At 68.1% G+C, this 54242-nt stretch carries 54 protein-coding genes (2 of these 54 cut by a window edge); 25 read left to right on the forward strand and 29 right to left on the reverse strand.

Annotated features, from left to right (window positions below):
* Together ACYVBS_RS00845 and surE are read right to left on the reverse strand one after the other, a co-directional pair.
* Positions 1-286 carry the 5' portion of a protein-L-isoaspartate(D-aspartate) O-methyltransferase gene (locus tag ACYVBS_RS00845; RefSeq protein WP_460821186.1) on the reverse strand. 392 nt of this gene lie to the left of the window's left edge, so the window shows 286 of its 678 coding nt (coding positions 1-286); its start codon is at positions 284-286; the stop codon falls past the left edge of the window.
* Entirely contained in the window at positions 283-1077 is a 795-nt protein-coding gene (surE, locus tag ACYVBS_RS00850) for a 5'/3'-nucleotidase SurE (protein WP_460821187.1), read from the reverse strand. Before surE ends, ACYVBS_RS00845 begins: the two co-directional genes overlap by 4 nt.
* A gap of 166 nt (positions 1078-1243) precedes the next feature.
* Between surE and ACYVBS_RS00855 the strand changes: the two genes are divergently transcribed.
* Entirely contained in the window at positions 1244-1789 is a 546-nt protein-coding gene (locus ACYVBS_RS00855) for a Smr/MutS family protein (protein WP_460821189.1), read from the forward strand.
* Positions 1790-1792: 3 nt separating this feature from the next.
* Here ACYVBS_RS00855 and ACYVBS_RS00860 read toward each other — a convergent pair whose 3' ends face one another.
* From ACYVBS_RS00860 to ACYVBS_RS00910, 11 genes are all read right to left on the reverse strand, one after another.
* Positions 1793-2038, reverse strand: coding sequence for a hypothetical protein (locus tag ACYVBS_RS00860; protein ID WP_460821190.1), 246 nt, complete (start codon positions 2036-2038; stop codon positions 1793-1795).
* Positions 2039-2154: 116 nt separating this feature from the next.
* On the reverse strand, positions 2155-3330 hold the full coding sequence (truD, locus tag ACYVBS_RS00865) for a tRNA pseudouridine(13) synthase TruD (RefSeq protein WP_460821191.1): 1176 nt from the start codon (positions 3328-3330) through the stop codon (positions 2155-2157).
* A 7-nt stretch (positions 3331-3337) separates the two neighbouring features.
* Positions 3338-3820 carry a 2-C-methyl-D-erythritol 2,4-cyclodiphosphate synthase gene (gene ispF / locus ACYVBS_RS00870; RefSeq protein WP_460821192.1) on the reverse strand — a complete coding sequence of 161 codons (483 nt, stop codon included), beginning with the start codon at positions 3818-3820 and terminating at the stop codon, positions 3338-3340.
* Positions 3817-4521, reverse strand: a complete 705-nt coding sequence (gene ispD, locus ACYVBS_RS00875; RefSeq protein ID WP_460821194.1) for a 2-C-methyl-D-erythritol 4-phosphate cytidylyltransferase — start codon at positions 4519-4521, stop codon at positions 3817-3819. Before ispD ends, ispF begins: the two co-directional genes overlap by 4 nt.
* Complete coding sequence (gene ftsB, locus ACYVBS_RS00880) at positions 4518-4892, reverse strand: cell division protein FtsB (protein ID WP_460821195.1); 375 nt, start codon at positions 4890-4892, stop codon at positions 4518-4520. Before ftsB ends, ispD begins: the two co-directional genes overlap by 4 nt.
* 15 nt (positions 4893-4907) lie before the next feature.
* Entirely contained in the window at positions 4908-6194 is a 1287-nt protein-coding gene (gene eno / locus ACYVBS_RS00885) for a phosphopyruvate hydratase (RefSeq protein WP_460821197.1), read from the reverse strand.
* A 52-nt stretch (positions 6195-6246) separates the two neighbouring features.
* Positions 6247-7080, reverse strand: coding sequence for a 3-deoxy-8-phosphooctulonate synthase (gene kdsA, locus ACYVBS_RS00890; RefSeq protein ID WP_460821198.1), 834 nt, complete (start codon positions 7078-7080; stop codon positions 6247-6249).
* Positions 7077-8735: a CTP synthase gene (locus tag ACYVBS_RS00895; RefSeq protein WP_460821199.1), complete on the reverse strand. Its 1659-nt coding sequence runs from the start codon at positions 8733-8735 to the stop codon at positions 7077-7079. Before ACYVBS_RS00895 ends, kdsA begins: the two co-directional genes overlap by 4 nt.
* A 137-nt stretch (positions 8736-8872) precedes the next feature.
* Entirely contained in the window at positions 8873-9286 is a 414-nt protein-coding gene (locus tag ACYVBS_RS00900) for a globin family protein (protein WP_460821200.1), read from the reverse strand.
* A gap of 239 nt (positions 9287-9525) precedes the next feature.
* The gene (locus ACYVBS_RS00905) at positions 9526-10182 is read right to left on the reverse strand and encodes a hypothetical protein (protein WP_460821201.1); all 657 of its coding nucleotides are present in this window, start codon (positions 10180-10182) and stop codon (positions 9526-9528) included.
* Positions 10183-10464: 282 nt separating this feature from the next.
* A complete protein-coding gene (locus tag ACYVBS_RS00910) occupies positions 10465-10740 on the reverse strand; it encodes a hypothetical protein (protein ID WP_460821203.1) in 276 nt (91 codons plus the stop codon).
* Positions 10741-10959: 219 nt separating this feature from the next.
* On the opposite strand from ACYVBS_RS00910, the gene parE reads away from it, so the two are divergent.
* Positions 10960-12849, forward strand: a complete 1890-nt coding sequence (parE, locus tag ACYVBS_RS00915) for a DNA topoisomerase IV subunit B (RefSeq protein WP_460821205.1) — start codon at positions 10960-10962, stop codon at positions 12847-12849.
* A 129-nt stretch (positions 12850-12978) separates the two neighbouring features.
* Here parE and hutG read toward each other — a convergent pair whose 3' ends face one another.
* Positions 12979-13785, reverse strand: a complete 807-nt coding sequence (gene hutG, locus ACYVBS_RS00920; RefSeq protein WP_460821206.1) for an N-formylglutamate deformylase — start codon at positions 13783-13785, stop codon at positions 12979-12981.
* Positions 13786-13959: 174 nt separating this feature from the next.
* Positions 13960-15216 carry an NAD(P)/FAD-dependent oxidoreductase gene (locus ACYVBS_RS00925; RefSeq protein ID WP_460821207.1) on the reverse strand — a complete coding sequence of 419 codons (1257 nt, stop codon included), beginning with the start codon at positions 15214-15216 and terminating at the stop codon, positions 13960-13962.
* A gap of 215 nt (positions 15217-15431) precedes the next feature.
* On the opposite strand from ACYVBS_RS00925, the gene ACYVBS_RS00930 reads away from it, so the two are divergent.
* Complete coding sequence (locus ACYVBS_RS00930; protein ID WP_460821598.1) at positions 15432-16997, forward strand: M4 family metallopeptidase; 1566 nt, start codon at positions 15432-15434, stop codon at positions 16995-16997.
* Between the two features lie 225 nt (positions 16998-17222).
* Here ACYVBS_RS00930 and ACYVBS_RS00935 read toward each other — a convergent pair whose 3' ends face one another.
* Entirely contained in the window at positions 17223-17702 is a 480-nt protein-coding gene (locus tag ACYVBS_RS00935; protein WP_460821209.1) for an FKBP-type peptidyl-prolyl cis-trans isomerase, read from the reverse strand.
* Positions 17703-17940: 238 nt separating this feature from the next.
* Between ACYVBS_RS00935 and ACYVBS_RS00940 the strand changes: the two genes are divergently transcribed.
* Entirely contained in the window at positions 17941-18468 is a 528-nt protein-coding gene (locus ACYVBS_RS00940; protein ID WP_460821210.1) for a C40 family peptidase, read from the forward strand.
* Between the two features lie 162 nt (positions 18469-18630).
* Positions 18631-19275, forward strand: coding sequence for a C40 family peptidase (locus ACYVBS_RS00945; RefSeq protein ID WP_460821600.1), 645 nt, complete (start codon positions 18631-18633; stop codon positions 19273-19275).
* A gap of 190 nt (positions 19276-19465) precedes the next feature.
* On the opposite strand, the gene ACYVBS_RS00950 is transcribed toward ACYVBS_RS00945, so the two are convergent.
* A complete protein-coding gene (locus tag ACYVBS_RS00950; protein ID WP_460821211.1) occupies positions 19466-19945 on the reverse strand; it encodes an acyl-CoA thioesterase in 480 nt (159 codons plus the stop codon).
* Positions 19946-20145: 200 nt separating this feature from the next.
* Between ACYVBS_RS00950 and ACYVBS_RS00955 the strand changes: the two genes are divergently transcribed.
* A complete protein-coding gene (locus tag ACYVBS_RS00955) occupies positions 20146-20568 on the forward strand; it encodes a hypothetical protein (protein ID WP_460821212.1) in 423 nt (140 codons plus the stop codon).
* 96 nt (positions 20569-20664) lie between these two features.
* On the opposite strand, the gene ACYVBS_RS00960 is transcribed toward ACYVBS_RS00955, so the two are convergent.
* Positions 20665-22110, reverse strand: coding sequence for a M16 family metallopeptidase (locus ACYVBS_RS00960; RefSeq protein ID WP_460821213.1), 1446 nt, complete (start codon positions 22108-22110; stop codon positions 20665-20667).
* A 14-nt stretch (positions 22111-22124) separates the two neighbouring features.
* The gene (locus tag ACYVBS_RS00965) at positions 22125-23522 is read right to left on the reverse strand and encodes a M16 family metallopeptidase (RefSeq protein WP_460821214.1); all 1398 of its coding nucleotides are present in this window, start codon (positions 23520-23522) and stop codon (positions 22125-22127) included.
* Positions 23523-23660: 138 nt separating this feature from the next.
* Here ACYVBS_RS00965 and bla point away from each other — a divergent pair, with 138 nt between their 5' ends.
* Both bla and ACYVBS_RS00975 read left to right on the forward strand, forming a co-directional pair.
* The gene (gene bla, locus ACYVBS_RS00970; RefSeq protein WP_460821216.1) at positions 23661-24533 is read left to right on the forward strand and encodes a subclass B3 metallo-beta-lactamase; all 873 of its coding nucleotides are present in this window, start codon (positions 23661-23663) and stop codon (positions 24531-24533) included.
* Positions 24533-25021 (forward strand): NUDIX hydrolase, encoded by a 489-nt coding sequence (locus tag ACYVBS_RS00975; protein ID WP_460821217.1) that lies wholly within the window; start codon positions 24533-24535, stop codon positions 25019-25021. The genes bla and ACYVBS_RS00975 overlap by 1 nt, the downstream gene beginning before the upstream one ends.
* A 4-nt stretch (positions 25022-25025) precedes the next feature.
* Here ACYVBS_RS00975 and ACYVBS_RS00980 read toward each other — a convergent pair whose 3' ends face one another.
* Complete coding sequence (locus ACYVBS_RS00980; RefSeq protein WP_460821218.1) at positions 25026-26363, reverse strand: dicarboxylate/amino acid:cation symporter; 1338 nt, start codon at positions 26361-26363, stop codon at positions 25026-25028.
* A gap of 237 nt (positions 26364-26600) precedes the next feature.
* Here ACYVBS_RS00980 and ACYVBS_RS00985 point away from each other — a divergent pair, with 237 nt between their 5' ends.
* Entirely contained in the window at positions 26601-28250 is a 1650-nt protein-coding gene (locus ACYVBS_RS00985) for an alkaline phosphatase (protein WP_460821601.1), read from the forward strand.
* A gap of 52 nt (positions 28251-28302) precedes the next feature.
* Here the strand turns inward: ACYVBS_RS00985 and ACYVBS_RS00990 are convergent, their stop codons facing one another.
* A complete protein-coding gene (locus tag ACYVBS_RS00990) occupies positions 28303-28755 on the reverse strand; it encodes a CopD family protein (RefSeq protein WP_460821219.1) in 453 nt (150 codons plus the stop codon).
* A gap of 44 nt (positions 28756-28799) precedes the next feature.
* On the opposite strand from ACYVBS_RS00990, the gene ACYVBS_RS00995 reads away from it, so the two are divergent.
* Together ACYVBS_RS00995 and ACYVBS_RS01000 are read left to right on the forward strand one after the other, a co-directional pair.
* Complete coding sequence (locus tag ACYVBS_RS00995) at positions 28800-29414, forward strand: class I SAM-dependent methyltransferase (RefSeq protein WP_460821220.1); 615 nt, start codon at positions 28800-28802, stop codon at positions 29412-29414.
* Positions 29415-29541: 127 nt separating this feature from the next.
* The gene (locus tag ACYVBS_RS01000) at positions 29542-30816 is read left to right on the forward strand and encodes a polyhydroxyalkanoate depolymerase (protein WP_460821221.1); all 1275 of its coding nucleotides are present in this window, start codon (positions 29542-29544) and stop codon (positions 30814-30816) included.
* Between the two features lie 118 nt (positions 30817-30934).
* Here the strand turns inward: ACYVBS_RS01000 and ACYVBS_RS01005 are convergent, their stop codons facing one another.
* Both ACYVBS_RS01005 and ACYVBS_RS01010 read right to left on the reverse strand, forming a co-directional pair.
* Entirely contained in the window at positions 30935-31888 is a 954-nt protein-coding gene (locus tag ACYVBS_RS01005; protein WP_460821222.1) for a sensor domain-containing protein, read from the reverse strand.
* Positions 31885-32250 (reverse strand): PadR family transcriptional regulator, encoded by a 366-nt coding sequence (locus ACYVBS_RS01010; protein WP_460821223.1) that lies wholly within the window; start codon positions 32248-32250, stop codon positions 31885-31887. Before ACYVBS_RS01010 ends, ACYVBS_RS01005 begins: the two co-directional genes overlap by 4 nt.
* A 173-nt stretch (positions 32251-32423) precedes the next feature.
* Between ACYVBS_RS01010 and ACYVBS_RS01015 the strand changes: the two genes are divergently transcribed.
* The 3 genes from ACYVBS_RS01015 (at position 32424) to ACYVBS_RS01025 (ending at position 35692) form a co-directional block, all read left to right on the forward strand.
* Positions 32424-33440: a peptidylprolyl isomerase gene (locus ACYVBS_RS01015; protein WP_460821602.1), complete on the forward strand. Its 1017-nt coding sequence runs from the start codon at positions 32424-32426 to the stop codon at positions 33438-33440.
* A gap of 90 nt (positions 33441-33530) precedes the next feature.
* Positions 33531-34277 (forward strand): metallophosphoesterase family protein, encoded by a 747-nt coding sequence (locus ACYVBS_RS01020; RefSeq protein ID WP_460821225.1) that lies wholly within the window; start codon positions 33531-33533, stop codon positions 34275-34277.
* A 2-nt stretch (positions 34278-34279) separates the two neighbouring features.
* Positions 34280-35692 (forward strand): serine/threonine protein kinase, encoded by a 1413-nt coding sequence (locus tag ACYVBS_RS01025; RefSeq protein ID WP_460821226.1) that lies wholly within the window; start codon positions 34280-34282, stop codon positions 35690-35692.
* On the opposite strand, the gene ACYVBS_RS01030 is transcribed toward ACYVBS_RS01025, so the two are convergent.
* The gene (locus ACYVBS_RS01030; RefSeq protein WP_460821228.1) at positions 35689-38091 is read right to left on the reverse strand and encodes a TonB-dependent receptor plug domain-containing protein; all 2403 of its coding nucleotides are present in this window, start codon (positions 38089-38091) and stop codon (positions 35689-35691) included. The two genes, ACYVBS_RS01025 and ACYVBS_RS01030, sit on opposite strands and share 4 nt — an antisense overlap.
* A 213-nt stretch (positions 38092-38304) precedes the next feature.
* Complete coding sequence (gene speG / locus ACYVBS_RS01035; RefSeq protein WP_460821230.1) at positions 38305-38826, reverse strand: spermidine N1-acetyltransferase; 522 nt, start codon at positions 38824-38826, stop codon at positions 38305-38307.
* Between the two features lie 208 nt (positions 38827-39034).
* On the opposite strand from speG, the gene ACYVBS_RS01040 reads away from it, so the two are divergent.
* Both ACYVBS_RS01040 and ACYVBS_RS01045 read left to right on the forward strand, forming a co-directional pair.
* The gene (locus ACYVBS_RS01040) at positions 39035-39328 is read left to right on the forward strand and encodes a hypothetical protein (RefSeq protein WP_460821231.1); all 294 of its coding nucleotides are present in this window, start codon (positions 39035-39037) and stop codon (positions 39326-39328) included.
* An 83-nt stretch (positions 39329-39411) separates the two neighbouring features.
* On the forward strand, positions 39412-41226 hold the full coding sequence (locus ACYVBS_RS01045; protein ID WP_460821233.1) for a DUF885 domain-containing protein: 1815 nt from the start codon (positions 39412-39414) through the stop codon (positions 41224-41226).
* A gap of 95 nt (positions 41227-41321) precedes the next feature.
* Here the strand turns inward: ACYVBS_RS01045 and ACYVBS_RS01050 are convergent, their stop codons facing one another.
* Positions 41322-43325 (reverse strand): diguanylate cyclase, encoded by a 2004-nt coding sequence (locus ACYVBS_RS01050; protein ID WP_460821234.1) that lies wholly within the window; start codon positions 43323-43325, stop codon positions 41322-41324.
* A 112-nt stretch (positions 43326-43437) separates the two neighbouring features.
* Entirely contained in the window at positions 43438-44328 is an 891-nt protein-coding gene (locus ACYVBS_RS01055; protein ID WP_460821235.1) for a DMT family transporter, read from the reverse strand.
* Between the two features lie 106 nt (positions 44329-44434).
* Between ACYVBS_RS01055 and ACYVBS_RS01060 the strand changes: the two genes are divergently transcribed.
* From ACYVBS_RS01060 to ACYVBS_RS01090, 7 genes are all read left to right on the forward strand, one after another.
* Complete coding sequence (locus ACYVBS_RS01060) at positions 44435-45319, forward strand: LysR substrate-binding domain-containing protein (protein WP_460821237.1); 885 nt, start codon at positions 44435-44437, stop codon at positions 45317-45319.
* 83 nt (positions 45320-45402) lie between these two features.
* A complete protein-coding gene (locus ACYVBS_RS01065; RefSeq protein WP_460821239.1) occupies positions 45403-46359 on the forward strand; it encodes a DMT family transporter in 957 nt (318 codons plus the stop codon).
* Between the two features lie 47 nt (positions 46360-46406).
* Positions 46407-48101 (forward strand): ExeA family protein, encoded by a 1695-nt coding sequence (locus tag ACYVBS_RS01070; RefSeq protein WP_460821240.1) that lies wholly within the window; start codon positions 46407-46409, stop codon positions 48099-48101.
* Positions 48102-48104: 3 nt separating this feature from the next.
* The gene (locus tag ACYVBS_RS01075; RefSeq protein WP_460821241.1) at positions 48105-48959 is read left to right on the forward strand and encodes a general secretion pathway protein GspB; all 855 of its coding nucleotides are present in this window, start codon (positions 48105-48107) and stop codon (positions 48957-48959) included.
* 66 nt (positions 48960-49025) lie between these two features.
* A complete protein-coding gene (locus tag ACYVBS_RS01080; RefSeq protein WP_460821242.1) occupies positions 49026-49421 on the forward strand; it encodes a DoxX family protein in 396 nt (131 codons plus the stop codon).
* Positions 49422-49488: 67 nt separating this feature from the next.
* Complete coding sequence (locus ACYVBS_RS01085; protein ID WP_460821243.1) at positions 49489-49800, forward strand: Mpo1-like protein; 312 nt, start codon at positions 49489-49491, stop codon at positions 49798-49800.
* 4 nt (positions 49801-49804) lie between these two features.
* On the forward strand, positions 49805-50614 hold the full coding sequence (locus ACYVBS_RS01090) for a TlpA family protein disulfide reductase (RefSeq protein WP_460821245.1): 810 nt from the start codon (positions 49805-49807) through the stop codon (positions 50612-50614).
* On the opposite strand, the gene ACYVBS_RS01095 is transcribed toward ACYVBS_RS01090, so the two are convergent.
* Positions 50611-52161 (reverse strand): hybrid sensor histidine kinase/response regulator, encoded by a 1551-nt coding sequence (locus ACYVBS_RS01095; protein ID WP_460821246.1) that lies wholly within the window; start codon positions 52159-52161, stop codon positions 50611-50613. The two genes, ACYVBS_RS01090 and ACYVBS_RS01095, sit on opposite strands and share 4 nt — an antisense overlap.
* Positions 52162-52401: 240 nt before the next feature.
* Here ACYVBS_RS01095 and ACYVBS_RS01100 point away from each other — a divergent pair, with 240 nt between their 5' ends.
* Positions 52402-52764 carry a hypothetical protein gene (locus ACYVBS_RS01100; protein ID WP_460821247.1) on the forward strand — a complete coding sequence of 121 codons (363 nt, stop codon included), beginning with the start codon at positions 52402-52404 and terminating at the stop codon, positions 52762-52764.
* A gap of 8 nt (positions 52765-52772) precedes the next feature.
* On the opposite strand, the gene ACYVBS_RS01105 is transcribed toward ACYVBS_RS01100, so the two are convergent.
* A complete protein-coding gene (locus tag ACYVBS_RS01105; RefSeq protein ID WP_460821248.1) occupies positions 52773-53867 on the reverse strand; it encodes a DNA topoisomerase IB in 1095 nt (364 codons plus the stop codon).
* A 136-nt stretch (positions 53868-54003) separates the two neighbouring features.
* Here ACYVBS_RS01105 and ACYVBS_RS01110 point away from each other — a divergent pair, with 136 nt between their 5' ends.
* Positions 54004-54242, forward strand: partial view of a cupin domain-containing protein gene (locus ACYVBS_RS01110; protein WP_460821249.1) — the 5' portion only. It continues 232 nt past the right edge of the window; the window shows 239 of its 471 coding nt (coding positions 1-239); the start codon lies at positions 54004-54006; the stop codon falls past the right edge of the window.

Here is a 54242-nt window from a genome sequence, read left to right on the forward strand (position 1 = left end):
GCACCTTCTTCGGCTCGCCGGCCAGCAACGCCTCGGTCATCTTCGCCACGACCCAGGGCTGCGAGATGGTCTGACCCTGCCCGATCGGCAAGGCCGTGTCCTCATACGCGCGGCTGGCGAGCACCTCGTCGATGAAGAGGTGGCGCGGCACGGTGCGGATCGCGTTGAGCACGCGCTCGTCGCGGATGCCGTTCTCGCGCAGGCGCTCGACCAGGCGGTCCCGTACGCGTTGCGAGGTCAGGCCCGACCCAAGGGCCTCGGGCTGCAGCCGCATGCGCACGCTCATGGCGTTGCCTCCGGCGCACCGGTACGCAGGGCACCGGTGAGGCCATCGACCCAACTCGCCACCTGCTCAAGTGCCTGGTAGCGGGTCAGGTCGATCTGGATCGGGGTGATGGAAATGTGGCCCGTGCGCACGGCGTGGAAATCGGTGCCGGGGCCGGCGTCCTGCTCGGGGCCGGCCGCGCCCACCCACCACCACTGCCGTCCGCGCGGGTCCTGCTGCGGCACGCAGGCTTCCGAGCGGTGTCGGTTGCCCAGTCGCGTCACTTCGAAACCGCGGACCTCGTCCCAGGGGATGTCGGGCACGTTGACGTTGAGGATGGTATCGGCCGGCAGCGGATCGCTGGCCAGGCGCGCGATGATCTCGGCCGCGGCGCGCGCGGCGGTCTCGTAGTACCGGCCATCGTGGTCACGGGTGGCCAGCGACATGGCCACCGAGGGCAGGCCGAGGAAGCGGCCTTCCATCGCGGCGGCCACCGTGCCGGAGTAAATGACGTCGTCGCCCATGTTCGAGGCGCTGTTGATGCCGGACACCACGATGTCCGGTTCGGACTCCAGCATGCCGGTGATCGCCACGTGCACGCTGTCGGTAGGCGTGCCATGGACGCGCCAGGTGTTCTCATCCAGGCGCACCACGCGAATCGGGCCATCCAGCGTGAGCGAGTTGCTGGCGCCTGACCGATCTCGGTCGGGCGCGACCACCAGCACTTCATGGCCGGCCGCCCGCAGGCCCTGCGCCAACGCACGGATGCCGGGGGCGTCTACGCCGTCGTCGTTGCTGACCAGTACTCGCATGGACTTGCGGAAGACCTCGACTTGCCGGGGGATGCGCCTTGCGCGGGGCGGAGTGCCACGCCGCGCCAAGGGGCCTGGGGTCATGATAGCCGATGATGGAAAGGCGTCCTGCCGGCCTCGCCACACTTTGCCTTGCGTTGACGGTGCACCGCGCTAGGCTGTGCGCATGGCACGCAAGCATGAGCCTTCCGACGACGACCGCGCCCTGTTTCTCGAGGCGATCGGCGAAGTCCGTCGGCTGGACGAGGCCTCGCCGCCGCCCACGGGACCGAAGCCACGCCCGGGGGCACGGATGGCCGAGCAGGACGATGCGGCCGCGCGGGAAACCTTTCGGCATGCGCTGGACGACACCCTGCTGGAATCAGGCGACGCGCTGGCCTACCGGCGCGACGAACTGCCGGCGCGGACGTGGCAGCGCCTCAAGCGCGGTGAACTGTCGGCCCAGGAGGAACTGGACCTGCACGGCGCGGACGCGCGAACCGCCGAGGCGCTGCTGCGGGCATTCCTCAACGACGCACGCCGCCACGGCATCGGCTGCGTGCGGGTGATCCATGGCAAGGGCCGCCAGAGCGAAGGCACGCCGGTGATCAAGAACCTGGTGGACCGCATGCTGCGGCACCGCGCGGACGTGCTGGCGTTCCACTCCGCGCCGCCCGCGCAGGGCGGGACCGGTGCGGTGGTGGTGCTTCTCCTGCCGCCAAAGCGGCGGTGAGCCTCAGCGCATGGCCTGCCGCGGGTCGCCGCTCTTCGCCGGGCGCTTGGTGGGCGGATTGACCCACACCACTTCGATGCCGCGACGCTGGGCGATTTTTTCCACGGCGCCGATGTACGCAAGATCGCGGTCCTGCAACGAGGGCGTGGCGGGAGGCGCCACGTAGGTGGACTCTTCCTTCATGCTGGCGCATCCCGCGGTCGACGCGGCGGCCAGAACTGCAACCATCAAGACCGTGCCTGCTTTCATGACGACACCTCCCGGTGCGAACGTTCAAGCCGGGAGCGGCGAATACCGCCCCTCATTGCGCTTATACGCCGACGAGAAACGACTGCCAGTGCCGGCGGATGGCCGCCGACGAACGGTCAACCGTCAGTGGGCGCGGTGCCGCGCGGCGCCTCGGTGACGTCACCCAACTCGGCCAGCACCGAGGTGGCATAGGTGCCGGCCGGCAACTCGAAACCCACTTCCAGCACGTCCGCGGCCAGCCAGCGCCAGGCGAGTCCGACCGGTCGAAGCCGCAGGGAGCGACGCTCCTGGTCCAGCCCGGCCTTTTCGAGCCCGCGCCGCAGTGCTTGCGCCAGCTCATCGCCCAGCACGCTGAGTTCGGCCTCGGCGGAGGCGCCCTGGCTGCGTAGGTCGCCGCGCCCCCAGAGAGGACCGGTGGGGTGGATGTCGAAAGTCTCGAGGCGTCGCAACAGGTCGTCGGTCAGCGGCTCGGGGCCGAACACGCTGCGACGGCCGTCGAGCATCCACACCTCGCCGTCCAGAGGACGGTTCCAGGTGCCACTGCGCACGCGCGCGGCCAGCACCCGGTTGAACAGTTCCGAGCGGGCGGCGGACAACAGCAGCCCCCGTTTCTCACGGGCCGTGCGGCGGCCACGGAACATCGCCAGCGCCTGGGCCACGTTGTCGCCCTCGCGGCCAAAGCGCTGCTCGCCGAAGTAATTGGGCACGCCGATGTCGGCCATCGCCTGCAGACGGTTTTCGATCGCGGCATGATCGCCCTCCACGCCGCGAAGCACGAGGACGAAGCGGTTGGCGGCCAGGGCCCCGCGCGGCAGCTTGCGGGAGTGCCAGTGGTGCTCCAGCACGCGCAGGTCGTCCGAATGCAGTGCCGCCACGTCGGGCGCGACCTTCTTCGGCAGGTGCACGCTGAAGCGTTGGCGGGTGACGGCATGCCTGTCCTTCAAGCCGGCGTACCCGATCGCCATTTCGGCCACGCCGGCCCATGCGGCGATGCGCTTGGCGGCGAACGCGGTGTTCATGCCGCGTTTCTCCACAGTGAGCAGCAAGTGCTCGCCGGCGCCGCTGGGCTCGAATGCCGGCAGTTCTTCCACGAAGAAGTCTTCCGGAGTCGTCCGGATCCGCGCGCGAAGCACCGGCTCACCCAACGCCATGGGCAACCCGTGCGTGCTGTCATCGACGGCGCTGGAGGGCGCGGCGCCATGGGTGGTCGTCACGGGCACGTGAGCCACGTTGGCGGGGGCGTCCCCGGTGCTGGCCAGGTCATCTGAAGCATTGTGATCGTTAGGCGTCATGCTGGGGTCACGCCTTGACCAGCAGGCACACGGCCATCGCGGCAATGCCTTCGCCGCGACCGGTAAAACCCAAGCGTTCGCTTGTGGTCGCCTTGACGCTGACCGCATCCACGGCGATGCCGAGTTCGCGCGCGAGCAATGCGCGCATCGCCTCGGCGTGTGGGCCCACCTTGGGGCGCTCGCACAGCACGGTGATGTCGGCATTGCCGACGCGCCAGCCGCCGTGTTCCGCGATCAGGTCATTGCAGCGCCGCAGGAACAGCAGGCTGTCGGCCCCCTTCCATTGCGGGTCGCTGGGCGGGAAATGACGACCGATGTCGCCCAGCGCCACGGCGCCCAGCATCGCGTCGCAGAGCGCATGGATGACCACGTCGCCGTCGGAGTGGGCGACGATCCCGTGGTCGTGGGGGACGCGTACGCCACCCAACATGACGTGGTCGCCGTCGCCAAAGGTATGCACGTCGAAACCTTGGCCGATGCGGATGTTCATGGGGTTCCCCGACGCGAAAGAAGGTACTCGGCCAATGCCAGGTCGGCGGGCGTGGTGACCTTGAGGTTGTCCTCGCGGCCTTCCACCAGCCGCGGGTGCGTACCGGCGCGCTCCATGGCCATGGCCTCGTCGGTGACGAGCACCCCGTCCGCGCGCGCGGCGCGCAAGGCCGCGGCCAGGACATCCCGGCGGAACGCCTGCGGGGTGAAGGCGCGCCAGAGGCCGTCGCGCGGTTCGGTCGCGGCGATCGAACCGGCATGGTTGGCACGCTTGAGCGTGTCGCGGAGGGGCGCGCCGAGAATCGCGCCATCGGCATGCTCCTGCGCGGCGGCGAGCAGGCGATCGAGGTCCGCGGCATCCAGGTTCGGGCGCGCGGCGTCGTGGACCAGCACCACCGCATCGTGGGGAACCTGTGCGGGCAGCGCCTCCAGCGCAGCGAGCACCGAATCGGCACGCTCGCCCCCGCCGATGCACGTCAGCACGGGTTTGCCGTGCAGCGAGGTCCATCCCGGCCAACGTGGATCGTCCGCGGCGAGCGCCACCATCGCGCCCGCCACGCCGGGATGGGCCAGCAGCGTCGACAGCGCATGTTCAATCAAGGGCTTGCCGGCCGCATGCAGGTACTGCTTGGGAACCTCGCCGCCGAAACGGGTACCGCGCCCCGCGGCGGGCACGATGGCCCAGGCCATTTCCCGACTCATGGGGCGAAGTCGTCCTGCTCCGCGGTCGCCGCCGCTGTGCCGTCAACGTCCGCCGGTGCCGGGTCGGCCTCGGCGGCGGCGCCGGCATCCTGCTGCTCCACCACCCGGTAGAACGTCTCACCGGGCTTGATCATGCCCAGTTCGCTGCGCGCGCGGTCTTCAACCGCCGCCTCGCCGGACTTCAAGTCTTCGACTTCGGCGGCCAGCGCGGCGTTGCGCTGTTTCAGTCCACCGTTTTCATGCGTCTGCGCGTCCACCTTCTGCTGGAGGTCGGCCACCGAACGGCGGCCGCCCTCCCCAAGCCACAGGCGCAACTGCAGGAACGCGAGCAGCGCGACCAGCGCCACGAGCAGCACCCGGAACCAGCGCATGCGGCGACTTGGCCCTTAACGCTTCAGCGAGACGAACGCGTCGCGGCCGGCGTACTTCGCGGCGGCGCCGAGGGCTTCCTCGATGCGCAGCAGCTGGTTGTACTTGGCCACGCGGTCGCTGCGGCACAGGGAGCCGGTCTTGATCTGCGTCGCGGTGGTCGCCACGGCAATGTCGGCGATGGTGGTGTCCTCGGTCTCGCCCGAGCGGTGCGAAACGATGGCCGCGTACTGGTTGGCATCCGCCATGGCGATGGCTTCCAGCGTCTCGGTCAGCGTGCCGATCTGGTTGACCTTGATCAGGATGGCGTTGGCCACGGCCTGGTCGATGCCTTCCTTGAAGATGCGCGGATTGGTCACGAACAGGTCGTCGCCCACCAGCTGCACCTTGTTGCCGATGCGCTCGGTCAGCAGCTTCCAGCCGGCCCAGTCGTGCTCGGACATGCCGTCTTCAATGGTGACGATCGGGTACTGCGCGCACCAGTTGGCCATGAAGTCGACGAACTGCTCGCTGGTCAGGCGCTTGCCTTCGCCGGTGAGGTTGTACTTGCCGTTCTCGAAGAACTCGCTGGAGGCGACGTCCAGGCCCAGCAGGATGTCTTCACCGGCCTTGTAACCGGCCTTGCCGATGGCCTCGAGGATGGTCTCGAGTGCTTCCTCGTTGCTGCGAAGGTCCGGGGCGAAGCCGCCCTCGTCACCCACCGCCGTGCCCAGACCGCGGCCCTTGAGCACCGACTTCAGCGCATGGAACACCTCGGTGCCGGCGCGGAGCGATTCGGCGAAGGTCGGCAGGCCCACCGGCAGGATCATGAACTCCTGCATGTCGACGTTGTTATCGGCATGCGCGCCGCCGTTGATGATGTTCATCATCGGCACCGGCAGCGCCACGTCGCGGCCACCGGCCAGGTACTGCCACAGCGGCTGCTTGCGCGAGGCGGCCACGGCGTGCGCGTTGGCCATCGACACGCCGAGCAGCGCGTTGGCGCCCAGGCGGCCCTTGTTCTCGGTGCCGTCGAGGTCGATCAGGCGCTTGTCCAGGCCGGCCTGGTCGGCGGCATCGAAGCCGGCCAGCGCGGCGGCGATCGTGGTGTTGACGTTGGCCACGGCGTTGCGCACGCCCTTGCCCAGGTAGCGGGTCTTGTCGCCGTCACGCAGCTCCACGGCTTCCTTGGTGCCGGTCGAGGCGCCCGACGGCACCATCGCGCGACCGAAGCTGCCGTCGGTCAGGGTGACTTCGGCTTCGAGCGTGGGGTTGCCGCGGCTGTCGAGGATCTCGCGGGCGTGGACTTTGGCAATCGTGGTCATGTCGACGGACGTTCCGGTTTGTCTTGAAGGGGAATTCGGGAGGGCGGGGCCGTTACAGGCTCGCCTCGAGGAAACCGTTGCGCTTGGTGACCTCGTCGATCTGCTTGAGGGTCTCCAGCAGCGCTCGCATCTTCGGCAGCGGCCATGCGTTGGGGCCGTCGCTGAGCGCTTCCTCGGGCTTGGGATGGGTTTCCATGAAGATGCCGGAAATGCCCACCGCCATCGCCGCGCGCGACAGCACCGGCACGAACTCGCGCTGGCCGCCGCTGCTGCCGCCGGCGCCGCCGGGCAGCTGCACGCTGTGGGTGGCGTCGAACACCACCGGACAGCCGGTGTCGCGCATCACCGCCAGCGAGCGCATGTCGCTGACCAGGTTGTTGTAGCCGAAGCTGGCGCCGCGCTCGCAGACCATGATGTCCTTGTTGCCGGTCGCCAGTGCCTTCTCGGCCACGTGCTTCATTTCCCACGGCGACAGGAACTGGCCCTTCTTGATGTTCACCGGCTTGCCGGCGCGCGCCACCCGCTGGATGAAATCGGTCTGGCGGCACAGGAACGCCGGGGTCTGCAGCACGTCGACGACGGCGGCGACCTCGTCCATCGGGGTGTATTCGTGCACGTCGGTCAGCACCGGCACGCCGAGCTGGCGCTTGACCTCGGCCAACACCTTCAGGCCTTCCTCAAGGCCCGGGCCACGGAAGCTGGTGCCCGAGGTGCGGTTGGCCTTGTCGAAGCTGGACTTGAAGATGAAGGGAATGCCGAGCTCGGAGGTGATCTCCTTGAGCTGGCCGGCGGTGTCGAGCTGCAGTTGCATCGACTCGATCACGCACGGGCCGGCGATCAGGAAGAACGGCTTGTCGAGGCCAACTTCAAAGCCACACAGGTTCATGCAGTCGCTTCCTTCAGCAGCTTGCCGCCCGCTTTGTGCTCGCGCGCGGCGCGGATGAAGCCGACGAACAGCGGGTGGCCGTCGCGCGGGGTGGACAGGAACTCGGGGTGTGCCTGGCAGGCCAGGAACCACGGGTGCTTGGCCTGCGGCAGTTCCACCATCTCCACCAGCGTCTCGTCCATCGACTTGGCGCTGAACACCAGGCCGGCGCTTTCCAGCTGGTTGAGGTAGCGGTTGTTGAACTCGTAGCGATGACGGTGACGCTCGCCGACGATGTCCTTGCCGTACATCGCGTGCGCCAGCGTGCCCGACTTGATGCGCTGCTCCTGCAGGCCCAGGCGCATGGTGCCGCCCAGGTCGCTTTCCTCGCTGCGGCGCTCGACCTCACCGGTGGCGGTGCGCCATTCGGTGATCAGGCCGATGACCGGGTGCGGGCTGGCCTTGTCGTTCTCGGTGCTGTTGGCGCCTTCCAGGCCGGCCACGTGGCGCGCGTAATCCACCACCGCCGCCTGCATGCCGTAGCAGATGCCGAAATACGGCACGCCGTGCTCACGCGCGTACTGCGCGGTCAGCACCTTGCCCTCGAAGCCGCGGTCGCCGAAGCCGCCCGGCACCAGGATGCCATCGATGCCTTCCAGCGCCTCGCCGCCCTGCTCCTCGACGTCGGTCGATTCCAGCCACTTGAGGTTGACCTTGGTGCGCTGGCGCAGGCCGCCGTGTTTGAGCGCCTCCGCGACCGACTTATACGCATCCTGGTGGTCGACGTACTTGCCGACCACGCCGATGGTGACCTCGTCGACCGGGTTCTCGGTGGCATCCACCACCGCCGCCCACTCGGACAGGTCGCACGAGCCGGCCTGCAGGCGCAGGCGGTCGATGACGATGTCATCCAGGCCCTGGTCGTGGAAGCGCTCGGGCATGCGGTAGATGTTGGGCAGGTCGACGGCCGAAATGACGGCGCGCTCCGGCACGTTGGTGAACAGCGCGATCTTGCGACGCTCGCTGTCCGGCAGCGGCTGCTCGGAGCGGCACAGCAGGATGTCCGGCTGGATACCGATGGAGCGCAGTTCCTTGACCGAATGCTGGGTCGGCTTGGTCTTCAGCTCGCCGGCGGCGGCAATCCACGGCACCAGCGTGAGGTGCATGAAGATGGCCTTGTCCGGTCCGCGCTCGGTGCGGATCTGGCGGATGGCCTCGAGGAACGGCAGCGACTCGATGTCGCCCACGGTGCCGCCGATCTCGACCAGCGCCACGTCGTAGCCTTCGGTGGCTTCGACAATGCAGCGCTTGATCTCGTCGGTGATGTGCGGGATGACCTGCACGGTGCCGCCCAGGTACTCGCCACGGCGTTCCTTGCGGATCACGTTCTCGTAGATCCGGCCGGTGGTGATCGAGTTCTTGCGGCTCAGGCGCGTGCGCAGGTAGCGCTCGTAGTGGCCCAGGTCCAGGTCGGTCTCGGCGCCGTCGTCAGTGACGTACACCTCGCCGTGCTGGAACGGGCTCATGGTGCCCGGGTCCACGTTGATGTAGGGGTCGAGCTTCATCATCGTCACGCGCAGGCCGCGCGCTTCGAGGATGGCTGCCAGCGAGGCTGCCGCAATGCCCTTGCCAAGCGAGGACACCACGCCGCCGGTGACAAAAATCAGGGGAGTCATGGATTTGGGGGCGCTGGAAAGCCGTAGTTTACCGGACGGCGGGCCGGGCCGCGACCGGTTGACTTCCCCCGCGGCGCTATGACGCCCCCGGAACGAGCGCCGGGACCCGCCCGCACGAGGCGATCCCGGCGCGACCGTCAGCGCGCCGGAAAGCGCCGGGTGAAGGTCTCGACCACCGAGGTCATGCCCTCGCGCCAGCGATCCAGCAGCAACGGCCCCACCTCCGGGTCGAACTCCTGGACCGCGCGGATCAGGCTTTCCACCCAGAAGGGGTAGAGCTCCGGCGGCACGGGGGCGCGGCCCGGGCAGGCATGCACGTCGGCCATCTGGTCGACGGTGCGGGTGACCACGCCGCTCCCGGCCGCATGGAAAATGGCCACGCTGATGCCGCGACGCAGCGCAAGCCTCTGCTTCGGGAAATCGGTCTTGGCGAACATCTCGGCCACGCGCGGGCTGCTCGCCATGAAAATTTCATAGAAGCGTTCAATGAACTGCTTGTGCCGCAGGCAGCGGCCGTAACTCTGCTGCAAGTCGAAATACTGGTCGGACAACGCCGCTTTCCTCGCGATGTGTGGGGGGCGCGAGTGTGAGGGCCGGCGAAAGCGGGGTTATTGATCGCGCTCAAATGGGCACTCCTTGGAGCGGCACCAGTCCCAATGGCCACAAGGCGGCCTGTGCAGGCGCCCGGATACGCAAACCGCGGCCCGAAGATCCGGCCGCGGTTTGCAGTGGCAGACACCCGAAAGCGGCGTCAGGAGACGCGCCGGCGAATCAGCACATCTGGCGCGATTCAGCGCGTCTGGCGATCGTTCTGCCGCTTGGATTCGCGCTCGCGCGAATCACGTCGCTCGGCGCCGCGATCAGCCGCCGACTTATCCGACTCGTGCTGGCTGTTGCCGGCATCCGTCGAATCGGCCGCGCGACCCACGTGGCCGGTGAGCGCACTGCTGGCGGATGCGTTGGCGTTGCCCGAATCCGACTCGATGGCCTGCCCGTCGGCGCGCAGGGCGCCATTCGCCGAGGCGTCCGTGCCAATCGACGCGCTGGACTGCCCAGCAGATGCGACTGCCGCTTGCGCCAGCCCCTGCCCGGAGGCGCCGGCACGCACTGCCGCTTGGCTGGCGGCAGCGCCGGTCGCCTGCACGGTACCCGCCACGGCATTGGCGGCGCGCTCACCGGCCTTGGCGGCCGCCGTCGCGGTGGTCCGGCCCTCGGCCTCGGCGCGGGCAGCCGCACGCTGCGCGGCGCGGGAGGTCCGCTCGATGGCGCGGGTGTCCGCACCCAACTCGCCACGGGCGTTTGCGACACCGCCCACGCGAAGGGGGCCGGTCTGGATGCCGGCTCCGCCGCCGAGGTTCACGCCACCGCCCAGCACCTGGGCGGAGGCGACGGGGGCGACTGCCGACGCTGCAAGGAGGATCGAGAGGACGCGGGTACGCTGCTTCATGTCGGGGATTCCTTTATTCGTCATGGGATTGGGGTGCGTCGTGGCCGGAGCCAGCGACGACAACCCGACCCTAGGCAATCGCACCCAGCCGGGCGATGAACCACCCATCGCGGGTGAGGGTTTTCCCGGATTGCACACCCAAGCCACAGGCACCGCATACGCAGCCAACTCGTTCCAGATCAAACACTTGGGGACAGCATTACGACTGAATCGCGGACAACAGAAACATGAACGCCCCGGGGTTTCCGGGGCGTTTCGCCTAACAGCCGGCAGCAGCGGACCTCAGCGATCCTCTTCCTCCGGCTCATTCTGCCCCGCCACGGCCTTGCGTGCTGCAGCCGCCTTCGCCGATTTGGCCTTGGCCGCTTCGGCCTTCGGCTTGGCATCGGCAGGCTTGCCGTCCGCGGCCTTGGCTGCGGCGGCTTCAGCGTCCTTGGGCTTGGCACTGTCGGCCGCAGTGCCCCCCTTGGGGGCCGGGGCCTGCTGGGCCAGCGCGGTGGCCGACGCCACCAGGGCCGTCGCCGCCAGGCCAAGGATCAGAAGCTTGCGGATTGTCATGGGGTTCTCCGTTGCGGTGGCCGACCCGCGGGGGCGTGGCCGGCACCGATGTGTGACGTGCATACGTTATCCACAAGCGGTTGGCCCGCGCCTGAACGCGCGTCGATCTCAACCGCTGCGATGCCTTGGGCGCACACTGCCTCCGTCGCGCTTGACCCGCCCGGCCCGCCTCGCCATCCTCGCCGCTCCGCTCGCCCCTACGCCATCGGCCGTCCCCGCATGAACAACCGCTATAACGCCGCCGACATCGAAGTCCTGTCCGGGTTGGACCCGGTCAAGCGCCGCCCGGGCATGTACACCGATACCGCCCGACCCAACCACCTGGCGCAGGAGGTCATCGACAACGCCGTGGACGAGGCGCTGGCCGGCCACGCCAGGACCATCGACGTGACCCTGCACAGCGACGGCAGCTGCGCGGTCTCCGACGACGGCCGCGGCATGCCGGTGGACATCCATCCGGAGGAAGGCATCCCCGGCGTGGAGCTGATCCTCACCCGCCTGCACGCGGGCGGCAAGTTCAGCAACAAGAACTATGCGTTCTCGGGCGGCCTGCACGGCGTGGGCGTGAGCGTGGTCAACGCGTTGTCCACGCTGGTGGAAGTGCATATCAAGCGCGACGGCAACGAATACCGCATGACCTTCCGCGATGGCGACCGCGCCACCCCGCTGGAGGTGGTCGGCAGCGTCGGCAAGAAGAACACCGGCACCCGCGTGCGCTTCTGGCCGGATGCCAAGTACTTCGACACACCGAAGTTCAACCTGCGCGCGATCAAGCACCTGCTGCGCGCCAAGGCGGTGCTGTGCCCCGGCCTGACGGTGCGCCTGCATGACGAGGCCTCGGGCGAGAAGCTCGAGTGGTACTACGAGGATGGCCTGCGCGACTACCTGCGCGGCGAACTGGAAGGCCGCGAACTGCTGCCGCCGGACCTGTTCGTCGGCAAGCTGACCAAGGAAACCGAAACCGCCGACTGGGCGGTGGCCTGGGTGCCCGACGGCGAGCTGGTGCAGGAGAGCTACGTCAACCTGATCCCGACCGCGCAGCACGGCACGCACGTCAACGGCCTGCGCACCGGCTTCACCGAGGCGCTGCGCGAGTTCTGCGACTTCCGCAACCTGCTGCCGCGCGGCGTAAAGCTGGCGCCGGAGGACGTGTGGGACCGCGTGGCCTTCGTGCTGAGCATCAAGATGACCGACCCGCAGTTCAGCGGGCAGACCAAGGAGCGGCTGTCGTCGCGCCAGGCCGCCGGGTTCGTCGAAGGCGCGGCGCACGACGCCTTCAGCCTGTGGCTCAACCAGCACGTGGAACTGGGCGAGAAGATCGCGCAACTCGCGATCGAGCGCGCGTCAGCGCGCTTGAAGACCGAGAAGCAGGTGACGCGAAAGAAGGTCACCCAGGGCCCTGCCCTGCCCGGCAAGCTGGCCGACTGCACCGCGCAGGACCTGTCGCGCACCGAGCTGTTCCTGGTGGAAGGCGACTCGGCCGGCGGCAGCGCCAAGCAGGCGCGCGACAAGGATTTCCAGGCGATCCTGCCGTTGCGCGGCAAGATCCTCAACACGTGGGAAGTCGCTTCGGGCAGCGTGCTGGCTTCACAGGAAGTGCATGACCTGGCGGTGGCGATCGGCTGCGACCCGGGCAAGGACGACCTGACCGGGCTGCGCTACGGCAAGGTGGTGATCCTGGCCGACGCGGACTCGGACGGGCTGCACATTGCCACGCTGCTGACCGCGCTGTTCCTCAAGCACTTCCCGTCGCTCGTCGCGGCCGGGCATGTGTTCGTCGCGATGCCGCCGCTGTTCCGCGTGGACGTGGGCAAGCAGGTGTTCTACGCGCTGGACGAGGAAGAGAAGCGCATCCTGCTGGAGAAGATCGAACGCGAGAAGATCCGCGGCGCGGTGAATGTCACGCGCTTCAAGGGCCTTGGCGAGATGAACCCAGGGCAGCTGCGTGAATCGACGATCCATCCGGACACGCGCCGGCTGGTGCAGCTGACGGTGGACGACAGCAGCGAGACGCACTCGCTGATGGACATGCTGCTGGCGAAGAAGCGGGCGTCGGATCGGAAGACGTGGCTGGAGACCAAGGGCGACCTGGCTTCGCTGGAGGTCTAGTCAAAGCCATTCATTGCAGACAGCCGTGGCGCCGACGCGGTCGCGACGGTTGGCCCCTCGCCGCGCGGCCAGTCATTGCCGACAGCCCAAACGTAACCGCTACGGTTGGGTTGTCGCAGCGCGGACCGATTATCGGCGTGCGGCCAGCGCTGCCTCCAGCATGGGGCGCAACACGCGCTGCAGGCGTGCGGCCTTGGCCTCGTCATACGCGAACGAGTCCTCGTCCATGTAATTGCGCTGGCTGATTTCCAGCTGCACCGCGTCAATCCCGCCCTCCGGCTGGCCGTAGTGGCGGGTGATGTGTCCCCCCTTGAAGCGGCCGTTGGCGACCCAGTCGTATTCGGCCTGGGCGCCCAGCACGTCCTCGAGGCGTTGCTGCACGTCCGGCGAGCAACTGGCGCCGGCCGCGGTGCCCAGGTTGAGGTCGGGCAACCGACCTTCGAACAGGAACGGCAACCCGCTGCCGCGGATGGAGTGGCCCTCCCACAACACCACGCGGCCGTGCTCGGCCTTCAGCCGCGCGAGTTCGGCGGCCAGGGCCTGGTGGTAGGGACGCCAGTAGGTTTCCACGCGCGCCGCCACCTCGTCGGATGACGGGGCGCGCCCTTCCAGGTACACCGGCTTACCGGTGAAACGCACCGCCGGGCACAGGCCCGTGGTGTTCTGCCCCGGGTACAGGGAGGTGTCGTCTTCCGGCCGGTTGAGGTCCACCACGTAGCGCGAATACTTCGGCACCAGCATCGACGCGCCCAGTTCGCGGGCGAAGGCATGCAGGCGCGAGACGTGCCAGTCGGTGTCGGGGGCTCGCCGCGCTTCCGGCGTCATGCGTTCGGCCAGCGCTGCCGGAATGGCACTGCCATCGTGCGGCAGGCTTACCAACAGCGGCGCGGTGCCGCGATGCAGGGTGAAGGTGTCGGTGGGCGTGTCGTGGTGCATGGCCGGTCACGGTTGCAGGCGTGGTGGCACAGTTTAAGTCGCTCGATCCACGGACAGTTCGCCTGCGCTGCACGGCCTGCGTTGGTTATCGGAACATCCAAGAAGACGGAATGGTCGTTGCGAGGGTGGATGCCGGGATGGCGCTGGCGCGCCCTCGCGAAACGGAGTCCCCGGTCAGCGCAATCGCTCGACGCGGTAGGGCGTGGGGTCGATCGCGGGGGGCCGTCCCGTGACGAGGTCGGCCACCAGCTGCCCCGTCGCCGCGCTCATGCCGACGCCCATCATCCCGTGGCCGGTGGCCAGCCACACGCCGTCGCGGCCCGGGACGTGCCCGATGATGGGCACATCATCGACGCACATCGGCCGCCAGCCAAACCAGCGCTCGCGTACTTCCGGGCCGACCGGATGGTGGAGGTATTCGGCGGCGCCACGTTCCAGCGCGCCCAGCCGGCGCTCGTTGAGCGTGTCATTGAAACCGGAGAACTCCATCGTGCTGCCGAGGCGGTAGCCGCTGCCCCACGCGGTGACGCACACCGAGCGCTCGCGCAGCACCAGGGGGCGCCGCGGCACCAACGGAGGACGCGAATAGGTGATGGAGTAGCCCTTGCCCGGCTGCATGGCGCGGCGCAATGCCGGCACACCGATCGCGCGTGCCAACGTCGGCGACCACGCCCCGGTGGCGACGACCACGTCGCGGGCACGCAACGCGCCCTGCGGTGTCTCGATGTGGACGCCGTCGGCATCGGTGACCAGCGCCTGCAGCGGGCGCTGCTCCTCGATGACGCCGCCGAGGCCGCGCACGGCACGCGCCAACTCCGCCACGTAGTGATCGGGGCGCAGCGCGGCATCACCGGAGAAGCGGATCACGCCTGCCACCCCGGGTTTGACCGCGGGCTCCTGGGCCTCAAACGCGGGCCCGTCGATCAGCGCCACGTCGATGCCCAGCTCCCGCAGCAGCGGCAGTTCGTGCTGTCCCCGCGCGAATGCGTCCGCGCTGCGGAACACGTAGTCCTCGCCCGACTCCATGAATTCGCAGGCCAGCGCATGGCGCTCGATCAGCTTGGGCAGGCGCACGCGCGCATCGTTGAGCATGGCCGCCTTGGCGCGTGCGCTGCGCTCCCAGTCGTGCCGGTTGCAGCGCAGGGCAAACCGCAACAACCACTGCCACAGCAGCGGATCCAGGCGCGGCGGGACGTACAGCGGCGCGTCCGGCGTGAGCATCCACTTCAAGGCACGCAGCACGGTACCCGGAGCCGCGAGTGGGGGTGCGTGGCTGGGCGTGATGGTGCCGCAGTTGCCATGGGACGCCCCCGACCCTACCCGACCGGCCTCGATCACCCGCACGCCGCGGCCGGCTTCCAGCAGGGCCAAGGCGCTGGCAAGCCCCGATACGCCCGCACCGACCACCACCACGTCTTCGCGCTGATTCATGGGCAGAGTGTACTTGTGTTGCAATGCAACATGACATGAACGTCACATGAATCTTATCGTTGGCCGCCCTCGGGCGGGTCATGTCGACAGGATGTCGCCGCCCCGTATCCAGAGGCCGCCTGCGGACAACCCATGACGGGAAACTTCGACGGCGCTGTCCGCCCAGCAGGAGCTGGGCGTTTTTGTACTTTCTTCGGGGAAAACCAACGATGTATCTGCAGTCTCGCCTGCTGGGCGCGGCCATTGCGTCCGTGCTCGCTGTTTCCGCGCCGGCCTTCGCCGGCAATGCCAACAACTCCTCCGCCGCCATCCGCGCCAAGGGTCTGATCGACGGCCCGGCCGCCGCCGCCGTCCAGCGCGCCGATGCCGACGACTTCTCCGCGCGCTACGTGTCCGTCGACCGTGACGGCACCGAGCACGTCCGCATGGACCGCACCTACCGTGGCCTGCCGGTCATCGGTGGCGACGTGGTCATCCACTCGCGCAACGGCCAGTTCAAGTCGGCCAGCATGAGCCTCAAGAGCAAGGGCCGACCCGGCATCACGCCGCAGCTGAGCGCCGACGAAGCCATCGTCGAAGCAGGCGTGGCCTTCGGCACCGGATTCAATGGCGTGCCGACCGCCAGCCTGGTGGTCTACGCCCGCGGCGCGCAGCCGGTGCTGGCGTATGAAGTCGTCATGTCCGGTACCCGCCGTGACCAGACGCCGACCGACATGCACTATTTCGTCGACGCCAAGACCGGTCGAATTCTGGACAAGTGGGATTCGGTTCACACGGCCAACGCGGCAGGCACTGGCAAGAGCATTTCCTACGGCGATGTCGCCATCACCACCAACTCGGTGACCGGCGGCTTCCAGATGGTGGACAACAGCCGCGGCGGCGGGTCGACCTGGGACGGGAAGAACAACAGCGACCGCATGGCGGCCCGCAAGGGCGTGCTGCTCAGCGACGCCGACAACGTGTGGGGCAACTACACCAACGCCGACCGCGCTTCGGCCGGCGCCGAAGCCCATTACGGCGTGGCCGTGACCTGGGATTACTACAAGACCGCGCATGGCCGTAACGGCATCTTCAACGATGGCAAGGGCGTGAAGAGCTACGTCCACGTCAACACCAACTACGTCAACGCCTTCTGGAACGGCAGCGCGATGTTCTACGGCGACGGCGACGGCGTGACCTACAAGCCGCTGACCGTGCTGGACGTGGCCGGCCATGAGATGTCGCACGGCGTGGCGCAGGCCACTTCGGGCCTGGTCTACTCGGGTGACGCTGGCGGTCTGAACGAAGCCAACTCGGACATCTTTGGCACGATGGTGGAGTTCTACGCCAACAACGCCAATGACCCGGGCGACTACCTGATCGGCGAGGAGATCTACATCTCCAACCCGGCAGGCACCAAGGCCCTGCGCTACATGTACGACCCGGCCAAGGACACGCGTTCGGTGGGCTGCTACTCCAGCAGCGTGGCGTCGATGGATCCGCACTACAGCTCGGGCGTGGGCAACCACTTCTTCTACCTGCTGGCGGAAGGCAGCGGCAGCAAGACCTTTGGTGGCGTGACCCACACGTCGCCGACCTGCAACGGCTCGACGGTGGCCGGCATTGGCCGCACCGCCGCCGCCGCCATCTGGTACCGCGCGCTGGACCTGTACTTCACCTCCAGCACGACCTACCCGCAGGCCCGCGCGGCCACGCTGAATGCTGCCAAGGACCTCTACGGCGCCGCTTCGACCGAGTACAACGCGGTCGCCTCGGCGTGGAGCGCCGTCAGCGTCAACTGAGTCTGGTCACCAGGCATGTCCTGGCCTGCCGGACACGGGAGCGGCCCGCGAATGCGGGCCGTTTCCTTTTGCGGTGACGCGCGCCACAGTCGGCGCAGCCGCTTCGCCCCACACGGTACGGGGGCACGTCTCCGTCGGGCTTGCGGCGCCCGAAACGACAACGGCCCGCTTGCGCGGGCCGTCGAGTGTCCTGCACGCGGCCTGGTGGCCGCTGGCGAGAACCTATCAGTGCTGGTGGCCGCCCGCGCCGTGCACGTGGCCGTGCTCGATTTCCTCGGCGCTGGCCTCGCGCACTTCGACGATCTCGATGGCGAAGTGCAGGTCCTTGCCGGCCATCGGGTGGTTCAGGTCCACGTCCACCACGCTCATGCCCACCTTCTGGATGGTCACGGCGCGCGGGCCGAAGTTGGTCGGCAGCACGGCCTGCATGCCCGGCACCAGCTTGGCGCCCTCGAAGTGCTTCTTCGGCACGCGCTGGATCATGCCCTCGCGGCGCTCGCCGTAGGCGTCGGCGGCGGCCACGTCCACTTCGAACTTGTCGCCGGCGGCCTTGCCTTCCATCGCCTTTTCCAGGCCCGGGATGATGTTGTTGTGACCGATCAGGATGGCCAGCGGGTCGCGGCCCTCGGAGGACTCCAGCGGCGCCTGGCCCTGCTCGGAAACGGAGTAATGGAACAGGACGACGCGGTCTTTCTCGATGTTCATGGCGGTCTTCGTGAAGGAGGCTGGGTGCCGGCAACCGGCAGGTGGACGCCGGGCGGGGCCGCATCTGCGGGCGCCGGGCGCTGGCCCGGGGTTGCCGGGTCCGTCGTGTCCGGCCAAGCTAGCGGCCGTGACGAAGGATGCGCATTATCCCGGCAACCCCGCCCCTGCGCCAGCGCGCGGGTCCAAGCCCCTTGCCGGAGCCAAGCGCGCCGGCAAGGCGGGCGCCGCTCGATGGCCCGTGCCGGAGACGGCCCGTGGGCTGACCCTCGTGTTCACGCTGGGTCTCGCCACGGTGCTGGCCGGCTGCGGCGGCCGCCGCGAAGCCGTCAGGCCCTCCGCCGCCGCCCCCGCATACCGGGAGTGGCCGGTGGTCGCGCCGGCGGACCCAGCCGCCGCCAATGCGGTGCTGATGCGCGCCATCAGCCTGGTGGGCACCCCTTACCGCTGGGGGGGCAACACCCCCGACACCGGCTTCGACTGCAGCGGCCTGGTCAATTACGTGTACCGCGACGTTCTCGCGCTCAGCCTGCCGCGCACCTCCCGGGCCCTGGCGGAATTCCAGGGCGACCGCATCAAGCCCGAGCGGCTGGCCCCCGGCGATCTGGTGTTCTTCGGCAACGGCGAGGGAGTCAACCACGTTGGCATTTATGTCGGCGAGGGACGCTTCGTCCATGCCCCCACGTCAGGCGGCACCGTTCGCCTGGACCACCTGGACGGCCACTACTGGCGGGACCACTACACCGGGGCCAAGCGGGTTTTGAACTGAAGCAATGCCCGGAAGTGGGACGCGGGGGTGATCCTTTAACAGAGATTTAACATTTTCTGAACCAAATGATCCCGGTTCACAGGCATCATCGCGGCGTGACGACCAAGTGATGACCGCGTGACGAATACCAAAGCTCGCCACGGCTGCCTCGCCGCCGCCAACCTGACCCGCGCCAAGCGCGGGTATCTCCGTATCCTGTGCTCGCTGGCACTGGCTGCCGCAGCCGTGCCGGCCCTCGCCCAGCAGGCGCCGGTCGCCGGCCCGATGTCGGCCGACTCGGCCGATGCCCCGGCCGTCCGCCCCGCCGCCACTGATACCCTGAGTTTTTCCGACCGCGCCCTGATGCTGGCCGGCGACCTCAACCGCCTGCTGGTGCCCGGTGCGGGCCTGGCCAGCCGCGCCCAAGCCGAATCCGCGCAACCCTCCACCGGCGTGAAGTCGGTGATGGCGCGTGCCCTGGCGCTGCTGGGCACGCCTTACCGCTGGGGCGGCACCACGCCGGATGCCGGTTTCGACTGCAGCGGCCTGGTGGGCTACGTGTTCCGCAACGCGCTGGGCATCGAGCTGCCGCGCGTCTCCCGCGACATGGCCAAGACCGGCCGCGCCATCTCTGACCGCGCCCAACTGGCCGCCGGCGACCTCGTGTTCTTCGGCCGCAAGGGCCGGGTGGACCACGTGGGCATCTACGTGGGCGAGGGTCGCTTCGTACATGCCCCGAGCAAGGGCAAGGACGTGACCGTTTCCAGCATGGAAACCGGCTACTGGAGCGGCAAGTTCATGGAAGCGCGTCGGGTGGATGGCATCTGAGTGAACCCCGCCGCCCGGGGAACCCCGGACGTGACATGAAAAGGCCGCCCCAGGGCGGCCTTTGTGTTTGCAGCGTACCCGTCGGGTGAGCATCGACCTATTGGCGGGCGGGCGTGACGACCGTCGGCACTGCGACATCCAGCAGCCCACCAGCACCTCGCATGCCGGGGCCGGCTGCGGTTGGGCCGGCCTATTCGGAGAACGCTTCGATCGTGGCCTCGATGCCCTTGCTGAGCTCCATCACCTTGAGCGCGTATTCGGCGAGGCGCTTGTCGTCGTCGCTGGACGGGGTCCACGCGGGGACGGGCGCGGGCTTGGCCTGCTGCTGGTCCATCGCCACGAACACGATGATGCAGTGGGTGCACAGCCGCTCTTCGCCACCCATGGGGTCGCGCGCCTTCACGTCCACAGCGAAGTGCATGCTGCTGGTGCCGGTGTAGACCAACTTGGTGTGCACCGTCACCAGGTCGCTGATATGGATGGGGGCGACGAACCGGATGCCGCCCACGGCAACGGTGACGCTGTAGCGGCCACTCCAGCCCACGGCAGCGGCGTAGCCGGCCTGGTCGATCCACTTCATCACCATGCCGCCGTGCACCTTGCCACCGTAGTTGACGTCGGTGGGTTCGGCGAGGAAACGCATGGTCAGTTCGCGCTGCTTGCCGCTCATGGGTACACGTCCGTCCTGGGGTCGCTCGACATCATAGGGCGCCCTCGCCACAGGAGCACGCCAGTCTGTCGCCAGGCACGAACGCGGCCGGCTCACCACCGCGCTGCGGGGTTCGATGTCCATTCCGTGACAAGCCGCCCTTGAGTTGCGGGCTTGCGCCGGCGGCGCCATGCTGGCGTTTCAATCAGGGAGGCAACGCAATGGGCCGGACGATTCTCGGCATGGTGGTGGGCGTCGTGGTGATGTTCGTGACCATCATGGGCATCGAGGCGTTGGGACACCTAGCCTACCCGCCGCCGCCCGGCCTGGACCCGATGAACCCGGAACACGAAGCCGCGTTCGCGCAATTCGTATCGGAGATGCCTTTCATGGCCAAGGCGATGCTGGCGCTGGCGTGGGTGGCCGGCGCGTTTGTCGGCGGGCTGGCGGCCGCAAGAGTCGCCCTTCACCAGAACGCGGCCGCGATCTTCGTCGCGCTGGTGGTGATGTCGGGCGTGGTGGGGATGATCCTCAAGGTGCCGCATCCCTCCTGGCTGGCGGCCGCCAGCCTGTTGCTGCCCATTCCGGCCGCGCTGCTGGCCGCGCGGCTGGTGCACCGGCGCAAGCTGCTGCCCAAGCTTTGATGCCCGACTGTCCGTAGTCCCCAAGAAAAAGCCGACCCGTCAGGGCCGGCTTTTTCTGTTGCACCGCTGCGCCGGGCGTACCGCCCGTGGACCGCGTTACTTGTCGCGACGCTCGAACTCGCCGTAGGCCTTGAGCTGGTCGGCCACCGCCTTGCCATCGCCGACCACGATGATCGACAAGTCCTGGGGCGTGTAGTACTTCTTCGACATCACCTGGACCTGAGCGGCGTCCACCGCGCGGATCTTCGGCACGTACTGGCCGAGGAACTCCGCCGGCAGCCCAGACAACCAGTTATTGGCCAGCGTGGACGCAACCGCGCGCTGCATCTGGTTGGTGATCAGGTAACCGCCCGCCACGTAGCGCTTGGTGTCCTCCAACTCGGTCGCCGGCACGGGCTCGCTGCCCATTCGTTCGAACTCGTGGAAGAACTCCTTGATGGCCGCACCGGTGACTTCGTTGCGCACGTCGGCACCGGCGTAGATGCGGCCGCCGGCCTTCCAGGCTCCCAGACCGGCCCGGGCGCCGTAGGTGTAGCCCTTGTCCTCACGCAGGTTCTGCATCACGCGGCTGCTGAAGCCGCCGCCGAGCACGATGCCCGCCAACTGTGCCGGGATGTAGTCCGCGTCGGTCGCCGGGATGGCCGGGCGGCCGAGCGCCAGCGAGGACTGCACGCTGCCGTCGCGCTGGATCAGCACGTGGGCAGGCTTGGCCTCGCGGCGTGCGGGTGCGACCTCGGCCGGCGCGGCACCGACGCCCTTCCAATCGCCGAACGCACGCTCGGCCAAGGCAAAGCCTTCGGCCGGCGTGACTTTGCCGGTAATCACCAGCAATGCGCGCTCAGGGCGGAAACGGCGGGCGTGCTCGCCGCGCAGCATGTCCACGTTGACCGCGGAGATGCCCGCCTCGGTGGGCTGTGCCCGCGCGTAAGGGTGATCGCCAAAGGTGGCGGCGAGCAGCGCGCGGGTGGACTTGAACGCCGGCTGCGCCTCGGCGGCCTTCAACGCCTGAAGGGCGTTGGCCTGGGCCAGCTTCACTTCCTTCTCCGGGAAGGAAGGCTGGCGTGCAACCTCGGCGAGGAGGCCGAGCATGCCTTCGCGGTGCGAGGACAGGGCGTTGCCGAACAGGGTGACGCCGTCGTTGCCGGCGCTGGCGCCCACGCTGCCGCCGTAGCCCTGCGCGGCCTCGGCAATGGCCTTGGAGTCACGCTGCGCGGTGCCCTCGGTCAGCAGGCCGGCGAGCATGTTCGCAAACGCCGGCGTGGTGGCGGCATCGGCGGCGAAGCCGGCGCCCTGTAGCGCCAGCACGTAGTCTACGCGGGGCAGGCCGTCGCGCGGCACCACCCACACGGTCATGCCGTTGGCCAGCGTCTTCTGCGCGATGTCCGCCACCGGCAGCACCCCGTCGGGCGCGTACGGCGGCAGGTCCTTCGGCAACTGGGCCTTGGGGCCGGCCACGGCGCCGCCGGCGAGCACGGTGGACACCGTGACGGCGACAAACAGCTTGGAGATCGCGGTGGCGATCGGGGTCTTGGCAATCGTCATGATCATCGCGCTCCTCAGTTCTTCTGCCCGGCGGCCGGCGCGGCCTGCAGCATGGCGGCAGGCTTGCGGTCGATGGTGGTGCGGTTGGCCGCGGTCAGGTAGGTCTTCGCCACGCGCTGGATATCGGCCGAGGTGACCTTCTCGATCCAGCCGGGGATCTGGTTGACCACGTTGGCATCACCCCACAGGGTCTGCAGCTTGGCCAGGGTGTCGGCACGATTGATGAAAGCCTCGTTGCCGTTGTACCAGTCAGCCAGCATGCGGGTCTTGACGCGCTTGAGTTCGGCATCGCTGACGCCGTCCTTGATGACGCGCGCGATTTCCTCGTCGAGCGCGGTGAGCAGCGCATCGGCATTGGAGTTGGGCTTGTACAGCGCGAAGGTGGTGAACAGGGTCGGGCCGTCGTAGGTCCACGGATCGGTGAGGCCGTACATCGCCTCGACGTTAAGCGCCAGCTCGCGGCCCTTGACCAGCCCCTGGTAGAAGCGCGAGGCATCACCGCCGGCCAGCACTTCGCCCAGCACCGCGAACGGCGCCTGGTCCTTGCTGCCACGGTCGGGGATCTTCCACGCAGTGGCAATGGCCGGCACCTGCGCCAGTGCATCGGACTGGGTGAGGCGCTTTTCCTGCGTGTTGAGGCCTTCGCGGAAGTCCGGTGCCTTGGGCGCGGGGCGCGCGGGGATGCCGCCGAAATACTTCTCCGCCAGCGCGAAGCCCTGTGCCGGGGTGACATCGCCAGCGAGCGCGATCACCGCGTTGTTGGGGCCGTAGTAGTCACGGTGGAACGCGGCTACGTCCTGCAGGCTGGCGTTCTCCAGGTCCTGGAAGCTGCCATAACCGTCGTGGTTGTTCTCCCACTTCTGGAAGGCGTGCTGCCCGATATCAATCCACATGAAGCCGCCGTAGGGCTGGTTCTTCACGTTGACGCGGATCTCTTCCTTCACCACGTCCTGCTGGTTCTTGAGCGTGGTCGGGTTGAAGTCGAGCGTCTTCATCCGGTCGGCTTCCAGCCACAGGATCGGCTCCAGCGCGGACACCGGCGCGACCTCGATGTAGTTGGTGAAGTCCGCGCGGGTGGAGCCGTTGTTGCGGCCGCCGCCACCGGTGATGACGCGGTCGAACACGCCCTCGCCCGCGTTGGGAGTGCCTTCGAACATCAGATGCTCGAACAGGTGCGCGAAGCCGGTGCGATTGCGCGGCTCCAGCCGCATGCCGACGTGATAGACCACGCTCACGCCCACGGTGGGCGAGCTGTGATCCTCGGACACGATCACGGTCAGGCCGTTATCGAGCTTCTTGACGGCCACCGGCACGCTCCAGCGATCGGCATCCTGGGCGGCGTTCGCGTTGAACGTGACCGCCGATGCCATCACCAGACCCGCCAGCAGCACCGAAATGGGGCGCTTGCGCATGGACACTCCTTCTTCCAGGGAAAGCACGCACTCTAGCCCATCTGCGCACCGCGGGACTGGCCCGAAAGGCATGCGGGTGGCGCTGGTGGCCGCTGGCGGAATCACCGACACTGTCGCCCCCACCCACCCGCTCTGGCCATGTCCGCACTCCGCCCTGCCCTGCTCGCCAGCCTGCTGCTTGCCACCACCCCTGCCGCCTCAGCGGCCGAAGCGGCGCTGCCGCAGTTGGAGGCGTACCGGGTACGCGAGGCGTGGCGGCAACCGGTCGCGCCGTTCAAGATCGCCGACCGCACCTGGTACATCGGTACGGCCGGGTTGAGTGCGCTGCTGGTGGTGGGGGATGCGGGTGCCGTGCTGATCGATGGCGGCATGCCACAGGCGGCTGACATGCTGCTGCGCAACCTGCGCACGGCGGGCCTGGCGGACGGCGCGCTCAAGTGGATCGTGCACAGCCACGCGCATGCCGATCACTCCGGCCCCCTGGCCGCCGTGCAGCGCGCGACCGGGGCCCGCGTGGCCACCAACGCCGAATCGGCCGTGTTGCTGGCACGTGGTGGTTCGGACGATCTGCACTTTGGGGACGCCATCCAATTTCCGCCCGTGAAGACCGACCGGCTGCTGCTCGACGGCGAGGCCATCGACCTCGGCAGCGTGCGATTGACCGCGCACTTCACCCCCGGCCACACACCCGGCAGCCTGAGCTGGACGTGGACGGACACCCGCGGCGGCAAGCCCGTGCGCATCGCCTACGTCGACAGCCTCAGTGCGCCGGGTTACAACCTCATCGACCACGCTCGCTACCCGCGCATCGTCGACGACTACCGCGCCACCTACGCGAAGGTGCGCTCCTTACCGTGCGACGTGCTGATCACCCCACACGCCGACGCCAGTGGCTGGGCGCCCGGCACTGCCACGCCGCACGCGACGCCGATGACGTGCCACGCCTATGCGGACAACGCCGAGCGCACGCTGGACACCCAGCTCATCGACCAACGCAAGGCCCAGCCCTGATGCCCTACACCCCCATCGTCGCCACCCTCGGCTACGTGCTCTCGCCCGACGGCCGCGAAGTGCTGCTGGTGCATCGCAATGCCCGACCCGGGGACCAGCACCTGGGCAAGTACAACGGCCTGGGCGGCAAGCTGGAGCCGGACGAGGACGTGGTGGCCGGCATGCGCCGCGAGATCCACGAGGAAGCCGGCATCGACTGCACCGCGATGACCCTGCGCGGCACCATCAGCTGGCCGGGCTTCGGCAAGCACGGCGAGGACTGGCTGGGCTTCGTGTTCCTGATCACCGGCTTCACCGGCACGCCGCCGGCCAGCAATGCCGAGGGCACGCTGGAATGGGTGCCACTGGAGCGCATCCATGACCTGCCCATGTGGGAAGGCGACCGCAACTTCCTGCCGCTGGTGTTCGACGCCGACCCGCGCGCCTTCCACGGCGTGATGCCCTACCGCGACGGGCGGATGGTGTCGTGGAGCTACTCGAGGATCTGAGGCCTCAGGCCGAGTCGCGGCCCGGCTCCTCGCCTTCCTGCAGGCCCACGTTGCTGGAGGCGGCGTTGTAGACCTCCTGGTCGAGCAGGCCGGTCTCCTTGGCGACCAGCACCGGCACCAGGATCTGCCCGGTCACGTTGGTCATGGTGCGCATCATGTCGAGCACGCGGTCGATGGCGTACAGGTAACCGATGGTCTCCAGCGGCAACCCGGCCGCGGACAGCACCACGGTGGCCATGATGACCGCGGTGCCCGGCACGCCCGCGGTGCCGAAGCTGCCCAGCACCGAGGCCAGCGCGATGATCAGGTACTGGGACAACGACAGTTCGATGCCGGCGTATTGCGAGATGAACACCGCCGCCAGCGCCGGATAGATCGCACCGCAACCGTCCATCTTGATGGTCGCGCCCAACGGCACGGCGAACGCGGCATAGTCCTTGTCCACGCCCAGGTTGTGGGTGGCGCTGCGCAGCGACACCGGCAGCGCGGCGAAGCTGCTGGACGCCACGAACGCGACCTGCATGCCCGGCGCGGCGCCGCGGAAGAATTTCAACGGATTCAGCCCGTGCGCCAGCAGCAGGCCGCCGTACACCACCACGATGTGGAAGGCGCAGGCCGCGTACAGGGCGAGCACGAAGCTCAGCAGCGGTCGCAGTTGCTCGAAGCCGTAGCTGCCCACCAGCGCCGCGATGAGGCCAAAGGTGCCGAAGGGGGTGAACTCCAGCACGTAGCGGGTCACCTGGATCATCACGTCGCTGGCTTCGCCCACCAGCTTGCGCACGCCGGCCACCTTTTCGCCCAACTTCACCATCGCGAAGCCGACCAGGGCCGCGAAGAAGATCACCTGCAGCACGGTGCCGCTGCGCGGGACCAGCACCTTGGTGCCGTCCTCCAGCTTCGCCGTCGCCGCGCCTGACAAGGCCTGGAACGGATTGGAGGGCACCAGGTTGAGCAGCATGTCCAGCGCGCCGGGGACGTCCTTGGGCTTGTAGTCGGAAGCGACCTGCAGCACGCCGACGCCACTGCCGGGCTGGATCAGCCATCCGAACACCAGGCCCACGGCCACCGCCAGCACCGCGGTCATGGCGAACCACGCAAAGGTGCGTCCGGCCAGCGCGGCAATCGACTTCTGCCCGCTCAGCGACGCCACGGCGTTGATCACCGCGAAGAACACCAGCGGTACCGCGATCATCATGATCAGGGTGACGTAAAGGTCACCGATGGGACCGAACCACGTCTCGGCTGACGGTCCCGCGGCCCAGCCCGCCAGCGCGCCCAGCACGAAGCCCGCCACGACGCGCTGCCAGAACGGGATGCGGAACCACGCGTTGATGAGGGACATGGGCGTTCCTTCAGGGACAGCGTTGAACGATAACCGAGCGGCCGCCGGGGCGCGACGGCGCGGGTGCAACACTCGGTGGTCCGATTCGAAACAAAGCGGGGGCATAATCGTCGGATTCCATTCGCTCCTGTATCGAACGTCCGCATGCCCTCGCCGTCCGCGCTTCACCGCGCCCTGTTGTTGTCGCCCCTTCTGCTGTCCAGCGCCTGCGCCACCCTGGCGCCGCCGTCCTCCGTGATGCCCCCGGTTGCCAATGGGCCTGCAGGCGCCCGTTCGGGCGCCGTCCACACCGTCGAAGTTCCGGACATCCGCCACCCCGAAGGCGAGACGCCGGACTGGTGGTACCGCGACGGTGCCGCGCAGGCCGCGGAACGCGGCGCGATGGGGGGCCGGGCGAAGAACGTGATCCTGTTCGTGGGCGACGGCATGAGCCTGACCACCGTGGCGGCCGCCCGCATCTTCGAAGGCCAGCGGCAGGGCCATCCGGGCGAGGAAAACCGATTGGGCTGGGAGCGCTTTCCGTATACGGCGCTGAGCAAGACCTACAACACCAATTCGCAGACGCCAGACTCGTCGGGCACGATGTCGGCGATGGCGACCGGGGTGAAGACCCGGTTGGGCGTGCTCAACGTGGGCCAGCAAGTGCCGCGTGGCGACTGCGGCGCGGCCCTGGAGGCGCCGATGCTGACGCTGTGGGAAGCCGCCGCTGCTCAGGGGCTGGCGACCGGCGTGGTGACCACCACGCGCGTCACCCATGCCACGCCGGCCGCCACCTTCAGCCATTCGGCCGACCGCAACTGGGAAAACGACACCGAACTGCCCGAGGCCGCGACGGCCGCGGGCTGCATCGATATTGCCCGGCAGTTGGTCGCGCCCTACCTCGGCGCCGGCCCGGACGTGCTGATGGGAGGCGGCCGAGGCCAGTTCATGCCGGCCAGCCAGCGTGACCCGGAGTACGACGACAAAGTGGGCCTGCGCCTGGACGGGCGCGACCTGATCGCCGAGTGGAAGCAGCGCAATCCCCGCGGTCACTATGTCTGGAACGCGCGACAGTTGCAGCAGGCACCCGCCGATGCGCCGTTGCTGGCCCTGTTCGAACCCGACCACATGCAATACGAGCACGAGCGCAAGGCCGACGGCGCCGGCGAGCCCTCGTTGGCTGAGATGACGCGCGCGGCCATCACGCGCCTGCGCCAGAACCGCAATGGGTATGTGCTGCTGGTCGAAGGCGGCCGCATCGACCATGCGCACCACAAGGGCAATGCGCACCGGGCGCTGGTCGACACCATTGCCCTCAGCGATGCGGTCAAGGCCGCGGACGCGATGACCTCCGACGAGGACACGCTGATCCTGGTCACGGCCGACCACGCGCACACGTTGAGCTTCGTCGGCTATCCGACGCGCGGCAATCCGATGCTGGGCAAGGTACGCGGCACCAGCGGCGAGGAAGGCAATCCGGGGGAACTGGCGCGCGACGCCCTAGGATTGCCCTACACCACGCTCACCTATGCCAATGGACCTGGATACGTGGGCGCCACGTCGCAATCGCCGGAGGGGCCGAAGTCATTCGCGCACACCACCAGCGGTTACCAGGCCGCCACGCAGGGCCGTCCCAACCTGAGCGAAGTGGACACCGAGCACCCCGATTACCTGCAGGAATCGATCGTCCCGCTTTCCGCCGAATCGCACGGCGGTGACGACGTGGGTATCTGGGCGCGCGGCCCCGGGAGTGAGGCCGTGCGCGGCAGCGTGGAGCAGAACGCGATCTACCACTTCATGCTGCAGGCCCTGCCCACGTTGCGTGCGGCGCAATGTGCGCAAGGTCACTGCAACAGCGACGGGGTACCGGTGAGCCGGCCGCCCTTCGTCCAGGCGGCGAAGCACTGATGCGACGGCCGCCCCGTCCACCGGCAAGGAGGACGGGGCGCAGCGTGACTGCTCAGAACGGCTTGGCCAGCACCAGGTACACTACGGCCACCAGCAGTACCAGCGGGATCTCATTGAGCCAGCGCAGCGCCTTCGACGAGGGAAGCGCCTTGCCGGCGTCGGCACCCTTCAGCCAGCGCCCCGCCACGACGTAATAGGCGAACATCAGCGCCACCAGCAGCAGCTTGGCATGCAGCCAGCCGCTGCCGGACACCACCATCGTCGGCAAACTGGGGAACACGCGGTAGCCCAGCCACAGCACCAGTCCCAGCACGAAGGCCACGCCGAACATGTGGTGGCCGAAGCGATACAGCCGGCGTCCCATCAACACCAGCCTCGCCCTCACCGCCGCGTCGTCACCGACCTCGGCCAGGTTGACCAGGATGCGCGGCAGATAGAAGACGGTGGCCATCCAGGCCATCACGAACACGAGGTGGGCGGTCTTGAGCCAGAGGTAGGCATGCATGCGGAACGTTCCGGGCGTGGATTCGACGCGATAGGATCGCATGCATGACCAAACAGTACGACGCCGAATATTTCGAACGCTGGTACCGCGATCCTGCGCTGAAGGCGCAGGCCATTGGCGGCACCGCACGCCTGGCACGCAAGGTCGCGCTGGCAGTCGCAACGGCCGAGTACCACCTCGAACGCCCGCTCCGTACCGTGCTAGACATTGGCTGCGGCGAAGGTGCGTGGCTCGCACCGCTGCGCAAACTGCGCCCGCGCGTGCAGTACCTTGGCTTCGACAGCAGCGAATACGCGATCGGCCGCTTCGGCGCGCGGCGCAACCTGCACCGGGCGAGCTTCAGCGATTTCGAGCACCTGCGCCCGTGCGCGCCCGTCGACCTGCTGGTGTGCAGCGACGTGCTGCATTACCTGGATACCCGGGAACTCGACCGCGGCCTGCCGGCACTGGCCGAGTTGTGTGGCGGCGTGGCGTTCCTGGAAACCTTCGCCCGCGAGGACGGCATCGAGGGCGACACCCACGGCTTCAAGCGCCGGCCTGCCCGCTTCTACCGCGAGCGGCTGGCCTCGGTGGGGCTGGTGTCGCTCGGGTCACACCTGTGGCTCTCCCCCGCGTTGCGCGATGGCGCGGCCGCACTGGAACTGCCCCCCACTGGCTGACCGCCATCGCGGTTCCGTGCGGCCGGTCGCAGTTAGGGGCCGCGAGCGCCGGCCACCAGGCCCACGGTGCGTCGGGTGCGGCCCGTTAACGTTTCCGCCACGCCAATCCGCTACGCTGCACTGCAGCATGATCCGTTTAACAGGGGCGGACCGGATGTTCCTTTACCAGCTTCACGAACTTGGCCGCGCCTGGATGGCGCCGATGACCTACTGGGCCGATGCCGGCTCGAAGATGTTCTCGGCACCGGGCAGCTGGCTGTCCACCGTGCCCGGCGCGACGCGCGTCGCCGCCGGCTACGAACTGCTGTACCGCGTCGGCAAGGACTACGAGAAGCCGGAGTTCGGCATCCACAGCATCGAGATCGACGGCGCGTCGTACCCGGTGGTGGAGAAGGAGATCATCCGCAAGCCGTTCTGCCGGCTGCTGCGCTTCAAGCGCTACACCGACGACGCGGGCAACCTGACGGAACTGAAGGACGACCCGTCGGTGCTGGTAGTGGCGCCGCTGTCGGGACACCACTCGACCCTGCTGCGCGACACGGTGAAGACGCTGCTGCGCGACCACAAGGTGTACATCACCGACTGGGTGGACGCGCGCATGGTGCCGACCGCGGAAGGTCCGTTCCACCTGGACGATTACATCGCCTACGTGCAGGAATTCATCCGCCACATCGGCGCCGACAAGGTGCACGTGATCAGCGTGTGCCAGCCCACCGTACCGGTGCTGGCCGCGGTGTCGCTGATGGCCTCGCGCGGTGAAGCGACGCCGCGCTCGCTGGTGATGATGGGCGGCCCGATCGACACGCGCGAAAGCCCCACCCAGGTCAATGACCTGGCGGCGCAGAAGCCGATGTGGTGGTTCGAGTCGCACCTGGTGCACCCGGTGCCGTCCAACTATCCGGGCGCGGGCCGCCGCGTGTATCCGGGCTTCCTGCAGCACAGCGGCTTCGTGGCGATGAACCCGGAGCGGCATTTCGAATCGCACTGGGACTTCTACCAGAACCTGGTCAAGGGTGACCTCGACGACGCCGATGCGCACCGCCGCTTCTACGATGAGTACAACGCCGTGCTCGACATGCCGGGCGAGTACTACCTGGACACGGTGCGCATCGTGTTCCAGGAACACCTGCTGCCGCGCGGCCTGTGGGACGTGCGCGGCGAACGCGTGAAGCCCGGCGACATCAAGGGCACCGCGCTGCTGACCATTGAAGGCGAACTGGACGATATCTCCGGCCAGGGCCAGACCCGCGCGGCGCACAAGCTGTGCACGGGCATCCCCGAGCAGGACCAGCACCACCTGACCGTGCAGGGCGCCGGGCACTACGGCATCTTCAGCGGCCGGCGCTGGCGCACGGAGGTGTATCCGAAGGTGCGTGACTTCATTGCCGAGTACGCGAAGTAGGCGCCAGCGGGCCGCGCCGCGCTTTGGAGAACGCGAAAGGCCCGGCTTCATGCCGGGCCTTTTTGCATTGGGGGGTTGCCCACGGGTGGGACCCGTTGGGCCCCGAGGCATGAGCCACTCAGTTGTACTGCGCCGACCTCACCAGCAGGTGCTTGGCCAGCATGCCGTGCAGGCGACCGATGCCGCGTGCGACGTGCAGGGTGATGAAGAGCAGCAGCACGCCCCCGAGCAGCATCAGCGGCAGCATCCACGCTTCGGCCGACGTGCCCCAGACATTGCCGTCCCAGCCCACCACCTGCCAGCCGGCGTAGTCGACGTGGGCGGTCATCAGTCCGGTCCACGCCCCGATCGGCGCGGCGATGAAGGCCAGCGACATCGCCAGCAGCGTCACTACGATCGTGAAGTAGCCGACACCCAGCGGCAGCATCGCCACGAAGTACAGCAGCGTGCCCCAGGTGCGCGGGTCGGTGAACAGTTCGGTGATGCGCTGCTGCCAGGGCTTGCCGCGGTTGGCGTACAGCGGACGACGCGGCATGCGCTGCCCCAGCATCACTTCGATGAGGCGGCCTTCCACCAGTGACAGCACCCGCACCGAGCCCAGGAACAGCAACAGCATCGGAATGCCGATGATCAGCACCAGCATGCCCAGCGACAGCGACGCACCGGTCACGACCCAGGTGAAGTAGAAGATGCCGGTGGCCAGCGACAACAGCATGTAGAACAGTGCGGCGTACGCGCGCGGGTCGACCACGACGCCGAAGAAGCGGCCCAGCAGCGAGCGCCTAGGCGCGGCCACCGGCGTGCGCAGTGCGGCCTGCACCTTGACCTCGGTGTCACGGTAGATGTCCGCCACTTCGTCCGGCGCGCCGTAGCTGCCGGCCACCGCGGCGATCACATCAGCCTCGCTCTTGCCGGGGTTCTCGGCCAGTTCCGAGCGCAGGTATTCCTCCGCGTCGTACAGCGCGTCCTGCACCAGCGCCGGGTCGGCGCCGGCCAGCGCCACGCGGAGCCGATCCAGGTACTCGGGAATGGTGGTGGGCAGGCCACCGGGAAAGGTGCTGGAGGCGTTCATTGCGGCATCCCCTTGAGAACGGAATCGACGGAATCGCGGGTCGCGCGCCACGCGGCGGCCCAGTCACGCAGCGCCTGGCGGCCTGCGTCGGTGAGACGGTAGTAACGCCGTGGCGGGCCCGCCACGGACGGTTCGACATGGCTGCCCAGCAACCCGGCCCCTTCCAGGTTGCGCAGCACCGGGTACAGCGCGCTCTGCTTGCCGGTCAGCACGCCGCCGCCGTCGCGTTCCAGGCGTTTGGCGATCTGGTAGCCGTACATCGGCTCACCGGCTTCGGCCAGCACCGCCAGCAGTGCGAGCGACACCGTGCCGGTGCTCAGCTCCTTCTGGAACTTCCTGAGTTGGGCGTCGAGGTCGGTCATGGCGGGGTCCACTAGCTTGAAGTGGATACTAGTACCAACTTCGATATAGCGCCCCTGTCATTAGTCATCCGGGTCGAAGGTCATGGCTGCGGCGCCTGGCCTCGTCGGCGGGTGGGGGCGCGTCTACACTCGGGCCATTCCACCCACCGTCCGCCAAGGAACGACTGATGCGCCTGACGCCGTCCGTACAGCCCGCGCCAACCCACCCTATCTCCTCGCAAGGGCGCTCCCGCGCGCCCCGGGCTGGGTCCACGGCCGCCCTGCCCGCGCCGGTCTTTGCCCGGCTCGCCCTGTGCGCGCTGCTGGCCTGCGCCGTCGTGCCGCAGTCGTGGGCTGCCACCCCACCGGCCAGGGCGCGCAGCACGCAGGAGATCCTGGACGCGAGCAAGGCGTCTGACTGGCGCACGCTGGACCCGGCGCGCACGCTGTACCTGGAGCTGGCCAGCGGCCGCGTGATCATCGAGCTCGCCCCGGACTTCGCCCCGGCGCACGTGGCCAACATCACCACGCTGGCGCACGAGGGCTACTGGAACGGGCTGGCGATCATCCGCTCACAGGACAACTTCGTCGTGCAGTGGGGTGACCCCAACGCTGAGGACGAAGCGAAGAAGAAGCCGCTGGGCGGCGCGAAGGCCAAACTGCCCGCCGAGTTCGAGCGCCCGGCCAAGGGACTGGCATTCCGCGCCCTGCCCGACGTGGACGGCTGGGCGCCGCAGGCCGGCTTTGCCGAAGGCTTCCCGGCCGGTCGTGACCCCAAGGCCGACCGCGCTTGGCTGGCGCACTGCTACGGCGCGGTAGGCGCCGGTCGCAACAACGCCGAGGACTCCAGCACCGGCGCCGAGCTGTATGTGGTCACGGGCCAGTCGCCCCGTCAGCTGGACCGCAACATCACCGTCGTCGGCCGCGTGGTACAGGGCATGGAACTGCTGTCGGTGTTGCCGCGCGGCACCGGCCCACTGGGCTTCTACGAGAAGCCGGAACAGTACGCTCGCATCCGCGCCATCCGCCTGGCGCAGGACGTGCCGGCCGCCGAGCGCACGCCGCTGGAGGTGCTGCGCACCGACACTGCGCTGTTTGACGAGCTGGTGGAAGCGCGCCGCAACCGTCGCGATGACTTCTACAAGCGCCCGGCGGGCCACATCAACGTGTGCAACGTGTTGCTGCCCACGCGCACGCCCAAGGCCGACTGACGCGCGTGATGCGCGGCGCGACCAAAGCCGCATCGCGCCGGCGTCGGGGGCTGCCTACCATCGACGCCGACGCGACCGCACACTGAACCGATGCGCCTGGCCTTCTTCGCCGACCTGCATGCCAACCGCGAGGCCTTCGAGGCCTGCCTGAAGCGGCTGCGCAAGATCGGGTTCGACCGCGCCGTCGTGCTGGGTGACCTGGTGGGCTATGGCGCCGACCCGGCATGGACGGTGGACACCGTGCAACGGCTGGTCGATGACGGGGGCGTGGCGGTGCTGGGCAACCACGACGAAGCCGCGGTGCGCGGCGGCACCGAGCACATGCACCCGCAGGCGCGCGCGGCGATCGAGTGGACGCACGGCCAGCTCGACGCCACGCAGCTCGCCTTCCTCGCCAGCCTGCCGCTGACGGTGGAGGACGAGGACCGCCTGTACGTGCACGCCAACGCCTGGGCACCGGGCAACTGGGGCTACATCACCGGCGCGCGCGCGGCCACGCAGAGCCTGGCGGCCACCCGCCAGCGCATCACTTTCTGTGGCCACATGCACGAGCCCGCGCTGTACCACACGCGTCCCGGCGGGCTCGATGCCGGCCAGTTCACCCCACGCAGCGACTTCCCCATTCCGCTGGCGTCCACGTTGCGCTGGCTGGCCATCCCTGGCTCCGTGGGCCAGCCGCGCGACGGCAACCCTGCCGCGTGCTGCGGCTGGATGGACACGGACCGCAACACCCTGACCTGTCTGCGCGTGGCCTACGACCATGAAGCCGCGAGCGCGCACATCCTGCGCGCCGGACTGCCCGCGTCGTTCGCGGCGCGCTTGATGGAAGGCCGCTGACGATGCCCATACGCGTGCACGCAGGCATGCAGATCGGTGGCTTCGAGCTGCTGGGCCCGCTGCACGAAGGCGGCATGGCCACACTGTGGCGCGTGCGCCATCCCGAGCACGCGGACGAACTGCTGATGAAGCTGCCGCGCATCGGTTACGGCGAGGCCGCGACGCACATCGTCGGCTTCGAAGTGGAGCGGATGATCCTGCCGGCGCTCGCGGGCACGCACGCGCCGCGCTTCATCGCCAGCGGCGACTTCGAGGACCAGCCGTGGCTGGTGATGGAACACCTGCACGGCGAGACGCTGCGCCCGCTGCTGGAGCACGCGCCGCTGTCCCCCGCGCAGGTCGCTGAACTGGGCGCGGCGGCGGCGACCGCCATCCACGCCATCCACCGCCAGCAGGTGGTGCACCTGGACATCAAGCCCAGCAACCTGCTGCGCAAGGCCGACGGCACCATCGCCCTGATTGACTTCGGCCTGTCGCACCACGAGCAATTGCCTGATCTGCTGGCCGAACAGTTCAACATCCCCATCGGCACCGCGCCGTACATCGCGCCGGAACAGGTGCTGGGGGTGCGCAACGACCTTCGCAGCGATCTGTTCGCGCTGGGCGTGACCCTTTACCACCTGGCCACCGGCGAGCGCCCGTTCGGCAATCCGACCAGCCCTGCGGGCCTGCGTCGACGCCTGTACCAGGACCCGGTACCGCCACGCGCGATCCGCAAGGACATCCCCCGCTGGTTGCAGGAAGTGATCCTGCGCTGCCTCGAGGTGGACCCCGACCAGCGCTACGCCACCGCGGCACAGGTCGCGCACGCCCTGCAGCATCCGGACCAGGTGCCGCTGACCGAACGCGCCGAACGCGAGCAGCGCGACAGCCGTTGGACCCGCCTCAGGCGCTGGTGGCACAGCAAAGGCCATGAGCACGACCCGCGCACCCGCACCGCCCAACATCTGGACGAGGCGCCGTTGCTGATGGTGGCAGTGGACCTCAAGCAGGAGGATGCTGGGCTTACTGCCTCACTGCAGGCGACGGTGCAGCGGGTGCTTTCCACGTTCCCTCACGCACGCCTGGCCTGCGTCACCGTCATGCGCACGCCGCGCATCGGCCTGGACAGCAACATCGACGCCGAGGGCCGCAATCGCCACGTCAAACGCCTGCTGGCGCTACGCCACTGGGCGCGCCCACTGAAGCTGGGCGATCGCCCGCTCACGGTGCATGTGCTGGAGCATAGCGACCCGGCCGAAGCGCTGATCGAATTCGCGCGCAACAATCGCGTGGACCACCTGGTGATGGGCGCACGCGGCATCACCGGCGTGCGCCGACTGCTGGGCAGCGTGTCGGCGCGCGTGGTGGCCGAGGCGACGTGCACCGTGACAGTGGTGCGCGCGCCCCAGCCGGACGAAACGTCCCCGGCTTAGAACTTCATCCAGAGGCGGGCGAAGTAGCTGGTGCCGTTGAGGCCGAACTGCACGCTCTCGTAGATGTGCCCGTTGTCGGTCTCGTTCGGATCCTGCTTGGTCGGGAAGACGTCGAAGACGTTGGCCGCGCCCACCGTGAACTTCGCCTTGTCGCTGAAGTTGTAGGTCAGGCTGACATCGGCTGAGGTCTTCGGGTCGTAGTCCTGGTACAGGCCGTCACCCGTCCACGTGCCCAGGGTCTGCTTGCCGAAGTGGATCACCTTCAGGCTCGGCGCCCACTTGCCCCAGGTGTAGTCGAAGCCGGCGACGGCCTTCAGGCGCGGCGCGGCACCTTCGATGAACAGACGCTCGCGTTCACTCAGGAGCGTGTCCTCGCGCCCGGCCAGTTCCGGCGGCGTGTGCACCTGGGTGATCTCGGTCTTGCCGTAGTTCAGGCCCAGGAAGCTGGCCAGCTTGCCTTCGCCCAGCGCCATGTCGTGCGACACGGTCAGGTCCACGCCGGTGGTGCGGGTGTCCACCGAGTTGAAGAAGAACCGCGCCAGGCCCACGCCCAGGTCGTCCAGGGCCGCGCCGATGTTGGGATCGGTGTTGTCGAATTCACCGCTGAGGACCACGCGGTCGTCGATCTCGATGCGGTAGGCGTCCAGCGTCACCGACACGTTGTCACGCGGCGTCCAGGTCAGCCCCAGCGTGGCACTGGTGGACTGTTCTTCCACCAGGTTGGGAATGCCCGCGGCCTGGGCCAGTTCGCTGTCATTCGGCGCGATGACGATGTCGACCGGCTGGCCTTCGATGAAGTCGGTGATGGTCGACGAGAAGTACTTCTGCTGCAGCGACGGCGCGCGGAAGCCGGTGCTGACCGAGCCGCGCAGCAACAGGCTGTCGCCGGCCCGGAAGGCCGCCGCCAGCTTGCCGTTGAGGGTCGAGCCGAAGTCGCTGTAATCCTCGTAGCGCGCCGCGATGGCGGTCATCAGCCGGTCGGTGAGGTCCAATTCGACATCCGCATACAGTGCCGTGCTGTCACGCCCGTGATCGGTCACGTCACCCGGCTGGAAGCCCGGGAAGCCCTGGCTGCCAGCGTTGCCGCCCGTGCCGACGCCATCGGCGTCGATGTACGAACCCGCCTCGCCCGCGCGGATGCGATACCGCTCTTCGCGCGCCTCGGCGCCGAACGCCACGTTCATGCCGTTGAGCACGCCATCGAAATAGCGCGCCACATCGAAGTTCGCGGTGTTCTGCTCGAACGAGAAACCACCGGCGTCAAACGCGCTCGGGCTGATGCCACGGCCGCCATTCAACAGGTCCAGGTTGGCGATGGACGCGTTGAGGGTGTTGCGGATGGTGTAGTTGAACTCGTTGTAGCCGTGCGTGTACGACAGGTCCCAGTGCCACAGGCCGGCGTCGCCGCGCAGGCCGATGATGCCGTAGCGATCGTCCAGCACGCCGTCGATGAACGGCACGAAGCCATCGGGATACATCGCGGCCGAGTTGCGCGACGGAATGTCGTCGCTGCCCACGCCGCCACGTGCCCAGGCGGCCGACGAGGCGTCACGGTTCTGCATGCCCGCGGTGAAGTACACCTCGGCGACTTTGCCCAGCGGCAAGTCGCCGTTGAGGAAGACGGTGCGGTTTTCCACCTTCGAATCGCCGATGGTGCGCAGCGGGTTGAAATCGGTGGCGCGGTTGGAACGGTCGCGGTCCTGCCATTCGCCGGTCACCGACAGGCCACCGCCCATCGCGAAGCCGACGCCGCAGTAGGCCGAAGCCAGCCAGTTCTCGCCATCGCCGCGCGAATACTGGCCCCAGCCCAGCACGGACTCACAGCCCTTGCTGCGCTTGAGCGCGATGTTCATGACGCCGGCAATGGCGTCCGAGCCGTACTGCGCCGCCGCGCCGTCGCGCAGGATCTCGATCCGGTCGATGGCCAGCAGCGGGATGGAATTGAGGTCGGTGCCGGTGTTGCCGCGGTCACGCGCGCCGTAGATGTTGACCAGCGACACGGTGTGGTGACGCTTGCCGTTAACCAGCACCAGGGTCTGGTCGGAACCCAGGCCACGCAGCGCGGCGCCGTCGATCAGGTCGGCGCCGTCGGCACCGGTCTGGCGGGTGGAATTGAATGAGGGTGCGGTGTACTGCAGCGTCTGCGCCAGGTCGAAATGCGCGCCCTTCTCCGTGGCGTCGGCCATGGGCAGCACGTCCACCGGCACGGGCGACGTGGTGTCAGAGGTGCGATCGATGCGGCGCGAGCCGATGGTCCGCACAGTCTCCATCTGGGTCACCGGTTCGTCCGGCGTAGCACTGGGTGCGGCCTCCTGGGCCAGGGCGGCGGTGGTCAGCGGCAGTGAAAGCGCGAGCGCGACGGCTCGGCACAGCGTGGTGCGACGTGCAGTGGAAAGCATTGGCAATGTCCCCGAAAGTGGATGGAACCCCCCGTTACACCCCCAATCTAGCCGGCCGGGGCGGGGATCGTCCATGCCCCCATAGAAGGGGGGACAGCGCATTGAACGGCCTCGGTCCGCATGGATGCGGCGGACGCCTTGGTGCCCTCGATCCCGACCACGATCTGGATCGAGATTCGCATTCGCATTCGCGTTCCGATCCGGGGCGCGGGATCACTCACCGATCTTGCGCAGGCGCCCCAGGACTTCGTGCTGGAACAGGCACATGCGCAACACGTCGTGGTAGCGCCCGTCGCTGAAGAACTCGTCGACGAGCACGCCTTCGCGGCGGAATCCGGCTTCTTCGTAGATGCGGATGGCACGCGCGTTGTCGACGTCCACCAGCAGGTAGAGCTTGTAGAGGTTGAGCATGCGGAAGGCGTAACTGATCGCCAGCCGGGTCGCCGCCCGAGCGTAGCCGCGGCCCTGTTGCTCCGGCGAGACCATGATCAAAAATTCCGCGCGACGGTGCAGGTGGTCGATCTCGACCAGCTCGACCAGACCCACCCGCTCGCCGGCGGCGTCCTGGATGATGAAGCGGCGTTCGGACTGGTCGTGGATGTGCTTGCGGTACAACTCTTCCAGCTCGACGAACGACTCGTAGGGCTCCTCGAACCAATAGCCCATCACGCTGCGGTTGTTGTTGAGCACGTGCACGAAGTGCAGGTCGCCCCGCTCAAGCGGGCGCAGGGTCACCGTAGGCGAAATCCTTTCCATCCGGACACCCTACACCTGCCCGGCGATGACAGGGTGACGCGCAGCCCACCCCCAACGATCCAGCGGCCGCCTTCGCCGGCGATGGTCGGATGGCCGGCCACACACCCCCGCCCCGTCCATACCATCACACGGCCTTAGCCAACGGCTGCCTAGTCTGAACTCCACCCCACGCCCCCCAAAGGTTCCCATGCCCCTGCTCCGCATGCGCGTCACCGGCAGCGAGGACGACGTCCGCGCCATCGGCAATCTGCTCACCAGCCTGGACGGCATCGAGCACGTCGAGGAAGTCGGTGACCTGATGGCACATATGGACGACTTCGATTCCAGCTCGGCCGGGCTCAGCGATGTCAGCGGCCCCGACGTGCACGAAATCGAGATCGACGCACCCAACCCCTCCACCGCGCACAAGGTGCGCGAAGCGGTGGAAGCCTTGGCGTTCGAGCTCGACGTGCTGGTGGAATTCGAGGAAGAGGACGAATAGCCCCAACCTCTGGCGCATGCGGCGCGGCGGCGCTGCGGCTATCCTCGGGCGGTCGCGGTCTTGCCGCCCTGTTCGAGTCCCCCATGCGTCCTTCGCTCCTGCCCCTGTCCGTGGCCCTGCTGGCCGCTTCGATCGCCGCCTGCCAACCGTCCACCCCGCCTGCGCCGGCCGCGAAGGCCCCGGCCCCGGCCGCCTCCACCGCACAGGCCGATGCGCAGTTCGCCGCGTTGTCCAAGCGCTGGCTGGACGGCTGGTTGCCGCTGAACCCCGTGGCCGCCACGCAGATCGGCGACCACCGCTTCGACAACCAGCTGGACGACCTCAGTGCCGCCGGCCGCCAGAAGGCCATCGACTTCAGCAAGAAGCTGCTGGCCGAGCTGGACGCACTGGACACCAACCACCTGTCGCGTGAGAACCAGATCGATGCGGCCATCCTGCGCAACCAGCTGCAGGCCGACATCTGGGGCACCGAAACGCTGCAGGCCTGGGCCTGGGACCCGCAGGTCTACAGTGGCGTGGCCGGCGGCGCCATCTACAACCTGATGGCGCGTGAGTTCGCGCCGATGCCGCAGCGACTGAATGCCGCGGCCGCGCGCATGGAGAAGATCCCGGCGCTGTTCCAGCAGATGCGGGAGAACCTGGACCCGACGCGGGTGCCGAAGATCCATGCCGAGACAGTCGCCAAGCAACACGCGGGCGTGCTGAGCCTGATCGACACGTTCATCACCCCCAACGCCGGCCAGCTCAAGGGCGCCGAGCGCAAGCGCCTGGATGACGCGGTGGCTACCCTGCGCAAGGCCGTGGCCGAGCAGCAGGAATGGCTGGACAAGACCCTGGTCCCGGCAGCCAAGGGCGACTTCCGCTTGGGCCAGACGCTGTACGACGAGAAGCTGAAGTTCTCGCTGAACTCGTCGCTGTCGCGCCTGGAAATCAAGCAGCGGGCCGAGACTGAGATGACCCGCGTGCGCGGCGAGATGTATGCCATCGCCCAGCAGGTGCTGAAGGACAAGCCGGGTGCGCCGGAGTTGCCGACCAAGCCCAACCCGGAGCAACAGCAGGCCGCGATCGAGGCCGCGCTGGAACTGGCCTACGCCGAGCGTCCCGCGCGCGACCAGGTCGTCGACTTTGCCAAGCAGACGCTGGCCGATGCCACCGCCTTCACCAAAGCCAAGGACCTGGTCACCGTGCCCGCGGACCCGGTGAAGATCATCCTCATGCCGGAGTTCCAGCGGGGCGTGGCGGTGGCGTATTGCGACTCGCCCGGCCCGTTGGACAAGGGCCTGGACACCTACTACGCCATCTCGCCGATCCCGGATGACTGGTCGCAGGAGCAGGTGGATTCGTTCCTGCGCGAATACAACAACCGCATGATCCACCTGCTGTCGATCCACGAGGCGATGCCGGGGCATTACCTGGAAGGCGCGCACTCGGTGCAGAACAAGTCGACCCTGCGCGCGGTGCTGCGCTCGGGCCTGTTCGCCGAAGGTTGGGCCGTCTACACCGAGGACGTGCTGGCCGACGCCGGTTACCTGGACAACGACCCGCTGTTCCGCCTGGTCCAGCTGAAGTTCTACCTGCGCACCATTTCCAACGCGATCCTGGACCAGGGCGTGCATGTGGACAACTGGACCCGCGAGCAGGCGATGGAGCTGATGACCAAGGGCGCGTTCCAGCAGGAGCGCGAGGCCGCGGGCAAGTGGGTGCGCGCGCAGCTGACCAGCGCGCAGCTGCCGACCTACTTCGTCGGTGCGCAGGAACACTTCGACATGCGCAAGGCCGTGGAGGCGAAGGAAGGTGCCAACTTCAACGCCAAGCGTTACCACGATGCCGTGCTGTCCTACGGTGCGCCGCCGGTCCGCTTCGTGCGGCAGATGCTGCTGGGCGAGGCGATCATGTAACGGGCGCGCCCGGCAAGCCTGCGTGCCGCCCCGTGACGGCCGTAGGCGGTATCTCCCCGCGCAGGCGCAACACTAACCCGCCCCCGGGGAGGGGCCTACGCCGGAACGGCCAGGATGGCCACCTCGGACGTGCTCTTGCTGTCGCTCAGCATGATCAGGCCTTCCCGCTGGGAGGCCTCCAGATCCTGCGCCACGATCCGGTCCAGCGCCTCGATATCGTCTATGGCGTCGACGCAGACCCAGCAGTTGCGCCACTTGCGCTTGCCCATGTACAGGGCCGCATCGGCCAATTGCACCAGCCGATGCCAAGAGATATCCACCTCCTCGCGGCCTTCCACGCGCGGATAGGTCACGGCGCCGATGGTGCAGGTCACGTTCAACGAGACATCGCCCGGCAGGACGAACGGCTGACTAGCGACCACGGCGTTGATGCGGTCGGCGATGCGGTGCGGCTCGCCCGCGTGGACCACGCGCGCGACCAGCAGGAACTCCTCGCCGCCCCACCGCACCAGCATGTCCGAATCGCGCGTGGCCGCCTTGATCCGGCGCGCGAATTCCACCAGTACCTGATCGCCGACCTCGTGGCCGTAGGTGTCGTTGATGCGTTTGAAGTGGTCGATGTCGAAGAGGCAGATGGCGATCGAGTGCCCCGCTCCGTCCAGCCGCGACCGCTTGACCAGATTGATCTCGCGCTCGATGTTGTGCTCGAAGTAACGGCGGTTGTGCAGGCCGGTCAGGCCGTCGTGGATGCTCATGGACAGGAACAGGCGCGCCAGCTTGCGGTTCTGCCGAAGTCGAAGCACGATCAGCAGCAGCACCAGCAGGAGGATGGCCACCGCGGCCGCCGCCAGCAAACGTTGAGTGGCGAGTTTTTCCTGCTCGGCGCGCTTGAGCGCCAGCTCCTTTTCCAGCAACTGGTCCTTGAGCTTGGACTCCAGTTGCAGGCGATTGAGCTCCGCGCGCGACGCGGCACGCACCGAACTCTGCTTCAGCTGGGGCTCCAACGTACCCACGTACAGGCGATGCAACCCCTCAAGTCCTACCAGGCGCCAGTCCGGCTGGGGAAGTTCCGCCAGGCGCTTGTAGATGTCGTGGCTGACTTCCAGCGGCGTCTGGGGCGAGAGGTTGCGGCAGGGGGCGAGGTCGGCCTGCCCATCCAGCTTCAACTTCACCAGTTGCTGGTAGCAAGCCAGGTAGGCGGTGTCCACCTCCGTGCTGGTCCGGGCGCCGTAGGACTGCCGGAGCCATTGCCGCGCCTGCGCGTTTCGATCCAGCTCCACGGCCGACAGCGCAGAAAACACCAGGGCGGATTGGCGCAGTTCCTGGTTGCGCGGATCCATCTGGCCAAACCAGCGCAGCGCTTGCTCGTAATCATGCAGGTGCAACGCATAGGCGACGCCTGCGTTGTACTGGGTCAAGGTAGTGACACTGTCGTAGAAGGCGGCCTCTTCAGGGTGCTGGGCCTTTAACGCGCGGAATCGCGCGATGGCCTCCTCCTGCAATGCGACGCCCTTCTGCACGTACTCACGGTCGCCGTGCATCACGTAGAGGGTCGCGGTATTCAACGTCACGTCGATCAAGGTGGCCGGGCGGGCCTTCTCGGCCAGCTGCAGCGCCTGCCCATAGGTCTGGAAGGCCGCCGAGATATCCCCCATCGACGACTGGGCCCAGGCGGCGGCAGACAGCACCTGCGCGGCAACGTCCACGTTGCCTGCGCTGATGGCGTCCGCGTGGACCTCCATCAAGACGCGGACTTGTCGCGCCAGATCGCTGTCATCGACGTTCGCGCAGGCAACGCGATATCGCAGATCGAATTTTTCCGGCGCGGCGAGCGTGCAGTCGGACACGACTTTCGCGTTCTCGCCGTTGACGTAATGCTCGATTGCGCGTTCGGACACCAGCCGGTACCGGCGCACCGGGTCGTTCGTGGAGGCAAGTTGACGCTGCAGCCACTCGACGCGTTCCGGGTACGACATGCCGTCGTACGCGGCAGGAAACTCGGGTTGGGCTTCCAGCGCTTTGGCGGTGACGCGCACGTCCGCGGCCGTCGCGGGTAACGCGAGCACGAGTAAAGCCCAAGCCAGCATCCCCCTGTTCATGGCTGATCCTAGGCACGGGGTTAAGCACGCGTCAATTTCGCATTAAGTAGAGGGCACGGGGAAGCGTGCCCGCCATCACACCTGTGGCCATCGAGGGGTGCGGCGACCCTTCTCAGCCGCCCTTCTGGCTGATCGCCACGCTGCCCAGGATCAATGCGCCGGCGATGCCCATGGTCAACGTCAGCGGTTCGTCCAGCAGCATCCACGCCCACGCCACCCCGAACACCGGAATCAGGTACGTCACCGTCGACGCGCGGCTGGCACCGATGCGGGCAATCAGCCGGTAGTACATGACGAAGGCCGCACCCGTGCAGACCACGCCCAGCATCGCGGCGGAGAACCACGAGGAGGCCGGGACCGGCGCCTGCGGCCACGTTGCCACCGCCAGGGGCAGCGTCAGCAGCGCCGACACCCCCAAGGTTGCCGAGGCCACGGCCGCCGGCGGCAGCCCCGTCAGGTGGCGACGCACGAGGTTGATGCCGATGCCGTACAGGAAGGCCGCGCCCGCACCGGCCGCCACGGCCCACGAAATGCTCGCGCCCGCGGCCTTGCCGCTGGCCAGCACCACCACGCCCGCGAACCCGACCAGCAATGCCATCGCGCGGCGCGTGCCGATCTTCTCGCCAAAGAACATGAAGCCCACCAGTGCGGTGAACAGCACCGTCATCGCATTCGCAATCGCGCCGACGCCCGCGGGTGCGCGCTGCGCCGCCCAAGCGAACAGCATGAACGGCACGGCCGAATTGATCGCGCCGATGATCGCCAGCTTGGGCCACAGCCGCGCGGGGAACTGCGCACGCGCCCGCCACAGGAACGGCAGCAGGACCATGGAACCCAGCGCGAGGCGCACTTCCACCAGCGGCATGGCGCCAAAGTGGGGGGCGGCCACGCGCATGAAGAGGAACGAGGCGCCCCAGATGGCGCCCAGCACCCCCAGCTCCAGCGGGGTCAGCCACGCGCGGCCCGAGGGGGTGTCGAGGGTGGGGACCGCGACGCTGTTCATGGGGAGGCTCCAATCTGGCTTTTGCCGGACACCCATTTTCCAGTCCCGCGAGCTGCGGACAAGCGCATACTTTCGGGGTCAGGCACAAATCAGATTTGAGGCTTTCATGGCACTGCGATCGGACTGGCTCCCGGCCTTGGCGGCGTTCGAATCCGCCGCCCGCCACCAGAACTTCGCGCACGCGGCGGAGGAGTTGCACCTGACCGCCAGCGCGGTCAGCCACCACGTGCGCAAACTGGAGGGCAGGCTGGGCGCTGTCCTGTTCCAACGCCACGCCCGTGGCGTCTCGCTCACCGCCGAGGGCCGCCAGTTGGCCGATGCCGCCGGCAGCGCATTGGCGGACATGGAAGAGGCCCTGCGCCAGTTGCGGACAGCGCGCCACGAAACCAACCGCGTGCGCATCACCACCCTGCATTCCTGGGCCAATACTTGGCTGCTGCCGCGACTGCCGGAGTTTGCCGCCGCCCACCCCGACGTGCGGATCAACATTGACACCGAGATCGCCCTTACCCGCTTCGACGAGGGCGGCCCCGACCTTGGCGTCCGCCACGGTGCGGGCCATTGGTCCGGACTAACCGCGCATGCGCTGATGGATGAATCGCTTTTCCCGGTGGCCTCCCCCTCCCTGGCAGGGATCGATGAGGTCACCGAACCCGCGCACATCGCGCGCCTGCCGCTGGTCGCCGACCTTGGTCGCCAAGGCTGGCCCGACTGGTTCCGCGCCGCCGGCGTGCATGGGGTGGACACCGACGCCCGCTACGTCTTCAGCGACTCCACCGATGCGCTGGAAGCCACTGCGCGCGGCCTTGGCGCCATGGTCGCGCGTGACCGCATCGCCACCCATTACCTGGCCAGCGGCCGGCTGGTCCGGCTGCCCGGCCCCGTGGTAGCCGCACGCTGGAACTACTACGTCGTCTATCCCTCGCACCGCCGGCTACGCCCCGCCGCCCGGACGTTTCTTGACTGGCTGATGGCGCTGCCCAAGGACTGAGGCGCACGCGCCGTGCGACCAAAGTCATTCCAGCTCACCGAGAACACGCGACGACCGCAACCCGCCTCACTGATAATCCCGCCATGCCCATGTCCCCTGCCGCCAAAGCCCAACTCCAGATCCACTTCTGCGTCCTGCTGTGGGGCTTCACCGCCATCCTCGGCAAGCTGATCACGCTGCCCGCCCTGCCGCTGGTGTGGTGGCGCATGGTGCTGGTGGTGGTCGCGCTGGCGCTGGTGCCGCGCGTATGGCGTGGATTGCGCGCGATGCCGGGGCGGCTGATCCTGGCCTACGCCGGCATCGGCGCGCTGGTGGCGCTGCATTGGCTCACCTTCTACGGCTCGATCAAGCTGTCCAACGCCTCGGTCGGGGCCACCTGCATGGCGCTGGCGACCGTGTTCACCGCACTGGTCGAACCGTGGCTGGCCGGCACCCGCTTCTACAAGCGGGAACTGATCCTGGGTATCGCGGTGCTGCCTGGCGTGGCGCTGGTGGTGGGTGGCGTGCCCGCGGACATGCGGCTGGGCATCGCGGTGGGTGCGCTGTCGGCGCTGTTCGTGGCGTTGTTCGGATCGCTCAACAAACGCCTGGTCGAGCATGGTGATGCGCTCACCGTCACCGCGCTGGAGCTGGGTGCGGGCGCATTGACCCTGACCCTGCTGGCGCCGCTGATGCCGGCGATCTTCCCGGCCTTTGCCGGCGATCTGTTCGTCGTGCCCTCCACCAGCGACGCGCTCTACCTGCTGGCGCTGGCAATGGCCTGCACGTTGCTGCCTTTCACCCTGTCGTTGGTGGCGCTGCGGCACATGAACGCCTTCGCCGCGCAGATGGCCGTGAACATGGAGCCGGTGTACGCCATCGTGCTGGCCATTGTGCTGCTGGGCGAGCAGCACGAGTTGACGACGCAGTTCTACGTGGGCGTGGTCATCATCCTGGCCGCTGTGTTCGCGCAACCGCTGCTCAACCGGCTGGCCAACCGCCATCCGGTGGAGCACCCGGAAGTGCTGGGGACGGCCGAGGCCAAGCACGTCGCCGACTGACGGGTTTCGTGGCAGGCTAGACACCGACATCCGCCACGCGGGCAGCCATGTACCTCGAGTATTACGGCCTCAAGGAACCGCCGTTCTCGATCACCCCCGACCCGCGCTTCGTGTTCCTCAGCGAGCGCCACCGGGACGCCTTGGCGCACCTGCTGTACGGCATCGGCCAGGGCGGCGGTGGCGGCTTCGTGCAGCTGACCGGCGAAGTCGGCACCGGCAAGACCACCGTATCACGCGTGCTGCTGGAACAGGTGCCGGAGAACGCGCGCGTCGCGCTGGTGCTCAACCCGCGCCTGAGTCCGGTGGAGTTGCTGGAAACCATCTGCGAGGAACTGCACCTCGACCTGGAGGGCCGGCGCGGCAGCGTCAAGCAGTTGGTGGACCTGCTCAACCAGTACCTGCTTGACGCGTATGCGCAGGGACTGCGTGTGGTGCTGATCATCGACGAGGCACAGAACCTGTCAGTGGATGCGCTGGAGCAGGTGCGGCTGCTCACCAACCTTGAGACGGACACGCAGAAGCTGCTGCAGATCATCCTGCTTGGCCAGCCCGAGTTGCGCACCATGCTGGCGCGCGAGGATTTGCGGCAACTCGCGCAGCGCATCACGGCGCGCTTCCACCTGACACCGCTCAGCACCGCCGAGACCGACGCCTACCTCCGGCATCGCTACAAGGTGGCCGGCGGTCAGCGCTTTCCGTTTACCGAGACAGCGACCCGCCGCATCCACACCTGGTCGCGCGGCGTGCCGCGGTTGACCAACGTCATCGCCGAACGCGCATTGCTGGCCGGCTATGCGCATGACGAAAGCATGATCGGGCCGAAGTGGGTGGATGCCGCCGCCCATGAGGCGTTGGCGCCGCCGTCGTCACGCGCTCGGCGCACGCCCATTGCCCTGGCGGCTGGCGTGGCTGTGCTGGCGTTGGCCACCGCCGCCTGGCTGTGGCCACGTGCACAGCCGGCCACTGCGACCGAGCCGACTGCGGGCGCCACGCTGCGACCACCCATGCCGGCCACCGCGGCCGGTGCCGTCGCGGGAAACGTCGCCAGCCAAGGTGACGATCGCGCTGCCAATGGCGCGTCCACCCGTGACGGCAACGCCGCCGTGGACGACAGCGCCCGAGTCGTACCGCACCTGGACGCCGCGGGCCTGGGGCCGGCGATCGCCGCGGCAGCGCGTTCACCCACCCTGCCGTGGCAAGAGTTGCTCAAAACCTGGTCGCTGCCCGCGACCGATGCCGACGCCGCCGCGGTCGCGACCTGCCCGCCCCGATGGGCGGATGACCTGCACTGCCTGCAGGGCCACGCACGGCTGGATGCGCTGCTGGCACTGGGTCGGCCTGTACTGCTCAAACTGCGCAGCCCCGACCACGACGCCTGGGCATTGCTCGAGGGTGCGGACGCCATACGACTGCGCGTGCAGTTGGGTGGACGCCGGATCCATGTCGACCGCCTGTTACTGGACCAGGTGTGGCAAGGGCAGTACGCCGCATTCTGGCGTGCCCCGCCTGCGGTGCAGCCGCCCTTCACTGCGGGCCAGTACGGTCCCGCGATCGACTGGATCCACGCTCGGCTACAACCGGCCTATTCCGGACCCAAGGTGCTCGATCCGGCCATGGCCGCTGCCATCCGTCGTTTCCAGGCCGCCCGGGGCATCGCCACCGATGGCGTGATCGGGCCGGAAACCCTGATGGCCCTGGCCGCGCGCGATCCCGGCCCGCAACTGCGCACGGTGCTGGAGTAAGCGATGTCACTGATCCTCGACGCGCTGCGTAAATCCGAAGCCGAGCGCCGCCAGGCGCAGGCCGCCGACGATGCCTTGGCCCACCTGCCGCGCCTGCCTCCCTCGGCACGGACCGGCATCCCGGCGTGGGTGTGGCCCTGCGTGGCCTTCGCGGTGCTGGCCTCGGCCGCAGCGGCTTGGCTGTTGTTGACGCAACCCACACCGACGAAAATTCCCGACAGTGACAGCGCCACTTCAGTGACGCCGGCGCCGCCAACGACGGCGAAGTTGGATGAGGGCTTGGCCGGACCAGTGCCGAACCCGCAACCGATCACTATCGCGCCTGCAGTGCCCCCAGCTGGCGATCAGGCCGCGGCGACGGCGGTGCAGGCCGCGGCTCGGGCTACCCCTTCAGCATCATCCTCCACTACCGCCGCCGCGGGGCCCACGACAGCGCAGGCGCCAGTGCCAGTGGCCGCTCCTGCCTCGCCGCCCAATGCCGTCGCGGTGACTGCCGCTCCGCCTCCTGTGACCTCTCCGGAAGCCAGCGAGCCACCCGCCAGTCCAACAGCAAGCGCGTCCACCGGGACACCGACTGCTGGAGCCACGCCCTCGTTGCCTGGCCTGCCCACGCGCTCCGCCACGGGCAATGGCGTTCTGCGTCTTTCCGACCTGGGCACCGCCGACCGGCAACAACTGCCTGCGCTGAAAATGAGCATGCACATGTGGGGCCCCGACAGCAGCAAGCGCTTTGCGATCATCGATGGCAACCGCGTGGGGGAAGGCGACCGCATCGGCGAGTCGGTGGTCGAGCGCATCGACCAGGACGGCGTGGTGCTGGCGTGGAAAGGCCTTCGCCTGCGCGTACCGGTACGCTGAGGCCCGGGGAACACCACAGCGCGACAACCCTCATACTCACCACCACTCACCAGGGGACTCAATGCCATGAATCCAAACACCCAGGCCGATTTCGGCAAGCTCATCCTGCGCGTTGCCGTCGGTGTCCTGATCCTGCTGCACGGCATCGCCAAGCTGAAAGGCGGCGTGTCGGGCATCGTCGGCATGGTCGAAGCACAGGGCCTGCCCGGCTGGATTGGCTATGGTGTGCTGGTGGGCGAAGTGCTGGCGCCGGTGATGGTGTTGATCGGCGCCTACGCGCGCATCGGCGGCATCATCATCGCGATCAACATGCTGGTGGCGATCTGGCTGGCGCACATGGGCCAGATGGGCCAACTGAACGAACAGGGTGGCTGGGCGCTGGAGCTGCAGGGCATGTTCCTTGCCGGCTCATTGGCGGTGGCGCTGCTTGGCCCGGGAAGCTACAGCGCAAACAACAAGTAAGCGTCTTCCCACCGCGCGGTGCCGGCGCCACGGCACCGCACGATGGCCGCCCCAACTGGAGCGAGTCATGGACAAGCCACGCTACGCCTCGATGCGCGAGTTCTATCCGTTCTACCTGTCTCAGCATCGCGATCCGACCTGCCGTCGCCTGCATTTCGTCGGCACATCGATCGCGTTGGCCTTGATCGTGTTGGCACTGGCCACCGGGCGCTGGCACTGGCTGCTGGTGGCACTGGTACAGGGCTACGCCTGGGCCTGGATCGGTCACTACTTCTTCGAGCACAACCGGCCCGCCACCTTCAGCCATCCGTTCTACAGTTTCCTGGGAGACTGGCGGATGTGGTTCGACATGCTGACCGGCCGGCTGCGGGGCCGCTGACCTGATGCCAGTGCTTCCGATGCCCGCGGTGTTGGCCGCGATCGCGCTGGTCGTGGGCGCCGCCGTCGGCAAATGGGCCCAGCACCGCAAGCCCTCGGAAAGTACCAGCCCGGTATCGCCTTTGCTGGACATGGCATTCGCGGCCCTCGTGGCTGCGCGGCTGGCGTTCGTCGTGCAGTGGTGGCCGCAGTACCGTGCTGACCCGTGGTCGATCCTGCGACTGGGGGATGGCGGGTACGCGGCGTGGGCCGCCGCGCCGGCCGCCCTGGCTGTAGCGGTGTACGCGGTGCGCCGCAAACCAACACTGCGCACGCCCCTGCTGGCGGCAAGCGTCGCCGCGCTGCTGGTGTTCCTCACCCTGATGGGCGTGAGGGCGTGGCTCGCCCCGGCCCCACGGCCGCTACCCGTCATCACCCTGCACACGGTCGAAGGGGTACCGCTGTCGCTGTCGGCGTTTCGTGGCCGTCCGGTGGTGATCAACCTGTGGGCCACCTGGTGCCCGCCCTGCCGACGGGAAATGCCTACGTTGGCGCAGGCGCAGCGCGAACATGCGGGCGTGCACTTCGTGTTCGCCAACCAGGGCGAGAGCCGCGAAGAGGTCAGCCTCATGCTGAGCGGTGCGGACCTGTCGCTGCGCAACGTCCTGCTCGATCCCCAATCGCTGCTCTCCACCGAACTGGGTGCGCGTGCGCTGCCAACCACGGCGTTCTACGACGCGGACGGGCGGCTCACCGAAGTCCACATGGGGGAACTGACCCGCGCCACGCTGGCGGACAAACTCGAGGCGCTGAGGGGCCAATCGCCCCTGAACTAGGCGGTACGCCCTGCCTGCAGACGCTCCGCCAGGCCCGCGAGAATGGCCTGCACGGCCTCCAGCGAAACCGGCTTGGTGAGGTGCCCATCAAAGCCGGCCTCGTGGGTGGCCTCGCGGTCTTCGGGCAGGCCGTAGCCCGTCACGGCCACCAGCTCCGTGCTGAGCTCCGCCTCCCGCAACGCGCGTGCCACCTCCAGCCCCGTGAGTCCCGGCAGGCCCAAGTCGAGGAAGGCCAGGTCTGGCCGCTCGCGACGGATCAGTTGCAGCCCGCCCTCGCCATCAAACGCAACCGAACAGTCATGCCCAAGATGACTGATCAGCATCTGCAAGGTATTGGCGGCGTCGCGGTTGTCGTCGACCACCACCACCTTCAACCGACTGCGGCTGGGTGCGTCTTCGGCCACAGGCGCCGCCCGCGCGGCCTCTGTAGCGTCGACCGACAACAGTGGCAGGCGGATCACGATTTCGGTCCCCAGCCCCGGCTGTCCCACGCTGAACGCACTGACCTTGCCGCCGTGGCACTGCACCAGTTGCTGCACCAGACTCAGGCCCAGCCCCAGGCCGCACTGCCGGTTCTGCGGGTTGTCGTCGCCCTGCACGAACAAGTTGAACACGTCCTGCAGCTTGGACGGGGGAATGCCCGGGCCGTTGTCGGCAATGGCGACTTCCACCTCGTCGCCCACACGCGACATGCGCACCTTGATGGTGCCGCGCTCCGGGGTGAACTTGGCGGCGTTGTTGAGCACGTTGTTGAACACCTGCACCAGCCGTGCGGGGTCCCCCGACACGCGCAGGCCGGGCTCGTCCACGTCAAAGCGCAGCTGGTGCTGCTTGGCGCGCATCAGCGGTCCGGCGGCCTCCAGCGCATCGCTCAGCACTTCACGCACACACACCGGCGCGCGCTGCAAGGTGATCTTGCCGCTCGTGATGCGCCCCACATCCAGCAGGTCGTCCACCAGCCGGGTCATCTGGCGCAACTGGCGGTCCATCACGTCTGCCGCCATGCGTGAGGTGTCCGAGGCCGAGGTGTCCATCTTCAACAGCGCTACCGCATTGGCCATGGGCGCCAGGGGATTCCGCAACTCGTGGCCCAGCATGGCCAGGAAGGTGCTGATGCGCCGGCCCTCGTCTTCCAGCGTCTCGATGCGCTGGCGCTCGGTCAAGTCGCGGGTGACCTTGGCAAAACCGATGTGCCGGCCTTGCGTGTCGTACACCGCCGAGATCACCACGCTGGCCCAGAAGCGAGAGCCGTCCTTGCGGATGCGCCAGCCCACGTCCTCGAACCGGCCGTCGCGCAGCGCATTACGCAGTTCCTCGTCGGGCCACCCGCTCTTGACCTTGTCCTCGGGGTAGAAGATCGAGAAGTGCTTGCCGAGGATCTCGTGCGCTTCGTAGCCTTTGTTCTTGGCTGCGCCACGGTTCCAGCTTGCCACCGTGCCATCCGGGTTGAGCATGAAGATCGCGTAGTCCTGCACGCTTTCCACCAGCAACCGGTAGTAGTCCAGGCCCTCCGCAGCAGGCGTTGCATTGCTCAGCTGTTGTTGCATCCCCTGACATCCCGCGACACTTGATTGTTCATGGTCATCCACGGCGCGTGAAGATGCGGTTACGTGGCGTGCCCGGCGTTGGGTGGGCGACCGACGCGGCCATAGCGCGTCCCGCGCGGTGGCCATCGTGCTGGTGTGGATCGGGGCAGTGGCGTTGCTGGGATGGTGGGCGTGGACCGCGTGGTAACCAGAACTTCACGCCCCTGCGTTAGGGTGGAAAACCCACGCCGGAGTCGCGCCATGGCCCGTCGCAAGCACCCATCGCAACGCCTCGCCCGGCAGATGACCGAGCTCGCATTCGCCGCGCCACAGGTGGTCGCGCAGCGCACTTCGCGCATGGCCGTCGCGGGCACCCTGCCCACCGGTCGTGATCATGCCGAGTTCGTCCGCATGGGCACCGAGAAAATGCACGCCTTCTACCAATCCTGGTCCGCCATGTGGATGGCCGCGTGGATGGCGCCGTTCGAACTGGCCAAGGCGACGACACTCGCCCCCGCGTCGGCCTTCGCACTGGCATCTCGCTCGGCCATGGGCGTGATGTCGGCAGGCCTCGCGCCGGTGCACAGGAAGGCAGTCGCCAATGCCAAGCGCCTCTCGCGTTAGCGCAAGCGCTAGGTAACCATGCCGCCGGCCTTGCGCACCCTCGTCCGCCGCCGCTGCGCGCGCAGAAACCGCAGTGTCGCCGCTTCCCATTGCCGCGGCCCCGTTGCGCCGCGCGCCGCGTTCGCCAGCCGTCCCTCGCGCCATGCCTGGAAGAGCATCGGATCAATGTAGGACTTGCGACAGACGCTCCGGGTATTGCCCAGCACTTCGGCCACTTGCTCGACGATTCTCGCCTCCAGCGCGGCAATCGCGCGCTCCGACCCGGGCGTTCCATCCTTCTTGGTTGGCAATGGCGTCAATGCCAATGCGCGGAAGGCCATGGCGGTGGCGCCCCACGTGCGAAAGTCCTTCGCCGAGAAATCGCTGCCCATGGTCGCGCGCAGCCACTCGTTTACGTCCGTGGAGTTGATGGGCTGGCATCGCCCTTCCTCGTCCAGATACTGGAACAACGGTTGCCCGGGCAGTTGCTGGCATCGGCGCACCATCCGCGTCAGGCGCGCGTCGGTCAGCAGCACCTCGTGCTGCTTGCCGGACTTGCCGCGGAACTCGAACCGCAGGTGGCCACCGCGCACGGCCTGCACATGGCGGTTGCGCAGCGTGGTGAGCCCGTAGGACCGGTTTCCGGCGGCGTACTCAGGGTTGCCGATGCGGATCAGGGTGGAGCCCATCACCGCCACCACCATGGCCACCACTTTCTCCTTGGGAAAGCCCGGATTGGCCAGGCTCCTGCGCAGGGCCCGGCGCAACGCGGGCAGCGCGGCCCCAAAGGCAATGCTGCGCGCATGCTTGTCCTCGTGGCGAACGCGCACCCATTCCGGGTGGTAGCGGTACTGCTTGCGGCCTCGCGCGTCACGACCGGTGGCCTGCACGTGGCCATGGGCGATCGCGCAGATCCACACCTCGCGCCATGCCGGCGGGATAGCCAAAGCCCGAATACGATCGAGCGTGGGCCTGTCCCGCACGCGTTGTCCGTCGGCGTCCACGTACTGCGGTCGCGTGGGCGCACCGCGCCGCCGGATGCCCGGCATGGTGTCGTCCACATAACGCAATCCCGCCACGCGCGCAGCGGTATCCGCGGGTAACGCGCAAGCACGGCCGGGCATGTCGCACCTTCATGGGAGAAGGCCCCCGACACTAGGTGGAACCAGGTGAGCGGCACGTCGCGAGCATCGCGCGGGCACCTCCCCAGCCGCGTCCTTTGACCGCACAATCTCTCGCTGGTCCCCCTTGGACGACAACGTGACCCTGCCCGTCGCACTCGACGCTTTTACTACGCCTGCACGCACCACGCCCTCGGTCTATCCCGCGGTCTTCCACCCGCGCACGCACGGTCGGACCAAGCACCCGCTCGGTGATCTGTTCGGCCTGTCCAACTTCGGCGTGAACCTGGTCCGGCTGGCACCGGGCGCGGGGTCTGCGCTGCGGCATGCCCATGCGCGCCAGGATGAGTTCGTGTTCGTCCTGCAGGGCCACCCCAC

The sequence above is a fragment of the Lysobacter olei genome (genome assembly GCF_054777355.1).

What these genes read in the sequence shown, in the direction of transcription:
- surE (WP_460821187.1), bottom strand. Translation starts at nt 1,077, where the DNA reads ATGCGAGTACTGGTCAGCAACGACGACGGCGTAGACGCCCCCGGCATC.
- ACYVBS_RS00855 (WP_460821189.1), top strand. Translation starts at nt 1,244, where the DNA reads ATGGCACGCAAGCATGAGCCTTCCGACGACGACCGCGCCCTGTTTCTC.
- ACYVBS_RS00860 (WP_460821190.1), bottom strand. Translation starts at nt 2,038, where the DNA reads ATGAAAGCAGGCACGGTCTTGATGGTTGCAGTTCTGGCCGCCGCGTCG.
- truD (WP_460821191.1), bottom strand. Translation starts at nt 3,330, where the DNA reads ATGACGCCTAACGATCACAATGCTTCAGATGACCTGGCCAGCACCGGG.
- ispF (WP_460821192.1), bottom strand. Translation starts at nt 3,820, where the DNA reads ATGAACATCCGCATCGGCCAAGGTTTCGACGTGCATACCTTTGGCGAC.
- ispD (WP_460821194.1), bottom strand. Translation starts at nt 4,521, where the DNA reads ATGAGTCGGGAAATGGCCTGGGCCATCGTGCCCGCCGCGGGGCGCGGT.
- ftsB (WP_460821195.1), bottom strand. Translation starts at nt 4,892, where the DNA reads ATGCGCTGGTTCCGGGTGCTGCTCGTGGCGCTGGTCGCGCTGCTCGCG.
- eno (WP_460821197.1), bottom strand. Translation starts at nt 6,194, where the DNA reads ATGACCACGATTGCCAAAGTCCACGCCCGCGAGATCCTCGACAGCCGC.
- kdsA (WP_460821198.1), bottom strand. Translation starts at nt 7,080, where the DNA reads ATGAACCTGTGTGGCTTTGAAGTTGGCCTCGACAAGCCGTTCTTCCTG.
- ACYVBS_RS00895 (WP_460821199.1), bottom strand. Translation starts at nt 8,735, where the DNA reads ATGACTCCCCTGATTTTTGTCACCGGCGGCGTGGTGTCCTCGCTTGGC.
- ACYVBS_RS00905 (WP_460821201.1), bottom strand. Translation starts at nt 10,182, where the DNA reads ATGAAGCAGCGTACCCGCGTCCTCTCGATCCTCCTTGCAGCGTCGGCA.
- ACYVBS_RS00910 (WP_460821203.1), bottom strand. Translation starts at nt 10,740, where the DNA reads ATGACAATCCGCAAGCTTCTGATCCTTGGCCTGGCGGCGACGGCCCTG.
- parE (WP_460821205.1), top strand. Translation starts at nt 10,960, where the DNA reads ATGAACAACCGCTATAACGCCGCCGACATCGAAGTCCTGTCCGGGTTG.
- hutG (WP_460821206.1), bottom strand. Translation starts at nt 13,785, where the DNA reads ATGCACCACGACACGCCCACCGACACCTTCACCCTGCATCGCGGCACC.
- ACYVBS_RS00925 (WP_460821207.1), bottom strand. Translation starts at nt 15,216, where the DNA reads ATGAATCAGCGCGAAGACGTGGTGGTGGTCGGTGCGGGCGTATCGGGG.
- ACYVBS_RS00935 (WP_460821209.1), bottom strand. Translation starts at nt 17,702, where the DNA reads ATGAACATCGAGAAAGACCGCGTCGTCCTGTTCCATTACTCCGTTTCC.
- ACYVBS_RS00950 (WP_460821211.1), bottom strand. Translation starts at nt 19,945, where the DNA reads ATGAGCGGCAAGCAGCGCGAACTGACCATGCGTTTCCTCGCCGAACCC.
- ACYVBS_RS00955 (WP_460821212.1), top strand. Translation starts at nt 20,146, where the DNA reads ATGGGCCGGACGATTCTCGGCATGGTGGTGGGCGTCGTGGTGATGTTC.
- ACYVBS_RS00960 (WP_460821213.1), bottom strand. Translation starts at nt 22,110, where the DNA reads ATGACGATTGCCAAGACCCCGATCGCCACCGCGATCTCCAAGCTGTTT.
- ACYVBS_RS00965 (WP_460821214.1), bottom strand. Translation starts at nt 23,522, where the DNA reads ATGCGCAAGCGCCCCATTTCGGTGCTGCTGGCGGGTCTGGTGATGGCA.
- bla (WP_460821216.1), top strand. Translation starts at nt 23,661, where the DNA reads ATGTCCGCACTCCGCCCTGCCCTGCTCGCCAGCCTGCTGCTTGCCACC.
- ACYVBS_RS00975 (WP_460821217.1), top strand. Translation starts at nt 24,533, where the DNA reads ATGCCCTACACCCCCATCGTCGCCACCCTCGGCTACGTGCTCTCGCCC.
- ACYVBS_RS00980 (WP_460821218.1), bottom strand. Translation starts at nt 26,363, where the DNA reads ATGTCCCTCATCAACGCGTGGTTCCGCATCCCGTTCTGGCAGCGCGTC.
- ACYVBS_RS00985 (WP_460821601.1), top strand. Translation starts at nt 26,601, where the DNA reads ATGCCCCCGGTTGCCAATGGGCCTGCAGGCGCCCGTTCGGGCGCCGTC.
- ACYVBS_RS00990 (WP_460821219.1), bottom strand. Translation starts at nt 28,755, where the DNA reads ATGCATGCCTACCTCTGGCTCAAGACCGCCCACCTCGTGTTCGTGATG.
- ACYVBS_RS00995 (WP_460821220.1), top strand. Translation starts at nt 28,800, where the DNA reads ATGACCAAACAGTACGACGCCGAATATTTCGAACGCTGGTACCGCGAT.
- ACYVBS_RS01000 (WP_460821221.1), top strand. Translation starts at nt 29,542, where the DNA reads ATGATCCGTTTAACAGGGGCGGACCGGATGTTCCTTTACCAGCTTCAC.
- ACYVBS_RS01005 (WP_460821222.1), bottom strand. Translation starts at nt 31,888, where the DNA reads ATGAACGCCTCCAGCACCTTTCCCGGTGGCCTGCCCACCACCATTCCC.
- ACYVBS_RS01010 (WP_460821223.1), bottom strand. Translation starts at nt 32,250, where the DNA reads ATGACCGACCTCGACGCCCAACTCAGGAAGTTCCAGAAGGAGCTGAGC.
- ACYVBS_RS01020 (WP_460821225.1), top strand. Translation starts at nt 33,531, where the DNA reads ATGCGCCTGGCCTTCTTCGCCGACCTGCATGCCAACCGCGAGGCCTTC.
- ACYVBS_RS01025 (WP_460821226.1), top strand. Translation starts at nt 34,280, where the DNA reads ATGCCCATACGCGTGCACGCAGGCATGCAGATCGGTGGCTTCGAGCTG.
- ACYVBS_RS01030 (WP_460821228.1), bottom strand. Translation starts at nt 38,091, where the DNA reads ATGCTTTCCACTGCACGTCGCACCACGCTGTGCCGAGCCGTCGCGCTC.
- ACYVBS_RS01040 (WP_460821231.1), top strand. Translation starts at nt 39,035, where the DNA reads ATGCCCCTGCTCCGCATGCGCGTCACCGGCAGCGAGGACGACGTCCGC.
- ACYVBS_RS01045 (WP_460821233.1), top strand. Translation starts at nt 39,412, where the DNA reads ATGCGTCCTTCGCTCCTGCCCCTGTCCGTGGCCCTGCTGGCCGCTTCG.
- ACYVBS_RS01050 (WP_460821234.1), bottom strand. Translation starts at nt 43,325, where the DNA reads ATGAACAGGGGGATGCTGGCTTGGGCTTTACTCGTGCTCGCGTTACCC.
- ACYVBS_RS01055 (WP_460821235.1), bottom strand. Translation starts at nt 44,328, where the DNA reads ATGAACAGCGTCGCGGTCCCCACCCTCGACACCCCCTCGGGCCGCGCG.
- ACYVBS_RS01060 (WP_460821237.1), top strand. Translation starts at nt 44,435, where the DNA reads ATGGCACTGCGATCGGACTGGCTCCCGGCCTTGGCGGCGTTCGAATCC.
- ACYVBS_RS01065 (WP_460821239.1), top strand. Translation starts at nt 45,403, where the DNA reads ATGCCCATGTCCCCTGCCGCCAAAGCCCAACTCCAGATCCACTTCTGC.
- ACYVBS_RS01070 (WP_460821240.1), top strand. Translation starts at nt 46,407, where the DNA reads ATGTACCTCGAGTATTACGGCCTCAAGGAACCGCCGTTCTCGATCACC.
- ACYVBS_RS01075 (WP_460821241.1), top strand. Translation starts at nt 48,105, where the DNA reads ATGTCACTGATCCTCGACGCGCTGCGTAAATCCGAAGCCGAGCGCCGC.
- ACYVBS_RS01080 (WP_460821242.1), top strand. Translation starts at nt 49,026, where the DNA reads ATGAATCCAAACACCCAGGCCGATTTCGGCAAGCTCATCCTGCGCGTT.
- ACYVBS_RS01085 (WP_460821243.1), top strand. Translation starts at nt 49,489, where the DNA reads ATGGACAAGCCACGCTACGCCTCGATGCGCGAGTTCTATCCGTTCTAC.
- ACYVBS_RS01090 (WP_460821245.1), top strand. Translation starts at nt 49,805, where the DNA reads ATGCCAGTGCTTCCGATGCCCGCGGTGTTGGCCGCGATCGCGCTGGTC.
- ACYVBS_RS01095 (WP_460821246.1), bottom strand. Translation starts at nt 52,161, where the DNA reads ATGCAACAACAGCTGAGCAATGCAACGCCTGCTGCGGAGGGCCTGGAC.
- ACYVBS_RS01100 (WP_460821247.1), top strand. Translation starts at nt 52,402, where the DNA reads ATGGCCCGTCGCAAGCACCCATCGCAACGCCTCGCCCGGCAGATGACC.
- ACYVBS_RS01105 (WP_460821248.1), bottom strand. Translation starts at nt 53,867, where the DNA reads ATGCCCGGCCGTGCTTGCGCGTTACCCGCGGATACCGCTGCGCGCGTG.